At 72.7% G+C, this 57671-nt stretch carries 42 protein-coding genes and 1 pseudogene (1 of these 43 running past the window's edge); 16 read left to right on the forward strand and 27 right to left on the reverse strand.

What is annotated here, in order from left to right:
- The 6 genes from ABZ321_RS51735 to ABZ321_RS51760 form a co-directional block, all read right to left on the reverse strand.
- Positions 1-11142: amino acid adenylation domain-containing protein (locus tag ABZ321_RS51735; protein WP_354903790.1), on the reverse strand; the 11142-nt coding region annotated here is incomplete at its 3' end.
- A 115-nt stretch (positions 11143-11257) separates the two neighbouring features.
- On the reverse strand, positions 11258-11542 hold the full coding sequence (locus ABZ321_RS51740; RefSeq protein ID WP_344514553.1) for an acyl carrier protein: 285 nt from the start codon (positions 11540-11542) through the stop codon (positions 11258-11260).
- A 44-nt stretch (positions 11543-11586) separates the two neighbouring features.
- Positions 11587-13368 carry a fatty acyl-AMP ligase gene (locus ABZ321_RS51745; protein WP_354903791.1) on the reverse strand — a complete coding sequence of 594 codons (1782 nt, stop codon included), beginning with the start codon at positions 13366-13368 and terminating at the stop codon, positions 11587-11589.
- 316 nt (positions 13369-13684) lie between these two features.
- On the reverse strand, positions 13685-14761 hold the full coding sequence (locus tag ABZ321_RS51750) for an ABC transporter permease (RefSeq protein ID WP_344514549.1): 1077 nt from the start codon (positions 14759-14761) through the stop codon (positions 13685-13687).
- On the reverse strand, positions 14758-15663 hold the full coding sequence (locus ABZ321_RS51755) for an ATP-binding cassette domain-containing protein (protein ID WP_344514547.1): 906 nt from the start codon (positions 15661-15663) through the stop codon (positions 14758-14760). Before ABZ321_RS51755 ends, ABZ321_RS51750 begins: the two co-directional genes overlap by 4 nt.
- Complete coding sequence (locus tag ABZ321_RS51760) at positions 15660-16121, reverse strand: GntR family transcriptional regulator (RefSeq protein WP_344514545.1); 462 nt, start codon at positions 16119-16121, stop codon at positions 15660-15662. The genes ABZ321_RS51755 and ABZ321_RS51760 overlap by 4 nt, the downstream gene beginning before the upstream one ends.
- A gap of 294 nt (positions 16122-16415) precedes the next feature.
- Here ABZ321_RS51760 and ABZ321_RS51765 point away from each other — a divergent pair, with 294 nt between their 5' ends.
- Positions 16416-18299, forward strand: a complete 1884-nt coding sequence (locus ABZ321_RS51765) for an ABC transporter ATP-binding protein (RefSeq protein ID WP_344514544.1) — start codon at positions 16416-16418, stop codon at positions 18297-18299.
- 69 nt (positions 18300-18368) lie between these two features.
- Here the strand turns inward: ABZ321_RS51765 and ABZ321_RS51770 are convergent, their stop codons facing one another.
- Complete coding sequence (locus ABZ321_RS51770; protein WP_344514542.1) at positions 18369-19241, reverse strand: alpha/beta fold hydrolase; 873 nt, start codon at positions 19239-19241, stop codon at positions 18369-18371.
- Between the two features lie 99 nt (positions 19242-19340).
- Positions 19341-19595, reverse strand: a complete 255-nt coding sequence (locus ABZ321_RS51775) for an MbtH family protein (RefSeq protein ID WP_344514540.1) — start codon at positions 19593-19595, stop codon at positions 19341-19343.
- A gap of 390 nt (positions 19596-19985) precedes the next feature.
- Here ABZ321_RS51775 and ABZ321_RS51780 point away from each other — a divergent pair, with 390 nt between their 5' ends.
- A complete protein-coding gene (locus tag ABZ321_RS51780; protein WP_344514538.1) occupies positions 19986-21578 on the forward strand; it encodes an MBL fold metallo-hydrolase in 1593 nt (530 codons plus the stop codon).
- 80 nt (positions 21579-21658) lie between these two features.
- On the opposite strand, the gene ABZ321_RS51785 is transcribed toward ABZ321_RS51780, so the two are convergent.
- The 8 genes from ABZ321_RS51785 to ABZ321_RS51820 all read right to left on the reverse strand — a co-directional run bounded on the left by ABZ321_RS51785 (position 21659) and on the right by ABZ321_RS51820 (position 30324).
- A complete protein-coding gene (locus ABZ321_RS51785; protein WP_354903793.1) occupies positions 21659-22609 on the reverse strand; it encodes a ParB/RepB/Spo0J family partition protein in 951 nt (316 codons plus the stop codon).
- A gap of 232 nt (positions 22610-22841) precedes the next feature.
- Positions 22842-23852 carry a 4-hydroxyphenylpyruvate dioxygenase gene (gene hppD / locus ABZ321_RS51790; protein WP_354903795.1) on the reverse strand — a complete coding sequence of 337 codons (1011 nt, stop codon included), beginning with the start codon at positions 23850-23852 and terminating at the stop codon, positions 22842-22844.
- Positions 23853-24096: 244 nt separating this feature from the next.
- Entirely contained in the window at positions 24097-24879 is a 783-nt protein-coding gene (dpgD, locus tag ABZ321_RS51795; RefSeq protein WP_344514533.1) for an enoyl-CoA-hydratase DpgD, read from the reverse strand.
- A 17-nt stretch (positions 24880-24896) separates the two neighbouring features.
- Positions 24897-26183, reverse strand: a complete 1287-nt coding sequence (gene dpgC, locus ABZ321_RS51800; RefSeq protein WP_354903796.1) for a (3,5-dihydroxyphenyl)acetyl-CoA 1,2-dioxygenase DpgC — start codon at positions 26181-26183, stop codon at positions 24897-24899.
- 41 nt (positions 26184-26224) lie between these two features.
- Positions 26225-26917 (reverse strand): enoyl-CoA-hydratase DpgB, encoded by a 693-nt coding sequence (gene dpgB / locus ABZ321_RS51805; protein WP_354903797.1) that lies wholly within the window; start codon positions 26915-26917, stop codon positions 26225-26227.
- A gap of 11 nt (positions 26918-26928) precedes the next feature.
- Complete coding sequence (gene dpgA, locus ABZ321_RS51810) at positions 26929-28038, reverse strand: 3,5-dihydroxyphenylacetyl-CoA synthase DpgA (RefSeq protein WP_344514527.1); 1110 nt, start codon at positions 28036-28038, stop codon at positions 26929-26931.
- A 109-nt stretch (positions 28039-28147) separates the two neighbouring features.
- Positions 28148-29011: an alpha/beta hydrolase gene (locus ABZ321_RS51815; protein WP_354903798.1), complete on the reverse strand. Its 864-nt coding sequence runs from the start codon at positions 29009-29011 to the stop codon at positions 28148-28150.
- Positions 29012-29115: 104 nt separating this feature from the next.
- Positions 29116-30324, reverse strand: a complete 1209-nt coding sequence (locus ABZ321_RS51820; protein WP_354903799.1) for a cytochrome P450 — start codon at positions 30322-30324, stop codon at positions 29116-29118.
- 281 nt (positions 30325-30605) lie between these two features.
- Between ABZ321_RS51820 and ABZ321_RS51825 the strand changes: the two genes are divergently transcribed.
- Genes ABZ321_RS51825 through ABZ321_RS51835 form a run of 3 tightly spaced genes read left to right on the forward strand, consistent with a single transcriptional unit; the run spans position 30606 to position 31680 of the window.
- Complete coding sequence (locus ABZ321_RS51825) at positions 30606-30938, forward strand: hypothetical protein (RefSeq protein WP_354903800.1); 333 nt, start codon at positions 30606-30608, stop codon at positions 30936-30938.
- 37 nt (positions 30939-30975) lie between these two features.
- Positions 30976-31296, forward strand: coding sequence for a hypothetical protein (locus ABZ321_RS51830; protein WP_354903801.1), 321 nt, complete (start codon positions 30976-30978; stop codon positions 31294-31296).
- 48 nt (positions 31297-31344) lie between these two features.
- A complete protein-coding gene (locus ABZ321_RS51835) occupies positions 31345-31680 on the forward strand; it encodes a YnfA family protein (protein ID WP_354903802.1) in 336 nt (111 codons plus the stop codon).
- Between the two features lie 5 nt (positions 31681-31685).
- Here ABZ321_RS51835 and ABZ321_RS51840 read toward each other — a convergent pair whose 3' ends face one another.
- The 4 genes from ABZ321_RS51840 to ABZ321_RS51855 form a co-directional block, all read right to left on the reverse strand.
- Complete coding sequence (locus ABZ321_RS51840; protein ID WP_354903803.1) at positions 31686-32084, reverse strand: ATP-binding protein; 399 nt, start codon at positions 32082-32084, stop codon at positions 31686-31688.
- Positions 32085-32196: 112 nt separating this feature from the next.
- The gene (locus ABZ321_RS51845) at positions 32197-33180 is read right to left on the reverse strand and encodes a PAS domain-containing protein (protein ID WP_354903804.1); all 984 of its coding nucleotides are present in this window, start codon (positions 33178-33180) and stop codon (positions 32197-32199) included.
- A 126-nt stretch (positions 33181-33306) separates the two neighbouring features.
- Positions 33307-33789, reverse strand: coding sequence for a DUF4396 domain-containing protein (locus ABZ321_RS51850; protein ID WP_354903805.1), 483 nt, complete (start codon positions 33787-33789; stop codon positions 33307-33309).
- A 77-nt stretch (positions 33790-33866) separates the two neighbouring features.
- Positions 33867-35273: an MFS transporter gene (locus ABZ321_RS51855; protein WP_354903806.1), complete on the reverse strand. Its 1407-nt coding sequence runs from the start codon at positions 35271-35273 to the stop codon at positions 33867-33869.
- A 118-nt stretch (positions 35274-35391) separates the two neighbouring features.
- Between ABZ321_RS51855 and ABZ321_RS51860 the strand changes: the two genes are divergently transcribed.
- Positions 35392-35982 (forward strand): TetR/AcrR family transcriptional regulator, encoded by a 591-nt coding sequence (locus ABZ321_RS51860; protein WP_354903807.1) that lies wholly within the window; start codon positions 35392-35394, stop codon positions 35980-35982.
- Between the two features lie 29 nt (positions 35983-36011).
- The gene (locus ABZ321_RS51865) at positions 36012-37178 is read left to right on the forward strand and encodes an MFS transporter (protein WP_344514505.1); all 1167 of its coding nucleotides are present in this window, start codon (positions 36012-36014) and stop codon (positions 37176-37178) included.
- Positions 37179-37261: 83 nt separating this feature from the next.
- Here the strand turns inward: ABZ321_RS51865 and ABZ321_RS51870 are convergent, their stop codons facing one another.
- Complete coding sequence (locus ABZ321_RS51870) at positions 37262-38731, reverse strand: S8 family serine peptidase (RefSeq protein WP_354903808.1); 1470 nt, start codon at positions 38729-38731, stop codon at positions 37262-37264.
- Positions 38732-39142: 411 nt separating this feature from the next.
- On the opposite strand from ABZ321_RS51870, the gene ABZ321_RS51875 reads away from it, so the two are divergent.
- Complete coding sequence (locus tag ABZ321_RS51875) at positions 39143-40861, forward strand: DUF4012 domain-containing protein (RefSeq protein ID WP_354903809.1); 1719 nt, start codon at positions 39143-39145, stop codon at positions 40859-40861.
- A 62-nt stretch (positions 40862-40923) separates the two neighbouring features.
- Positions 40924-41451, forward strand: coding sequence for a hypothetical protein (locus ABZ321_RS51880; RefSeq protein WP_344514500.1), 528 nt, complete (start codon positions 40924-40926; stop codon positions 41449-41451).
- Positions 41452-41499: 48 nt separating this feature from the next.
- On the opposite strand, the gene ABZ321_RS51885 is transcribed toward ABZ321_RS51880, so the two are convergent.
- Together ABZ321_RS51885 and ABZ321_RS51890 are read right to left on the reverse strand one after the other, a co-directional pair.
- On the reverse strand, positions 41500-42696 hold the full coding sequence (locus tag ABZ321_RS51885) for a glycosyltransferase (protein ID WP_354903810.1): 1197 nt from the start codon (positions 42694-42696) through the stop codon (positions 41500-41502).
- Positions 42693-44777: an acyltransferase family protein gene (locus tag ABZ321_RS51890; protein WP_354903811.1), complete on the reverse strand. Its 2085-nt coding sequence runs from the start codon at positions 44775-44777 to the stop codon at positions 42693-42695. The genes ABZ321_RS51885 and ABZ321_RS51890 overlap by 4 nt, the downstream gene beginning before the upstream one ends.
- Positions 44778-44831: 54 nt before the next feature.
- On the opposite strand from ABZ321_RS51890, the gene ABZ321_RS51895 reads away from it, so the two are divergent.
- Together ABZ321_RS51895 and ABZ321_RS51900 are read left to right on the forward strand one after the other, a co-directional pair.
- Positions 44832-46121, forward strand: a complete 1290-nt coding sequence (locus ABZ321_RS51895) for an O-antigen ligase family protein (protein WP_354903812.1) — start codon at positions 44832-44834, stop codon at positions 46119-46121.
- Positions 46102-46995: a class I SAM-dependent methyltransferase gene (locus ABZ321_RS51900; protein WP_354903813.1), complete on the forward strand. Its 894-nt coding sequence runs from the start codon at positions 46102-46104 to the stop codon at positions 46993-46995. The genes ABZ321_RS51895 and ABZ321_RS51900 overlap by 20 nt, the downstream gene beginning before the upstream one ends.
- 57 nt (positions 46996-47052) lie before the next feature.
- Here ABZ321_RS51900 and ABZ321_RS51905 read toward each other — a convergent pair.
- The 3 genes and pseudogenes from ABZ321_RS51905 to ABZ321_RS51915 all read right to left on the reverse strand — a co-directional run.
- Positions 47053-48267, reverse strand: a pseudogene (locus tag ABZ321_RS51905) (polysaccharide biosynthesis C-terminal domain-containing protein); the annotation flags it as partial.
- A gap of 37 nt (positions 48268-48304) precedes the next feature.
- A complete protein-coding gene (asnB, locus tag ABZ321_RS51910; protein WP_354903814.1) occupies positions 48305-50206 on the reverse strand; it encodes an asparagine synthase (glutamine-hydrolyzing) in 1902 nt (633 codons plus the stop codon).
- Entirely contained in the window at positions 50206-51402 is a 1197-nt protein-coding gene (locus tag ABZ321_RS51915; protein ID WP_354903815.1) for a glycosyltransferase, read from the reverse strand. The genes asnB and ABZ321_RS51915 overlap by 1 nt, the downstream gene beginning before the upstream one ends.
- Positions 51403-51541: 139 nt before the next feature.
- Here ABZ321_RS51915 and ABZ321_RS51920 point away from each other — a divergent pair, with 139 nt between their 5' ends.
- The 5 genes from ABZ321_RS51920 to ABZ321_RS51940 are packed head-to-tail and all read left to right on the forward strand — an operon-like array spanning position 51542 to position 57621.
- A complete protein-coding gene (locus tag ABZ321_RS51920) occupies positions 51542-52567 on the forward strand; it encodes an NAD-dependent epimerase/dehydratase family protein (protein ID WP_344514487.1) in 1026 nt (341 codons plus the stop codon).
- Positions 52564-53613, forward strand: a complete 1050-nt coding sequence (locus ABZ321_RS51925) for an MraY family glycosyltransferase (protein ID WP_354903816.1) — start codon at positions 52564-52566, stop codon at positions 53611-53613. The genes ABZ321_RS51920 and ABZ321_RS51925 overlap by 4 nt, the downstream gene beginning before the upstream one ends.
- Positions 53610-55061 (forward strand): polysaccharide biosynthesis tyrosine autokinase, encoded by a 1452-nt coding sequence (locus ABZ321_RS51930; RefSeq protein WP_354903817.1) that lies wholly within the window; start codon positions 53610-53612, stop codon positions 55059-55061. Before ABZ321_RS51925 ends, ABZ321_RS51930 begins: the two co-directional genes overlap by 4 nt.
- Positions 55058-55687, forward strand: coding sequence for a low molecular weight phosphatase family protein (locus tag ABZ321_RS51935; RefSeq protein WP_354903819.1), 630 nt, complete (start codon positions 55058-55060; stop codon positions 55685-55687). The genes ABZ321_RS51930 and ABZ321_RS51935 overlap by 4 nt, the downstream gene beginning before the upstream one ends.
- Positions 55684-57621, forward strand: coding sequence for an acyltransferase family protein (locus ABZ321_RS51940; RefSeq protein ID WP_354903820.1), 1938 nt, complete (start codon positions 55684-55686; stop codon positions 57619-57621). Before ABZ321_RS51935 ends, ABZ321_RS51940 begins: the two co-directional genes overlap by 4 nt.
- On the opposite strand, the gene ABZ321_RS51945 is transcribed toward ABZ321_RS51940, so the two are convergent.
- Positions 57618-57671 carry the final stretch of a hypothetical protein gene (locus ABZ321_RS51945; RefSeq protein ID WP_344514478.1) on the reverse strand. Its footprint extends 195 nt past the window's final position, so 54 of the gene's 249 nt are visible here — the last part of the coding sequence; the start codon falls outside the window, past its right edge — the gene reads right to left on this strand; the stop codon is at positions 57618-57620. The two genes, ABZ321_RS51940 and ABZ321_RS51945, sit on opposite strands and share 4 nt — an antisense overlap.

Here is a 57671-nt window from a genome sequence, read left to right on the forward strand (position 1 = left end):
CACCATCAACGACACCCGCTCAACCGGCAACCCCGGATCGATCGGCAGAAACGCACCACCCGCCTTCCACACCGCCAACAACGCCACAACCAGATTCACCCCACGCCGCAGCCGCACACCCACCACCGACTCCGGACACACCCCACGCGCCACCAAAAGCCGCGCAAGACGATTCGCCCGAGCATCAAGCTCCCGATACGACACCGCCACATCACCATGCACCACCGCCGGCGCATCCGGAGTCCGCGCCACCTGCACCGCGAACAACTCCGGCAACGTCACATCCGGAACCTCGACACCCGGCCCGTTCCAGCCGGCCACCACTCGCTCCAGCGAGGTCGCGTCCAGGACGCCGAGCCCCGACAACGGTGCCGGTGCGCCGCTCTCCAGCGCCACGACCAACTCGCCGACGACGGTGTGCAGCATGCCGACCACCGCGGACGAGTCGATCGGTCCGACGGCGTCGACGGTGACGTTGAACCCGACCCCGTCGTCATCGACCGCCACCGTCAGCGGGTAGTTGGTGCTGTCCCGGCCGTACAGGACCCGCACGCCCTCGAGTGGTTCGCGCTCGTCGCCGCCGACGGTGTCGTGCCGGTAGTTGAACAGCGTGGTGAACAGCGGCTGGTCGCCGGGCACGGCGCTGACCCGCTGGGCCAGTGCGAGGGGCGCGTGCTCGTGCTCCAGCAACCGGGCCAGTTGCCCGCGCATCGCGTCGATCGCGGTCAGGACGTCCAGCTCGCCGGTGCGTACCCGGGCGGGGAGTGTGTTGATGAACAGGCCCGGCACCCGGTCCGCGCCGGCGCCCGCGTTCATCCGTCCGAAGAGGACGGTCCCGAACACGACGTCGTCACGCCCGGACACCACGGCGAGGACCCGCGACCATGCCACGTGCATCACCGTGGCCGGGCTGGCCCCCAACCGCCGGGCGGCCCGGCGCAGTCGCGCGGCCAGATCCGGTGCCAGTGGGCGGTGGGCCCGCACCGTGCCCGACCCGTCACCGCGCACGTCGGTCACGCCGAACGCCGCCGTGGGCTCGTCCACACCGGCCAGCAGTTCCCGGAAGAAGTCCTCATGCCGACCGCCCACCGTTTGCGCTCGGGCCTGCGCCACGAAGTCCCGGAACGGCAGCGGCGCCGGCAGATCGCCGATCCGGCCCGCGAGCACGGCCTGGATCTCGGCGACCACCGTCTCCAGCGCGGTGTGGTCCTGCACCAGATGGTGCGTTCGCAGCAACCCGAGCCACCGGCCACCCGGCACCTCGGCGACGTGGAGGCTCTGCAGCGGGGCGCGGCCCAGGTCCATCGCCCAACCTGCCACCGCCGCCAGTTCCGCCACCGCGTCGCCGGTGCCGGCGCGCAGCCTGACTTCGGTCACCGGGAGGGTCACGGAGCGCCACACGACCTGTACCGGTTCCCGCAGTCCTTGCCAGATGGCCGACGTCCTGAACACGTCGTGCCGGTCGACGACCTGTCGCAGTGCGGCGACGAACCCGTCGAGCCGGTCACGGGTGTCGAACTCGAGCGCGATCGACGTGACGTAGGCGTCCTCGCCGCCGCCGGCGAGCAGGTGGTGGAACAGGATGCCTTCCTGCAGGGGCGCGAGGGGGTAGATGTCCGCGACGTTGGCGGCGCCGCCCTCGACCCGGCTGACGACCAGGTCGATCTCGGCCTGGGTGAGCTCCACCAGCGGCAGCATCTGCGGCGTGATCGCTTGTGCGCCGGCCGGGATCAGGTTGGCCGGGACCTCGACCGTGGCCGGTCCGGCCACCTCGGCCAGCCCTGCCGGTGTCGCCGACGATGACAGGAACAGGGCTCGCGCGGACACGGCGACACCGCGTTTCCGCAGCCACTCGACCAGCTGGACGGCGAGGAGGGAGTGCCCGCCGAGGGCGAAGAAGTCGTCGTCGACACCGACCGAATCCACACCCAGCACTTCAGCGAACGCCATGCACAGCAACTCTTCCCGCAGGTTCGCCGGTCCGCGTCCGGCGCCGGCGGCAGACGCGAAGTCCGGCGCCGGCAACGCCCGCCGGTCCACCTTCCCGTTCACCGTCAACGGCAACGCATCGAGTACCACCACCGCCGACGGCACCATGTACTCCGGCAACCGCGCAGCCGCCACCTCCCGCAGCGCCGCGGCCAATCCGTCAGCGGCCGTAGCCGCGACGACATACGCGACGAGACGCCTGTCCCCCGGCTCGTCCTCCCGCGCGATCACCACCGCCTGCGCCACCCGCTCATCCGCGGTCAGCGTCGCCTCCACCTCACCAGGCTCGATCCGGAACCCACGAATCTTCACCTGCTCATCCGCCCGACCCACGAACAGCAACTCACCGCTGGCCGTCCAGCGGACAACGTCGCCGGTCCGGTACAACCGACTGGACGGCTCGAACGGGTCTGCGATGAACCGAGCCGCCGTCAGCCCGGCCCGGCCCACGTAGCCCCGCGCCAGCCCAACCCCGGCGACATACAACTCGCCCGCGACACCGACCGGCACCGGACACAGCCGGTCATCCAGCACGAACACCCGCGTGTTCACCACCGGACGACCGATCGCCACCAGCCCAGCGTCCGAATCGCACCGCCACAACGTGGCATCCACCGTCGTCTCCGTCGGACCGTACGAATTGAACATCCGACGCCCAGACGCCCACCGCGCCATCACCTCCGGCGGGCACGCCTCACCCGCCACCACGACCGACACATCCGGACCGATCGACGCCGGATCCAACAACGCCAACACCGCCGGCGGCAACGTCACCACCGACACCGACTCACGCGCCAGCAACCCCGTCAACGCCGAACCAAACCGCTGCCCAGCCGGGATCACCACCAACGCCGCACCCTGCAACAGGGCCATACACCACTCCCAGCCGAACGTGTCGAAACTCGCCGACGCGAACTGCCCCACCCGATCACCAGCACCCACACCGAGCAGACGCGCATGACCAGCCGCGAAACTCGCAAACCCCGCATGCGACACCAACACACCCTTCGGCCGACCCGTCGACCCCGACGTGTAGATCACATACGCCGGATGCGCCGCCACCAACCCCACCGGCTCCACACCACCCACCGCAGGCAAGCCAGCCTCATCCAGCACCAGCACCGGAACACCCACCGACCGACCCGCCCGCGTCACCACACCCGCCGACGACGCCGCCAACACCACCGCCGGACCGGCATCCGCCAGCATGAACTCGACCCGCTCCACCGGCAGGTCCGGATCGATCGGCAGATACGCACCACCGGCCTTCAACACACCGAGCAGGACGACCATCAACTCGACGCCACGCTCCAAGCACACGCCGACCACACGCTCCGGTCCGACCCCGAGACCACGCAGCATCGCCGCCACCCGGTCCGAACGAGCCGCCAGCTCCCCGTAGGACACCGACACCCCATCGCAGACGACCGCGACAGCGGAGGGATCCCGCGCCACCTGAGCGGCGAACAACGATGGGAGCGTCGCCTCCGCGAGCGGGACCGCCGTGTCGTTCCACTCCACCAGCACCCGGTGACGCTCGTCCGCGTCCAGCACGTCGACACGGGAGATCGGCAGGTCGGGGTCGGCCAGCAGCGAGTCCAGCACGCGCACCCACCGCTCGGCGATCGACGCCACGGTGGCGGGGTCGAACAGATCGAGCGCCCCGGTCAGCACCCCGTGCACGCCCGCCGGCGCGCCGCCGGCGTCGAAGGTCTCCGCCACGATGGTGTTGAGGTCGAACCTCGCCGCGGAGGTTCCGGCGGCCGCCGTGTCCTGCTCGCGAAGCCGAACCCCGGGCAGGTCCAGCTCCGCGTCGCCCGCGTTCTGGACCGTCAGCATCACCTGGAACAACGGGTGGCGAGCCAGCGACCGCGTCGGCGACAGCTCCTCGACCAGGCGCTCGAACGGCACGTCCTGGTTCTCGAACCCGGCCAGGCTCGCCTCGCGCACCCGCGCGAGCAACTGCGCGAACGTCGGGTCACCGGACAGGTCGGTCCGCATGACGAGGGTGTTGACGAAGAAGCCGACCAGGTCGTCGAGGGCCTCGTCACCCCGCCCCGCGACCGGCGTGCCGATGGGGACGTCGGTGCCGGCGCCCAGCTTCGACAGCAGGACACCGAGCGCGGCCTGCAACAGCATGTACGCCGTGACGCCCTCGGCCGCGGCGACCCGGCGCAGCCGCGCGTGCAGCTCGGCACCGATCCGTACCGGGACGGTGTGCCCGCGGTAGCTGGCCACGGCGGGCCGGCGCCGGTCGGTCGGCAGCGCCAGCTCTTCGGGCGCACCGGCGAGGGCCTGCCGCCAGTACCCGACCTGCCGGGCGATGAGGCTGTCCGGGTCGTCCTCGTCGCCGAGCAGGTCCCGTTGCCAGAGGGCGTAGTCGGCGTACTGGACCGGCAACGGCTGCCACTGCGGGGCACGGCCGGCCCGTCGGGCCAGGTAGGCGGTGGACAGGTCGGCAACCAGTGGCGCGGTCGACCAGCCGTCCCCGGCGATGTGGTGCATGACCACGACCAGCACCCGCTCGTCGCCGCCGGTGATCAGTTCCGCCCGGATCGGGATCTCCGCGGCCAGGTCGAAGGTGCGCCCGGCCGCGGCCAGGACCTGGGCGGGAAGCTCCGCCTGGCCGGCCTCGAGCGGCCGCACCCGCCAGTCCAGGTCCTCCATCGAGACGACGTGCTGGAACGGCCGCCCATCGGTGGTCGTCCGGAACACCGTGCGCAGCACCTCGTGCCGGCCGATCACGTCACGCAGCGCGGCCTCGAGCGCCGCCGCGTCCACCGCGTCCGAGAGGTCGAGCACCATCGGAACGTTGTAGAGCGCGCTCGGACCCTCGAGCCGGCCGATGAACCACAGCCGTTGCTGCGCGAACGACAGCGGCAAGCGTTCCGGCCGCGCCCACGGTGCCAGTGCCGGCCGGGCGGTTGCCGCGCCCGACAGCCGCTCCGCCAGCTTCGCCGGGGTCGACGCCTCGAACATCGCCCGCAGCGACAGCTCCGCCCCGAACACCGTCCGGACCCGACTCATCAGCCGGACGGCGAGCAGCGAATGCCCACCCAGCGCGAAGAAGTTGTCGTCGACGCCGACGTGCTCGATGTTCAACACCTCGGCGAACGCCTGGCACAACAGTTCCTCGCGGGCGTTGGCCGGGGCCCGGCCGGCGCCGGCCGTGGACATGAAGTCCGGGACGGGCAACGCCTTGCGGTCCAGCTTGCCGTTCACCGTCAACGGCAACGCGTCGAGGACCACCACCGCCGAAGGCACCATGTACTCCGGCAGCCGCCCACCCGCGAACCGCCGCAACTCCGCGTCGTCGACCGCGCCGACCACGTACGCCACCAGGCGCTTGTCGCCTGCGGTGTCCTCACGGGCGATGACCGCCACCTGGGCCACGTCCGGATGCGCGGCCAGCACGGCCTCGATCTCGCCCGGCTCGACCCGGAACCCGCGGACCTTCACCTGGTCGTCCGCCCGGCCCGCGTACACCAGGTCGCCGCCGGCGGTCCAGCGCACGACGTCACCGGTCCGGTACAGTCGGCCGCCCTCGTCGAACGGGTCGGCCACGAACCGCCCCGCCGTCAGTCCCGCCCGGCCCGCGTACCCGCGCGCCAGCGACGCGCCGGCCACGTACAACTCCCCCGCCACTCCCGGCGGTACCGGCTGCAACCGCGCATCCAGCACGTACGTCCGGGTGTTGGTGATCGGGCCGCCGATCACCGGCTCTTCACCGAGGGCGAGCGGTTTCGACATCGACGCGCAAACGGTCGTCTCCGTCGGGCCGTACGCGTTCACCAACCGCCGGCCCGGCGCCCACCGGTCGACGAGCTCTCCGGCCAGCGCCTCACCCGCCGACACGATCGTCGACACCGACGTCAGCTCGTCCGGTTCGAGGACCGCCAGCACCGCCGGCGGCAACGTCGCATGCGTCACCCGGTGCCGGGCCGCCAGCCCCACCAGACCGGCCCCGGGCAGCAGGTGCTCGGCCGGCGCCACCACCAGGCAGGCACCCGAGCACAGCGCCATCACCAGTTCCCAGGTCGCCGCGTCGAACCCTGCCGACGCGAACTGCAGGACCCGGCTGTCGCCGGCCACCTCGAACCGCTCCGCCTGCACCGCGGCCAGACTGGCCAGGCCCGCGTGCGTGACCACGACACCCTTCGGCGTCCCGGTCGAGCCCGACGTGTAGATCATGTACGCCGCCTGATCCGGCAGCACCCGGGTGCCCGGATCCGTCTCCGGCAGGCCCGGCAGCCCTGGGTCGTCCACCGCCACCATCGGCACGTCCGGCCCGGCCGGCGACCCGTCGGACACGACACACACCGCACCGGCGTCCGCCACCATGAACGCGGCTCGCTCGGCCGGCAGGCCGGGATCGATCGGCAGGTACGCGGCGCCGGCCTTCACCACCGCCAGCAACGCCACCACGAGGTCCACACCGCGGGGCAGGCACACACCCACCACCGCGTCCCGGGTCACACCCCGGTCGATCAGCAGCCGCGCCAGCCGGTTCGCCCGGCCGTCCAGCTCCGCGTACGACACCGACGAACCGTCGGACACGACGGCCGGTGCTCCCGGCGTCCGGTTCACCCAGGTCGCGAACAACTCCGGCAGCGTCGCGTCCGCGATGCCCGCCGCGGTGCCGTTCCACTCGTGCACGACGCGCCGCAGTGTCACCGGATCCAGTACGTCCACGCCGGACAGCGGCGTGTGCACGCCCCGGAGAGCGTCCTCCAACGCCGTCACCAGACCGTCGACGGCCGTACGGAACATCTCCCCGACCGCCCGCGGGTCGATCGGCGCGACCGCGTCCACGACCAGACCGAGGCTCCCACCGTCGTCATCGACCACGACGGCCAGCGGGTAGTTGGTCCGTTCACGGAAGTACACCGGCCGGACCTCGGCCGGGCCGGAGTCGCCGGGCCGGTTGTGCCGGTAGTTGAACATCGACGTGAACAGCGGGACGTCGGCCGGCAAAGCGCTCGCCCGCTGGGCGACGGTCAGCGGCACGTGTTCGTACGCCAGCAGCCCCGCCAGCTGGCCGCGCATCCCGGCGACCGCGGACAGCACGTCGACGTCGCCGGTGGGCATCCGCACCGGCAACATGTTCATCAGCAGACCCGACACGCGGTCGGACTCCGCTCCGGCGTTCATCCGGCCGAACAGCATCGTGCCGAACACCACGTCGTCCCGGCCGGAGACGACGGCCAGGAGTCGCGACCACGCCACGTGCATGATCGTGGCCGGGCTGGTGCCCAGGTGCCGGGCCACGTCGCGCAACCGCGCCACGACGTCGGCGTCCACGTCCAGATTCGCCGAGGCCAGCCCGGTGCCGTCCCGGCGTACGTCGCTGACCCCGAACGCGACGGTCGGCTCGTCCACGCCGGCCAGCAGGTCCGTGAAGTACCGCTCGTGCTCCCCGTTCGCCAGCCGGGCGCGGGTCTGGGCCACGTAGTCGCGGTACGGCAGCGGCTCGGGCAACGTCTCCGCCCGCCCGTCGAGGACGGCGCGGATCTCGTCCAGCAGGATCTCCACCGTCGTGTGGTCATGGACGACGTGGTGCATTCGCAGCAGCCCGAAGACGCGGCCGCCGGTGGTCTCGGCGACGTGCAGATCGAGCAGCGGCGCCCGCCCGAGGTCCATCGCCAGCCCGACCGACGACACCAGTTCGGCGGGGGAAGCGGCCGGCCCGACGTGAGCGACCGGCAGTGTCGCCGAGCGCCACACGACCTGGATGGGCTCGCGGAGACCGTCCCACACCACCGCCGTGCGGAACACGTCGTGCCGGTCGATCACCTGCTGCAGCGCGGCCGCGAACCCGTCCACCTGGGCACGGCCGGGAAACTCGAACACGAGCGGCGTGACGTAGACGTCGTCGCTGCCGTCGGCCAGGAGGTGGTGGAACAGCAGGCCTTCCTGCAGCGGAGCGAGAGGGTAGACGTCCGCGACGTTGCCCGCGCCCCCGGGCACGGCCGACACCACGCGGTGCAGTTCCGCGTCGGTCAGCCGAGCCAGTGGCAGCATCTGCGGGACGATCGTCCGGGCCCCGGCCGGGATCAGGTTCGGCGGGACCTGCACGGTGGCCGGGCCCGCCACCGCCGCGAGTCGCGCCGGCGATGCCGCATCGAACAGCACCTGCGGCGACACGGAGACGCCACGCACCCGCAGCCACTCCGCGAGCCGTACGGCCAGCAGTGAATGCCCGCCGAGCTTGAAGAAGTCGTCGTCGACGCCGACGGCGGCCACGCCGAGGATCTCGGCGAAGCCCTGGCAGAGCAGCTCCTCGCGGGCGTTCGCCGGCCCGCGGCCGGATCCCGCGGTGGACGCGAAGTCCGGCGCCGGGAGCGCCTTTCGGTCCAGCTTGCCGTTCACGGTCAGCGGCAGGGCGTCGAGCACCATCACGGCCGCGGGCACCATGTACTCGGGCAGCCGGGATCCGGCGAACTCCCGCACCTGCGCGCCGTCGGCCGGCCCGACCACGTATGCGACGAGTCGCTTGTCACCGGCGTCTTCGCGGGCGATCACCGCGACCTGGTGCACGCCGGGGTGCGCGGCGATGACCGCCTCGACCTCGCCCGGCTCGATCCGGAAGCCGCGGATCTTGACCTGTTGGTCGGTCCGGCCCAGGTACACCAGGTCCCCGCCGGCGTCCCAGCGCACCACGTCGCCGGTCCGGTACAGCCGGCCGCCAGCGGTGTCGAACGGGTCGGCGACGAATCGTTCCCCGGTCAGCCCGGCCCGGCCCACGTACCCCCGGGCCAGTTGGACCCCGGCCAGATACAACTCACCGGCCACCCCGACCGGCACCGGCGCGAGCCGCTCGTCCAGCACGTACACCCGGGTGTTGGCGACCGGCCGGCCGATCGGCACGACCGCGGACCCGGTGGGACGCACCTCGTGGGCGGTCACGTCGACCGACGCCTCGGTCGGCCCGTACAGGTTGAACAACCCGACGTCGGGCAGGGTCTCGAAGAACCGGTCCCGGACCGTCGCGCTCAGCGCCTCGCCGGAGCACACCACCCGGCGCAACCCGACACACTCCGCGGCCTGCGGTGAGGCGAGGAACGCCTCCAGCATCGACGGCACGAAGTGCACGGTGTCGACCTGGTCGTCCAGGATCAGATCGGCGACGTAGGCGGGGTTGCGGTGCATGCCGGGTTCGGCGATCACCATCACCGCGCCCTGGATCAACGGCCAGAACAGCTCCCACACCGACACGTCGAACCCGAACGGCGTCTTGTGCAACACCCGGTCGCCGGGGCGCAGGCCGAACCGTGCCTGCATCCAGTGCAGCCGGTTCACGATGCCGGCGTGCGACACCACAACGCCCTTCGGCACGCCCGTCGAACCCGACGTGTAGATGACGTAGGCCGCCTGATCCGGCCGCACCCGCACGCGCGGATCCGTTTCCGGCGACCGCTGATCGTCGACCGGCACCACCGGCACACCGACGTCCGGCATCGACGCGGCCGACACGACACACACCGCACCGGCGTCGGCGACCATGAACGCGATCCGCCCGGCCGGCAGGTCCGGGTCGATCGGCAGGTACGCGCCACCGGCCTTGGTCACGGCCAGCAGCGCCACCACCATCGGGACCCCGCGGGGCAGGCTCACACCCACCACCGAATCCGCGCCCACGCCGCGGCTCATCAACGAGCGGGCCAGCCGGTTCGCCCGGCCGTCCAGTTCCGCGTACGAGACGGGCGCACCCTCGAACATCACCGCCGGCGCGTCCGGCGTCCGCGCGACCTGGGCGGCGAACAGCTCCGGCAGCGTCGCGGCGGGAGCCTCGACCGCCGTGTCGTTCCACTCCCGCAGCACCCGGTCGCGCTCGGCGTCGTCGAGCAGCTGGATGTCGCCGAGCGCGCCCTCGGGCGTGGCGTTCGTGAACCAGTCGAGCACCCGCAGGAACTGACGGCCGACGCCCGCGCCGTCGTCCTCGTCGTGGAGGTCCCGGTTGAGCTCCATCGTCGCGATGACGTCGCCGGCGGCCGGCCGTCGGTACAGGTTGACGCGCAGGTCGTCGACGGGGCTGGTGACGATGCTGGTGTACGTCGCCGAACAGGTGCCGAACCGCGCCGGGTGCTCGAGCGGCAGGACGTTGACCACCGTGTCGTACAGGAAGCCGCCGCCGACGAGGCCGAGGTCGGCCATGAGGTCGGTGTACTGGTACCGCTGGTGGGCCAGGCCCTGCCGGGTCGACCGCGACACCTGCGCCACGAGCTCCGCGACGCGCATGTGCGGCGTCACCGTGAGCCGCACCGGCACGATGTTCGCCGTCATGCCGGGAATTCCGAGCTCGCGCCGCCGCGTACGGCCGTTGACCGTGACGCCGAGCACGATGTCCTGCGCGCCCGTGATGCGGTGCCGGTAGGCGGCAGCGGCGGCGATCACCAGCCCCGCGTACGTCGTGCCCAGCCGGCGTGCGGCGGCCCGCTGAGCGGCGGTCTCGTCGGCGGTGATGTCGTGGCGGTGCAGCACGGGCCGGCCGGCCAGGCGCCGCGCCGGGTGGCCGCGCGGCACGCTCGGTTCGGGGGCGCCGGACATGACGCCGAGCCAGTGGTCGCGGTCCCGGGCACGGTCGACGGACTGCCGGTACTCGTCGTCGGACCGCATCAGCACCGTGACGGGGGCCGGCGCCGGGCCGGTGGGCGCGCCGCCAGCCAGGAGCCCCTCGAAGATTTCGGCCAGCCGGCGTGCGAAGGCCGACATGCCGGACCCGTCGACCACGATGTGGTGGGCGCGCTGGTACCAGATGGTGTGCTCGTCACCCAGTCGCAGGATCGCGTGGCCGGTCAGCCAGCTCTCCACCAGTTCGACCGGCCGGTCGGCATCGGACCGCATCCAGTGCCCGGCGGCCGCCCGCGGGTCGGCCTCGGCGCGCAGGTCGACGACCTCGATCGGGTAGTCACCGGCGTCGGCGACGTACTGCCAAGGGGTGCCGTCCACCACGCGGATCCGCAGCCGGTACGCGTCGGCCTCGGCGACGACGAGCCGCAGCGCGCGGAGCAGGAGCTCGACATCCAGGGCGCCCCGCAGCTCCATGAACTCGCCCGCGGTGTAGGCCGGGCCGGCGGGCGCGAACTGCTGCGCGTACCAGATGCCGCGCTGCGCGGACATCAGTTCGTGGAGCTCCTGCGCTGACGAATCCATGGTGGTCAACCCCAAATCCTCGACGCGACAAGCGATGAGTTCGGACGCACCGGTCCGCAGGCAGGGCCGCGCCGCCCCGGCGGCCCGGGCGGCGCGGAAGGCGAAGGCGATGAGGTCATCGCACCGGCGGCCGGCTCGCCACCTCGACGATGTGGTCGGCCAGTTCGGCGAGGTTCCGCACGTCCCAGAAGAGGATGGGCTCGATGACCGCGCCCCACACCTCGTCGATCTCGCCGCAGAGCGCGAAGGCGTACACCGACTCCAGCCCGTACCGGCTCAGGTCGGCCCGCCCGTCGATCAGCTCCACCGGCTCGTTCAGGTAATGCGCGACCCGTGCGATCAGCCAGGCGAGGACGTTGTCCCGCGCGGGTTCGACGGCGATGGTCGCCTGCTCCGTCATTGATCTCCCCCAGGTCTGCGTCGAGTCTTCGGTCGGCTGTGCCGTCACCGCGGATCTGTCCGCAGGAGGCTCCGCACGCCGGGATCGAGCACGCTGTAGAGGGCCGTGACACCACCGGCGAGGAACTGCTGGCGCATCGCCCGGCGCTGGATCTTCCCGCTGGTGGTGCGCCGGACGGTCCCCTTCTTCACCAGCAGGACGTTGCGGACAGGCAGGCCGAGGGACGTGGTGAGGTGGCGCAGGACGTCGTCCGCGACGGCCGGCAGGTCATCCGCCCGCACCCCGGGATTGACCTCCTGGATCAGCACGATCCGCTCGTCGGGCGCGTCGACGCCGAAGGCCGCCCCGACACGTCCGTCGAGGGCCGGGTTCGCCCGACCGGCCTGCCGCTCCAGGTCGTGGGGGTAGAGGTTGCGGCCCCGCACGATCAGCATCTCCTTGAGCCGGCCGGTGATGTACAGCTCCCCGTCGACGACCGCGCCCAGATCGCCGGTCCGCAGCCAGCCTGGCGCGTCGTCGGTTTCGTCGGCCAGGTGGGCCCCGAAGGTCTCGGCGCTGAGCTCCGGCTTGTCCCAGTAGCCCAGGCCGACGCTGGCGCCACGCACCCAGAGCTCGCCGACCTCGCCGTCGGGCAGCACCGCGCGGGTCTGCGGTTCGACGATGCGCATCTGGTGCGACGGCGGAACGCCGACACCGACGATCTCCTTGCCGGTGCCGCTCGTGGTGGGCACGAGCCGCGGCTGGGGCGTCGCCTCCAGAGCCCGGGGATCGGCGACCAGCACCGGCGTCAGCAGGTCCCGGTGGCCGCCGGAGATGTAGCAGGTCGCCTCGGCCATGCCGTACCCGATGGAGTTGCTCTCCGGGCGCAGGCCGATGCGGGCGAACCGTTTGAGGAATGCGGTCATCGTCGGCACGTGGATGGGTTCGGCACCGTTGACGATGCAGCTGACCGTGGACAGGTCGAGGCCGTCGACGTCCTCCTCGCGAATGAGGCGCAGGCAGAGGTCGAACGCGAAGTTGGGCGCGCCGGTCGTCGTCGCGCGGAACCGGTCCAGCATCCGGAACCACTCCACCGGCCGCCGGACGAACACCGTGGGCGGCATGAGCACGGACGGGGCGCCGCACGTCAGCGCGAGACTGAGCTGCATGAAGAGGCTGTAGTCGTGGTGCAGCGGCATCCAGTTGGCGAATACGTCGCCCGCGCCGTAGCCGTGCCCGAGGCGGGTCCCGGCGACGTTGGCCAGGACGTTCCCGTGGTTCAGCATGACGCCCTTGGGCGAACCGGTGGAGCCCGAGCTGTACTGCAGCACCGCGAGCGTGTCGGGCGACACCTCCGGGAACTCCGACGGAGCTCCTGGCGGCGTCCCGTCGGCACCGGCATCGCCGGGCTCCTCGACCGGGACGTGGCCGAGGCCCAGGGACCGGAGCCGCTCGGCCACGTCGGCCGTGCCCGAGGCGGTGGTGAACACCAGGCCGGGCGAACAGTCACCGACGATCACCGCGACCCGTTCCGTGGCCGCGGCGGAGCCGCCGAGCGGCGGTGTCGGCACTGCGACCAGACCCGCGAGCAGGCACGCCACGTAGAGCTCGACGAACTCGGTGCTGGACGGCAGCGCGATGACCACCCGTTCGCCGGGAGCCACCCGGGCCCGCAGCGCCTCGGCGCGCCGGCCTGCGCGCGTGGCGAGTTCAGCGTACGTGAGTGTCGGGTGTTCGGTCTCGCTGGAACCGCGGTAGATCGTGAGAGCCGGACTGTCCGGGTGGGCCGCTGCCTGGTCGAGGAAGGCGGCACCCACGGTCCGGCGACCGAGTTGATCGATGGTCATAGGTTTCCTCCGTCGCAGGCTCTGCTCTGCCGTGCCCTGCGCCTGAGGACCGCACCGTTGTTTCGCGGCCGTGCATCGGAGCCGCCGGTCGGGCGGCTCCGGGCGCATCGGGGGCGTGCCCACTATGGCCCAGGCCCTGACTCTGATCAACGCCGTCCGCACACCCGTTCAACATCGGCGGTCGTCAGTTGAACAGGACCCGCATGGGCCTGCGCGCCAAGGAATTCGTTCAACTGAGCATCGGCCGCAGTTGAACGAATGCGCCGGGGCCCGCCGATCGTGATCGGCGGGCCCCGGCGCGAGGAAGGAGGAGGACTCAGCCGGCGCTGAGCTTGGTCCGCCGGACGATCAGCCAGACCGCGACGACCGCCAGCGCGGCAAGCCCCAGGTAACCGCCCGCGACGATGAGATGGAACAGCGGGAGCCGGCTGCTCGGCTGGTAGGTCACGTAGGTGAGCAGGTGGTTGCGCTCCACGCAGTCGGGGACCATCGTTCCCGACGAGTTGCTGAGCTCGGGGCACATGCGGAGCAGGTCGGCGTAGGTTACTTCGTGCCCGGGCGAGTCGTACAGGTTCGACTTCGTGTCGGGCCCGAACTGGATGAGGCCGCTGACGACGAGGGCGTTGTGATCCGCGCCGGCGGGGCCGGGCTCGCCGCTCTGCAGGTACACGACCAGTGGCTTCATCAGCGTCGGGTAGCGCCACTGAAGGCCCAGCAGGGCTCCGATGAATGCCGCGATGACGCCGAAGACGGCGGGCAGCGTGCGCTTGATGACGGCGCCGAGGGCGACCCCGACCGTGAACCAGCAGACGGCACTGGCGAGCGGGAGCAGTCCGGTGACCATGAAGGTCTGCACCGCGAACAGGCTGCCACCGACGACGGTGACATACGTGTGGGCCATGACGTGTGCGGCGACGGACACCAGCGCGGCCACGACGGCCACAAACGCGCCGAGCAGGGCCAGCTTGGTCCACAGCCAGCGCACCGGCGTGACGTCCTGGCTCCAGGCCAGCAGCAGCGTCCGCTGCTCGTGTTCCCGGGCCAGCAGCGGGACGCCGACGAAGATGCCGACCAGCAGCGGGGTGTACTGCGCGACCAGCGCGAGGAACTCCGCCTGGGTCTTCAGCCCGTAGCCACCGTAGATCTGGGCGTACTCCGGGGTGAACGGCTGGCACTTGGTGTTGTGGCAGGCTTCGTACAGGCTCGCCATGTCGGCGGAGACGTAGACCATCCAGCCCACGACCACGACCGCGAAGACGAGGAGGCTGAGGAGCACCCAGCGGTGCTGGCGCCACGTCAGCCACACCAGGCCACCGGCCCCGCCGGTGCGCGGTGTCGCTTCGCGGTGGTCCGGGGGGCTCGCGGCCGGCTCCGCCTCGGTCAGCGCCCTCATGCCGCTACCTCCATGTCCTCGCGCGCCCGGTTCGACGCCTTGAGGTGGGTGACAATCATGTGGTCCAGAGAAATGGGTTCGGCGGACCATCCGGGTGCGACGACGGCGGGCGCCGGCGTGTCCGGTAGCTGAACGACGAAGGTCGACTGCCGGTCGGTGTGCTTCACCTCGAGGATCCGCCCGGGGACCGGCGGCCGGTCCGCCCGGGGACCGGTGAACCGCATGTGCTGCGCGAGCAGCTGCTCGACGTCACCGACCAGGACGGGACGGCCCGCACCGAGCAGCAGCAGATGATCGCCGACGCCGCTGAGCTCGGTCACGATGTGGGTCGAGAGCATCACCGTCATGTCGCTGCCGGCCGTTTCGGCCAGCAGCTCCCCGGTCACCTCGTAGCGGGCCACCGGATCGAGGTTGGCCAGCGGCTCGTCGAGCAGCAGCACGTCCGGCCGGGCGCCCAGGGCGACCGCCATGGCCACCTGGGCCTTCTGCCCGCCGGAGAGCCGGCCGCAGCGGCGGTCCAACGGCACGGCGAAGCGCTTCAGCCACGACAGCGCCCGCTGCTGGTCCCAGACGCGATTGGTCGACCGCCCGAACCGCAGCATGTCGGCCACGGTGAAGTCCCGGTACAGGGGCTTGTCCTGCGCCAGGATCGCGATCCGGCCGCCGGTCCCGGCCCGCTCGGTCTCCGACACGGCCCGCCCGTTCACCAGCACCGCACCGGACGTGGGGGTCAGCATGCCGCTGATGATGCTCATCAGCGTCGACTTGCCGGCGCCGTTGGCGCCGACCAGCGCGATGATCCGGTTGGCCGGCAGCTGGAAACTGCAGTCCCGCAGCGCCCACATCTTGCCGTAGCGCTTGCTCACCTCGCGCGCTTCAACGGCGATCGACTGGTCGTTCACGCGACGCGTCCCTTCGAACCGAACGCGGCCCGCGTCCCCGGCTCCGCCGGCGGCCGGCCCTGATCGGCCTGCGCTCGCCGCAGGCAGTCCTCGGCGACCACCGAGGCGAACAGCGCCTGGACGTCCTCGTCCTCCAGACCCGCGTCCCGGGCCTGGCCCAGCCACCGGTTGAGGCCGTTGCGCAGGCGGGCCATCACGTGCGGATCGGCGTCACCCAACCGGCCGGTGACGAAGGTGCCCGCCCCCTGCCGCGCCTCGACCAGACCGCCCAGTTCCAGCTCCCGGTAGGCCTTCAGCACCGTGTTCGGGTTGACCGCGCACGCGGCGACCACACTGCGCACCGGCGGCAGCTGGTCGCCGGGCTGCAGCAACCCCATCCGGAGCGCCTCGCGCACCTGCCGGATCAGTTGCGCATACGCGGGGACGCTGTCGGACCGGTCGACATGGAACGTGATCACGTTCGGCCTTCTCCTCCCGTCGGGGATGTCCAATGAACTAGTGTTACTGAACACTAGAACACCTGAACACCGAATCCCAACCGACCCCGCCCGGCGCGCCGTTCAACCACGGCAACTCGCCGGTTGAACACGCGACACCGTTGACCGCCGCGACGGCGGCGCTCATGTTCAACCGCGGGCACGCCACGGTTGAATGGTGCACCGCGCGGCCCGCACAGGGGTCCACCGTCGAGGCAGGGATGGGAATTCATGGCGAAGCGCAGCCGGCCGGCTCGGGGTCTTTCACACATACGGTTGGACGACTCGATCACCCGCCAGCGGATCACCCCGGGAACGGTGCGACGGGTCATCCCGTACGTCTTCAAGCGCCCATGGACGATGGCCGCCCTGCTGACCACCACGGCGGTGGGCGCCACGATCAGCGCGTGCAACCCGCTGCTGCTCAAGGTGCTCATCGACGACGGGATCGGCCGCCAGCAGAAGGGAACATTGATCGCCCTGGCCGCCGTGATGGCCGGCCTGGCCGTCCTCGACGGTTTCGTCAGCTACCTGCAGGCGCGGCTCTCCGGCCAGGTGGGCCACGGGCTGGTCGCCGACCTGCGCGTCAAGATCTTCGACCACGTGCAGCGCCAGCCGGTGGCGTTCTTCACCCGCGCACAGACCGGATCGTTGATCAGCCGGCTCAACGCGGACGCGATCGGGACCCAGGAGGCAGTGACCACCCTGCTGTCACAGTCCCTGTCCATCATTCTCACGCTGGTTCTCGTCATCGCTTCGATGTTCTATCTGTCGTGGCAGCTCGCGATCGTGTCACTGCTGCTCATCCCCATCTTCATGGTGCCCGGCCGGATGATCGGCTTCCGGCTGGAGCGGCTGGCCCGCGAGGGCATGCAGACCGACGCCGACATCTCCTCGCTGATGAACGAGCGGTTCAACGTCGCCGGGGCGATGCTCACCAAGCTGTACGGCCGGCCCGACGAGGAGTCCCGGGCCTTCGCGACCAAGGTGCACCGCATGCGCGACGTGGCCATCCTGGGCACCGTCAACGGGCGGTTGCTCGGCATCATGCTCGGCCTGCTCACCGCCCTGACGAGCGCAGTGGTGTATGGATTCGGCGGCGTCCTCGTCATCGACGGAAACCTGCAGATCGGCACCCTGGTGGCCCTCTTCGCACTCATCACGAAGGTGTACGGCCCGATCGCCGCACTGAGCACGATCCAGGTCAACGTGGTGACCACCCTGGTGAGCTTCGACCGCATCTTCGAGGTCCTCGATCTGGAGCCGCTGATCAGTGAGCGTCCGGACGCGCGCGCCCTGCCCGCCGCCGGACCGGGCGCGACCGCACCTGACGTCGAGTTCGACGGCGTGTCCTTCCGCTACCCGACGGCCGCCGAGGTCTCGCTGGCCTCGCTGGAGTCCGTCAACCTCTCGGCGCCGGAGCGCTCCGACGACCAGACCGTGTTGCACGGCGTGACCTTCCGTGCCCCGGCGGGGAAGATGACGGCGCTGGTCGGCCCGTCCGGCGCCGGCAAGAGCACCATCACGCACCTGGTGCCACGGCTCTACGACCCGGTCGAGGGAGCCGTGCGGATCGGCGGCCACGACCTGCGGGAGCTGACCCTGGGGTCGGTCAACGAAACCGTCGGCGTGGTCGCCCAGGACGCGCATCTCTTCCACGACACCATCAGGGCCAACCTGACGTTCGCCCGGCCGGACGCCACCGAGGAGGACCTGATCGAGGCGTGCCGCGCCGCCCAGATCTGGGAAACCATCGCCGCGCTGCCGAACGGGCTCGACACGGTCGTCGGCGACCGCGGCTACCGCATCTCCGGCGGCGAGAAGCAACGTGTGGCGCTGGCCCGGCTGCTGCTCAAGTCGCCGCCCGTCGTGATCCTGGACGAGGCCACGGCCCACCTGGACTCCGAGTCCGAGGCGGCCATCCAGCGCGCGCTCGAGACCACCCTGGCCGGCCGCACGTCGCTGGTGATCGCCCACCGCCTGTCGACGGTCCGCAACGCCGACCAGATCCTCGTCATCGACGCCGGCCGGGTCCGCGAACGCGGGACCCACGACGAGCTGCTCGCCGCCGGCGGCCTCTACGCCGAGTTGTACCGCAGCCAGTTCGCCACCCAGCAGGTGTACGGCGAAAGCGGCGATCCCGTGGTCGCCACGCGCTGAGGACAGCGGCGGACGACAACGCCCTCCCGCGACGGCGAACGTCACGCGGGAGGGCGTTTGAGCGATGCGTCAGTGCTTGGCGAGAAACTCGATGATCGCGGTGTTGACCTCGTCCGGGCGCTCGATGTTCCCGAGGTGACCGGCCCGGTCGATCTCGACGAGGTCGCAGTCCGGGATCGCGTCGGCGACCTCGGCCCCCAGGTGCGGCGGGCAGATCAGGTCGTCGGCGAAGGCGATCACCCGGCACGGAACCGTGATCCGGCGCAACGCCTCCCGCCGGTCCGAGCCGTCGTCCGCCCAGTCCTGTCCGTTCGGCTCGCCGGAGTTGCCGGACAACTCGAAGACGTCCAGCCACAGCGAGACCGCGGCGTCGTCGTTCAGCGTCTTGGGCGAGAACATCTGCAGGACCGTCGTCGGGGCCGAGTACGCCCCGGGCAGTTGCACGCCGTGTTCCGACAGCGCCTGGTCCGCCCGGATCAGACCCCGACGGACGAGATCCGACCGGGACCTGGTCGCCATCAGCACGGCCGAACGCACCACGTCCGGACGCCGCCGGGCGATCTCCTCGGCGATCATCGCGCCCAGCGACGTGCCGACCACGTGGCACGGCCCGAAGTCGAGAGCCTCGATCAGCCCGATGGTGTCGGCGACCATGTCGGCCATGCTGTACCGGCCCGGCGGCGCGTCGGACGGCGCGATGCCGCGGTTGTCGAACGTGAGGCACCGGTAGCCGGCCCTGGTCAGCGCGGGCGTCTGATGCGCGCCCCACACCCGGCCGCTGGCCCCGGATCCCATGATGAGCAGGACTCGTTCTCCTGCGCCGGTGAGCTCGTACGAGAGCCGAATACCGTTGGCGGTGACGTATCCCATGGTGCGGCCGCAGCCCCCTTCAGACGAGGCAGCGTCGGCCGCGGCGGCGACGCAGGCCCCGGCGATCGTCACGCCGTCCTGGTCAGGCCGGGCCGAGCTGCCAGACATTGCGCCACAAACAGTGCGGGTGTTCAACCGCATACCTCAGCGGTTGAACACCGGCCTTTGCACTCAGCTCGGCTGCGCTTCCAGGCTCGCCTGCTCGCGCTTCTCCTGGTCCATCTTCGCCATCGCCTCGATCAGGCTCTTCGGGCGCATGTCGGTCCAGTTCTTCTCGATGTACTCCAGGCACTCGTCCCGGGCCGCCTCGCCGAACACGGTCGTCCAGCCCTTGGGCACGTTGGCGAAAACCGGCCACAGCGAGTGCTGCCCCTCGTCGTTCACCAGAACGAGGAACCGGCCTTCGGGGTCGTCGAACGGGTTCATCACGCCGCCCTTTCATTCAGAAAGATGGATCGCGTCGGCGCCCGATCGCGGCGGTACCGCCATGCGGCATCCGGACAAGGTCACCGACCCGAGCGCGGGAAGGCTCGGTCCGCTCCGGGAACGCGGCTCACTATGACCCACCGCCAGGGTTCCGATCAATGTCGACGGAAACGGTGCGCACGACACACCGTTCAACCTCGTCAGCGCTTCAGTTGAACGCACATCGACGCGGTTGGCCCGATCGCGGCGCGATGCCATAGTGAGGCCTCGCGATGCCAGGTGCGCGTGGTGGCGGAGACGCGATTCCCTCAGACCTTGGACAGCGGCGAGCTTCCCGCCACCATTCCAACGTGTTCCCGCGGCACTGACCAATCTACGTGGAGGACACTGATGAGTGACGCTGGCGAGCCGCGGTTCCTGCGCTCCAACGCGATTCTGGAGCCGCTGGTCGACCGCTTCTACGCTTGGCTGCACACCGTCGCGCCCGTGCAGGGCGCCATGAACCTCGCCTTCCTGCAGGTGCCGCTGCTCGAGTCGTATCTGGAGAACCCCCAGGTGCACATCGCGGCGGTGAACAACCCAGAGCTGCGCGGCGGCTACTTCGTCGGCATCGACGAGGCCCGCAAGCAGGAGGTCGCCGAGCTGCTCGCGTCGATCAAACGCGACCGCGCCGACATGCTCGCCTTCGCCAAGGCCATCATCGAGGGCGCTGACCTGGTGCGGGAGTCGGCCAACGGCTTCGACCTCACGCCGCTGTACCCGAAGCTGCCCGGCCTGCTCAACGGCATGGTCGAGCTGGCGTACGACGCCGGCAACCAGGCCTCCCTGCACTTCATGGAGCCGGTGGTCTACAAGAGCGCGCTGTTCGACGAGTCACGGCAGTCGGTGCAGCTGTCGCTGGAGGACGGCATCGAACGCCCGTTCATCCTCGCCACGCCGCGCCTGCCCGGACCCAAGGTGCTGGACCTGCAGCTGCCGTTCCGCCACCCCGGCCTGGAGGAGCTGGTGAAGGCGCGCATCCAGCCGACCACCGCGGGCCGGCTGCGGGAGGCGCTGGAGCTCGACGACGCGCAGGCGCTGTGGCTGGACCGGCTGCTGGACACCAAGCCCAGCCTCAGCCCGGACCGGCACATCGAGGCCGGCGGCCGCATCCGCTACTTCGGCCACGCCTGCCTGGTGATGCAGACCTCACAGGCCGCGATCGTCACCGATGCGTTCATCAGCGCCGACAACACCAAGGGCGACCGGTACACGCTGGACGACCTGCCGGACTTCATCGACCTCGTCCTCATCACGCACGGCCACCAGGACCACATCGTGCTGGAGACGCTGCTGCAGCTGCGCGGCCGGCTCGGCGCGGTCGTGGTGCCCCGCTCGTCCAAGGGCAGCATCGTCGACCCGTCGCTCGGCGCATACCTGCGCAGCATGAACCTGCCGGTCATCGAGGTCGACGAGTTCGACGAGATCCCCTTCCCGGGCGGGAAGGTGACCGCCACCCCGTTCCTCGGTGAGCACTCCGACCTCGACATCCGCTCGAAGTCCACCTATTGGGTGGAGCTGGCGGGCAAGAAGATCTTCGTCGGTGCGGACTCCTCCGGCATCGACCCGGTGCTGTACCGTCACATCCGCAACCACCTCGGCAAGGCCGACATGGCCTTCCTGGGCATGGAGTGTGACGGCGCGCCGCTGACGTGGCTGTATCAGGCGATCCTCACCGTCACGGTGTCGAAGAAGATGAGCAAGTCGCGGAAGCTGTCGGGCTCCAACGCCGAGCAGGCCGCATCCATCATGACCGAGCTCGGCTCGGACGAGGCGTACATCTACGCGATGGGCGAGGAGAGCTGGCAGGGCCACGTCATGGCCACCACGTACAACGAGGACACGTACCAGATCAAGCAGATCGAGGAGTTCCTCGGCTGGTGCGCCGACAAGGGCATCACCGCCGAGCACCTGTTCAACAAGCGCGAGTGGCGCTGGTCGTAGGCGACGTGCCCACAGCGGAAGGGCCGGCCCCCACTCACGGGGGCCGGCCCTTCCGGCGTTCGTTGATCGCGTGCGGACGATCAGGCCATGTTGCGGGTGCGCTGCTCCAGATCGTCGGCAACGCGTTGCCACTCGACGGCGCACCGGCGCGCCACATCGCTCAGCACGTAGGCCGCGTGCGGTGGCAGCCCGTCGCTCACCTCCCGCCACTCCTCGGGGACCAGCACCTTGGACAGCACCCACCGCAGCAGCCGGCGGCCCCCGTCGGTGAGCCGCAGCGACGGGTCCGCCTTCAGCCCGTGCATCAGCGCCTCGATGCCGATCACATCAGACGTGGCGACCTGCCCGGTGTCGCGCGCCGGGCCGGGCTGCCGGCGGTCCCGGCCCGGCTGCACGGGGCTCTCGCCGCGCTCCAGCCGTTGCCGGACGTCGCGCGCCGTCGCCACCGACAGCCCGGCGTTGCGCGCTATCAGCCGCAGCGACGCGTCCGGGTGCTCGGCGATGAACTCGGCCGCCCGCAGCCGCCCCACGGCGCTGTCCACCGGACGCACGCGTCCGTCACGACCGGTCCGTGCGTGTTGTTCCTCGAGTTCGTCGAGCTCTTCCGTCAGGCGGCGGCGGACGTTCGCGACTGAGCGGGCACTCAGCCCGGCTGCCGCCGCGATCGCACGGTCCGACCAGCCGGGATAGGTCACCATGATCCGCTCGGCGGCGGTCGTGCGGTCCAGCAGTGACAGCGGCCGGCCGTGGGTGATGTTGGCCTTCACCCCGAGGACGAACGCCTCCTGCTCCGGGCCGTCGAAGAACTGCACCTCGATCGACTCGTCGTTGCGCAGCTGCGCGGCCCGCAGCCGGTGCATGCCGTCGATCACCCGCATCGTCGGGCGGTGCACCAGAATCGGCGGAAGTCTGGACTCGACGCCCGCCAGCATCTGGATGTGCTCGAAGTCCTCGCCACCCAGCCGGGGCGAGTCCGCCGCGCGCAACGACGCGATCGGCACGAACTGCGTCGGCGACGCTCCACCGACCAACAGGTCGAGGTGTTTTCCACCGACCGGTTCGGGCCCCCGTGACGCCGATCGTTCTGGTCTGGTCTTTGCAATGTTCGAATGTTCCAAGCGGGCTCCCCCGTCGCAAGCCACCCCGGACTGGCCATGCCATTCGCAGCCTAACCATCGGCCGGTGGGCCCCGCCGAGTTCCATCGAGATACTTATATGGCATTGTCCCGGGGGAATCAGCGTGTTATGTGGGTCGGTGCCCGGTCAGGGGACGGCGGGGCGGTCGCGCTCGACGGCCTCGTAGAGGGCGCGGATGTTGGCGGACCCGAACCCGCGGGCCCCGTGCCGCTGGATGAACTCGTAGAACAGCGTGTTCCGCGGGTGCGGTGAGGTGGTGAACAGCTGCAGCAGGTAGCCCCACTCGTCGCGGTCGGCGAGCACATTGGTGGCCCGCAGCCGGCCGATCTCCTCGGGGATGTCGGGGAACCGCGCGGCGAGCGCGTCGTAGTACGGCGCCGGTGTCTGCAGGAAGACCACCCCGCGCGCGGCGGCCTCGGTCACCGCGGCAACGATGTCGTCGACCAGCAGCGCCAGGTGCTGCACGCCTGGGCCGTCGTTACGGCGCAGGAACGCGTCGAGCTGGCCCGTGCCGGTCGTCGATCCGGGCGCCACCAGCGTGAACGTGACCTCGCCGGACGCACTGCGCACCACCACCGAGTCCATCGAACTGTCGCCGACGTCGACGAACTCCGAGGAGTACCGCTGGAGCCCGAACGCGGCGTAGAACTCCACGTGCCGCTCCAGCGAACCGCCCTCCACACAGATCGCGACGTGGTCGAGCAGCCGGATCCGAGCCGCGGGGCGCTGCCGGTCTGCCACCGGCACCCACTCGCGGCCGGGCGGGAGCCCGCCGGCGCGGGACTCCGGCACGAGCGTGTGCCGGACGGCCCCGAAACCGGAGACGACCGGAGCCTCGCCCGTGGCACCGAGGTCGGCCGCGCCCGCCGCGAGAGCCGCGGCACGGGTGCCGGTCACGTCGGAACAGGCGAGCGCGATGTCGGCGATGCCGTCGCCGTGCGCCTCCAGGAAGTCCTCGGTGCCGTCCCCGGACGTCACGACCAGCCGCAGGGTGCCCTGCTGCAGCAGGACGGCCCGCGACGTCCGGCCGGCCGCCTCCGCGACCCGGGACAGCCCCAGTTCCGTGGTGAGGTGCTCGACCGTCCTTTCGTGATCGCCGGCGTACAGCTCGATGAAGGGAATGCTCCGTGCCACCATCCGGCCTCCTGCGAGCGCAGTTCAGGATTTCTTCCGGGCCGTGTCGTGCGCGCCGATCCGCTCATAACACGCCGGCTCGGCGCTCACGCCGGCCTTCGACCCGTGTCGATCGCAGCGTATGCCCTGTCCGGCCACGGTCCGGCGTACGGCCGCGGACGCCCGGCCACGCGTTCCCAAAGCAGGGCCGGGCTGCTAGGGGCCGTGGCCTCGTTCAACTGAACATCAGCACGGTTGAACACCCGTGTCAGCGTCCACGCCAGTGTGGTTCGCGCTTTTCGGTGTACGCACGCGGCCCCTCGACGGCGTCCTCGCTGTGCATCCGCCGCCGCTCCCAGGCGAACGGGGCCGCGAACGCGTCGTGCAGTGGCATGTCGAGGGACCGCATCACGGCCTCCTTGAGCGCGCGGACGGCCAGCGGCGCCGCCCGCACCAGATCCGCGGTCCACTCCCCCACGCACGCGTCGAGCCGGTCGGCCGGCACGACGTCGTTCACCAGCCCGAGGCGCAGCGCGTCGCCGGCGGTCATCCGGCGGCCGGTCAGCAGGTACCCCATCGCGGTCTTCAACGGCAGTTGCCGGGCGAGGCGAAACGCGCCCCCGGCGCCGGGGACGAGCCCCAGCCGGACCTCCGGCAGGGCGAAGACCGACCGGTCGCTGGCCACGATGATGTCGCACGCGAGGGCGAGCTCGAACCCGCCGCCCAGCGCGTAACCGTCGACCCTCGCGATCACGGGTTTGGTCAGGTCGAACCGCTCGGTGAGCCGGGGCCAGCCGGGCTGCCCGCGGCTGCCGAACGTCGTCGGCGCCGCGCCGGCCGCGTTCAGCCGCGCGCGTTCGCGAAGGTCCTGGCCGACTGAGAAGGCCCGCTCGCCGGCGCCGGTGAGCACCGCGACCCGCAGCTCGTCGTCCGCCTCGAAGTCGTCCCAGACCGTCGCGAGCTCCTCGTGGGTGCGCAGGTCCAGGGCATTGAGCACGGCCGGGCGGTCGATGGTGACATGGGCGACGCCGTGCTCCTTCCGGTACCGCACGCGCCGTTCGTCACCGCTCACGCGACCGCCGTCGCCCGCCGGGTCGAGAACCGGCGGACCTTCTCCAGCACGTCGTCGTCGTACATCCGCAGCGCCTGCGCCAGCGCGAACTCGGCCATGTACCGGCGGAACGCGTCGATCGGCTCCTCCGCCGCGATCAGCATGTGCCGGTTCGCCACGACCGTCGGGCCGCGATACGACTCGAGGCCGCGCTCGATCGCGTCGTCCATCTCGGGCGCGTCCACCACCTCGTCGACGAGGTACCGCGCGTCCGGCTCGGTGGCCCGCACCGTGCGTCCGCCGAGGACGAGCGAGCGCGAGAACCGGGACCTTGCGACCCGGCCGAGCCGGAGGTTCGCGGCACCGGGAACGATGCCCTCCTGCGCCGCGGGCAGGCTGAAGAACGCGTCGGAGGCGGCGATGACGTGGTCGAAGACCAGCAGCAGCTGGACCCCGCCGCCGATGGCGAACCCGTCCACCGCCGCGACCCAGGGCTTCTCCAAGGTCCGGGAGTGCCAGCGGGCCGGGTCCTCTACCAGGACGCCCCGCAGCAGCTTGTGGATGTAGCCCAGTTCGCGTCGCAGCAGAAAGTCCACCAGCGAGATGTCGCCGGCGTGCAGGGCCTTGAGGTTGATGCCGGCGCTGAAGATCCGCCGCCCCGCGTACTTGGGATGGCTCATCACCCCGCCGCGGACCAGGCCGACCTCGGTGGCCGGATCGAGCAGCACCAGGTCGACCGCGGTCTCCATGTCGTCGACCTGCCGCCCGTCCTCGGCGTTGAGGCAGTCGTCGCGGCACATCGTCACGTGCGCCGCGGCCCCGCGCCGTTCGACACGGACCGAGCCGAGGTCGACCGTTCCGGTCCGCGCGAACTCCGGCCCCGCCTCCAGTGCCCGGGCCGTGGGGCGCAGCATCGCGTCGAGCAGGTGCGGCCCGCTGGCGCGCGAGCCGAGCACCCGGTTGAAGAAGATGCCCTGGTCGATCTCGTGACCCTCTTTGGCGGCCTGGGACCGGCCCCGCTCGGCCGCCAGTTCCGCCGCGGTCGGCACGAGGCCCGGAAACCGGATCGCGGCGGACCCGGCGAGCTCGGCCAGCCGCAGGTGCCGGGTCCGGCCGTCGGTCAGTTCGGCATAGACGGCGTCGACGTGTGCGTCCAGGAACGCGCACCGCAGGGCCCTGATCTCGTTCTTCACCGCCGCCGCTGATTCCTCCGGCGAACGCCGTCCGGCCTCCGGCAGCGCCGCGAGCGTGGCCGCGGCCCGTGCCGCGGCCGCCGCCAGTGCCGCGCGGGCATCGGCGAACACCCCTCGCACCGCTTGCGGGCCGGATCCGATCACCGCGGCAGTCACGCCGCGACCCCGTCGGCCCCGGCCGCCACCTGCCGCAGCGTGCGGTCGCAGGCCGCCAGATGCGCGCCGAGGGCCTCCTCGAAGCTGGTGGTGGCCGCGTCGAACATCAGCTGCCGCCGGATGGCGAGCTCGGGCCCGGCTACGGTCGCCGTCCGCGCGGCCACGATCTCCAGCGCCCCAGCGACGTCGTCGGTGACCTCGTCGACCAGTTGCAGCGCCAGCGCGTCCGGCGCACCGATCGGTTCACCGAACAGCAGCGCCCGGCGTACCGCGGCGGTCTGCGATCCCTGATGGGCCAGGCGGTACAGCGCCATGCCGGGCCACGTCGCACCGGCGCCGACGGGCACCACCAGTCGCGCGTCGGGCGTGGCGATGCGGTAGTCGGTCGCCAGCAGCGCGTCCAGGGCCGGCCCGCCGACATCGCCGTCGGCGATCCCGATCAGGGGGACCGGCAGCCGCTCCAGTCGCCGCAGCGCCCGCTCCCACCGGCTCACCAGGCCGACCGTGAGCTCCTCGAGCCGCGCCCGGGCAGGAGCGCCGGAGGCGTGCACGACGAGTTGCCACACCGCCTGGCCGGGCTCGGCCCGGTCACACGCCTCGCCGACCCTCGCCACCAGCTCGACGGAGATGGGCTGCGCGCCGTCGACGGCCAGCGTCTCGGTGCCGGCCGTGGATGCATTCCGGTTCATGGTCTCCCCCGTCACCACTGGACCAGCGCTGTCTCGATCGTGGAACCGGGGCCCATCGTCATCATGACCCCGTAGTCACCCGGCTCCGCGACCCGTTCGCGCAGCAGGCGCTCGTACGAGAAGAGGAACGAGCAGCTGGACAGGTTGCCGTAGTCGGCCAGCACGCCGGTGGTGTGGCGCACGTCGTGGCGGGTGAGCCCGAGGTTCACCCGCACCGCGTCGATGACCTTTTTGCCGCCGGAGTGCACCAGCCAGTGCCGGATCGCGCTGCGCGGCAGGCCGGCGCCGGCGAGCAGCCGGTCCACGACCCGTTCGGCGTGCGCGCCCACCACGTACGGGATGTCGGGGTCCAGGTAGAAGCTGAACCTGTTCTGGTCGCCGTCCCAGTCGTACCGCATCGCGCCGATGGCGTCGGTGATGATGTGACTGGCGAACGACAACACCCGCGGGCCCGGGGCGGCGTCGCCGTCACCAGCCACGAGTGCCACGGCCGCGGCCCCGTCGCCGAACAGGCTGTTGACGACTGCGGTGCGCATCGTGGCGTCGAACGCGTACGCGGCCGAGCATGCCTCCGCACACACCATCACGGCGAGCCGGCCCGGATTGCTGCGGGCCCACGCCACCGTGCCGTTGAGGGCATTGAGCCCGGCGTTGCAGCCCATCCCGACGACGTCCACCCGGTGGCAGCCCGGGTCGATCCCGGCCTCGCGGATGATCAGCGCACTGAGCCCCGGGGTGAGGAACCCGGTCGTGGTGACGCAGCAGAGATAGTCGACGTCCGCCAGCGTCGCCCCGGCACTGTCCAAAGAGGACCGCAAGGCCCGCAGTCCCATGTCGACGGCGAGCCGGGTGTGCTTGGCCAGCAGCTCCCCCTGCAGCTCGGGCACGCGGTTGCCGTGCGCGTCCGGCGGCGGGAGCGTCAGGTGTCGGCGGGTGATGGCGCTGTTAAGGAAGACGGAGCGGATCTTCGGATCGGTGATCGCGAGAAGATCCAAGAGCTCCTGCTGGGTGTACGAGTCGGGGGTCACGGCCGTGCCGACGCCGGCAATGCGGGCGGGTCCCGGGCCGGCGGCCAGGAGGTTCAGCTCCTCGGGCCGGGCGTCTTCCAGGCTGATGGTCATCGGTAGGTCCAGCCCCACATGCGACGCTTGGGGCGTGGTTTGACGGCCGTCCGGATCATCGTGATCGGTCCTCCGTGAGGTCGATGGACAGGGATGGTGCCGGGTCCTCTCAGAACTTGCCGAGAAACTCGATGACGGCGGTGTTGACCTCGTCGGGACGTTCCAGGTTCCCGAGGTGACCGGCGCCGTCGATCTCCACGAGGTCACAGTCCGGGATGGTCTCGGCCACCTCCGCTGCCAGGTGCGGCGGGCAGATCAGATCGTCGGAGAAGGCGATCATCCGGCACGGCACGGGCACCCGCCGCAACCTCTCCCGCCGGTCCGACCCGACATCCACCCAGTCCTGCCCGCCGGCCGTGGCGTCGCCGGACAGCTCGAACACGTCGAGCCACAACGACACGGTCGCGTCGTCGTTCAGCGTCCGCGGCGAGAACATCTGCAGCACCGACGTCGGGGCCGAATACGCCGTCGGCAGCCGGACGCCGCTCTCGGACAGGACCTGGTCGGCCCGGTGCAACGCCCGCCGGACCAGATCCGACCGGGACCGCGTCGCCATCAGCACCGCCGACCGCACCAGCTCGGGCCGGTCGATCGCGATCTCCTCCGCGATGACCGCGCCGAGCGACGTCGCCACCACGTGACACGGCCCGATGCCCAGGGCCTCGATCAGGCCGATCGTGTCGGCCACCATGTCGTCCAGGCTGTAACGGCCCGGCGGCGCGTCCGACGGCGCGACGCCGCGGTTGTCGAAGATGATCGTCTCGTACCCGGCCTTGTTCAACGCCGGCGTCTGGTGCGCCGTCCACACCCGCCCGCTCGCCCCGGAACCCATGATGAGCAGGACGGGATCGCCGGCACCGCTGCGCTCGTACGCGAGCTTGATGCCGTTGGCCGTTATGAAGCGCATTGTACGGCTGCCGCCTCTCCACGTGACGAACCCGGCCGCGCCCTCGACATCACCATCGGCGGTCACCACGCGGCTCCGTGCCATCATCGCGAGGGCGGGCGAATCGATCAACGTTCACCGCTGCCGTTCAACTGCCCAGATCGACAGTTGAACGCCGGCCGCGCCGTCCTCTAGCGGCGCGGCACCAGCCTCACCGGCAGGCTCTTGGGGCCGTTCACCACGATCGAGTCCAGCGGCACCGGTTCACCGGCGGCCTCCACGTCCAGCTTCCGTTCGATGATTTCCTGGTACAGGAAGCGAATCTCGACACGGGCCAGCACGCTGCCGACACAGAAATGCTCGCCGAAACCGAGGGCCAGGTGCCGGTTGGGCTGCCGCCGCACGTCGAACCGGTCGGGGTCGTCGAACACGTCCTCGTCGCGGTTCGCCGACGGCAGCCAAAGGGTGACCAGATCACCGGCGGCGATCTGCCGCCCGCGGATCTCGACCGGCCGCGTGGCCGTCCGCATGATGTGCGTCGGCGTCGACGTCCACCGCAGCACCTCGTCGACCGCGGTGGGCAGCAGGCCCGGATCGTCCACCAGAAGCCGCCACTGCTGCGGATGCTCCATGAAGGCGAGCATCCCCCCGGACGCCGCGATGCGCGTGTTCTCCGCGCCGCCGACGAACAGGTTGTCGCAGTTGAGCAGGATCTCCTCCTCGCTGAGCCGCTCACCGTCGATCCGCCCGGCCACCAGCACGCTCACCAGGTCGTCGCCCGGGTTCGCCGCCTTCTCGGCCGCAAGGTTCTGGAAATGGCCCATGATGTCCATGTGCGCGAAGCGGCGGGTCATCGCGTCACCGGCTCCGAACGCCTCGCGGCTCAGCCTGAACAGCTTCTCCCAGTCCGCCTGCGGCACACCCATCATGCTGCAGATCATGTACAGCGGGATCCTCGCGGCGATGTCCTCCACGAAGTCGCACTGCTCCCGCTCGACAGCGAGGTCGATGACGCTGCCCGCCACCTCACGCATCTTCGCCTCGATGGCCCGCACCGAGCGGACCGTGAACCACTCGTCGACCAGCCCTCGCAGCTGCCGGTGCCGTGGCGGGTCGGTGAGCGCCAACGTCCGGCCGCCACCCGGATCCGCTCCGTGCCCCGAAGGCCGCAGCAGAATCCCCCGCGCCGAACTGAACGTCTCGGCGTCACGGAAGACCGCCTTCACGTCGTCATACTTCGTCAGGGCCCAGAACGCCGGATAGTCCGTGGCCTCGTGCAGATGGACGGGGTCATTCTCCCGGAGCCACCGCCACTGCACGAACGGGTCACCGTCACAGTAGAGTCCGGGATCGACGAGGTTGATACGCGGGACGGGAAGATTCGAGACATCGACCGACACCGCCGCACCGTGCCACCCCACGTCACGAACCGTCAACTGTGGACCGTGGCCCCGCCGCACGCGAACCCATCGATGACCTACCGGCTGGATTCGTAACAGCCACCTTCTGACGCCCCTCCGACGGGTCCCGCCAGGTGAAGCTGACGAATACCTGGTAGCGCTGGTCCACGACGCACCGCTACCGATCCGCCCGGTGAGGCGGCCCGGCGCCGATTCCAGGGTTGCATCCGGTACCCAGGTACAGGCTTACCGTCGAGGGACACCAGCCTGAGGAGCCTGTCATGTCGTTCGACGCCCCTGACGCCTGCACCCTGCCGACCGCGGAACGGCCGCTGCGGCTCGCCGAGTTCGACGCGCTGTTCGGCAGCGCCGTCCGGTCGGTCGAGACCGTGAGCCCGACCCATGCCCGGATGCGGCTGGCCGGGCCGGCCGGCCTCGAGGCGACGGTCCGCGACCTCGCCGCGCGGGAGACCGCGTGCTGCTCGTTCTTCACCTTCACCGTGACGCCCGGCCCCGCCGACGGCGCGCTCGTCCTCGACATCGAGGTCCCCGCCGCGTACACCGACGTCCTCGCCTCTCTGGCCGGCCGGGCGACGGCCGTGGCGCCCCGGTGACCGACCCGCTCTCCCTGCCTACTGACGGAGCTGCCACATGAGCCTGCCACTGCGACCGGTGCACACCCACCACGACCCGAAACCGGCGGCGGCGGACAACGCGCCGCCGATGCGGAGCAAGGTCAGTGGCGTCCTCGCCGCTGCCGCCTGCGCCGCCTGCTGCGCCCTGCCGCTGCTCATCGCCGCCGGGGTGCTCACCACCGCCGGCGCCGCGGTCGTCGAGCAGACCCTCCTCGCGGTCGCCGCAGGACTCGCCGCCGTCGCGCTCGGCATGTGGTGGCTGCACCGCCGCCGCAGCGCCCGGCGGGCCGCCGCCGCGGGCGCCGCCTGCGGCTGCGGCGGCGGATGCGGCTGCTGACCCGCACCACAAGGGCGTCCTTCCGCGACGATGTGCTGCGATACACGCATGACGATCATCCGGTCCATCCTGCTGTTCCTGCTCGCCGCGCTGGCCGAGATCGGCGGTGCGTGGCTGATCTGGCAGGGCGTCCGGGAGCACAAGGGGCTGCTGTGGATCGGCGCCGGGATCGCCGCCCTCGGCGCCTACGGCTTCGTCGCCACCCTCCAGCCCGACGCGAACTTCGGCCGGATCCTCGCCGCGTACGGCGGTGTCTTCGTCGCCGGCTCGCTCGGCTGGGCGATGGTCGTCGACGGGTTCCGGCCCGACCGCTACGACATCGTCGGCGCCGCTGTCTGCCTGCTCGGCGTGGCGGTCATCATGTACGCGCCGCGGCACGGCTGAGCAGGTCAGGCCGGCGGGTGTGGCGGCAGCCGCACCCACACCCGCTTGCCGCCCTCGTGGTCCTCGACGCCCCACCGCTCGGCGAGGGCGGCGATGATCGCGATGCCCCGGCCGCTGTCGCGGTCGATCGTGTCGGCGTCGGCCGGCATGCGCGGCACGACCGCGGACCCGTCCGCGACGGAGACGGTCACGTGCCACTCGTCCGCCTGCAGCGCCAGCACGACCCGGCCGCCGCCGTACCGCACCGCGTTGGTGACCAGCTCGGTGACCGCCAGCATCGCCCGGTCGACCCAGTCGTCGTCGGTGAGACCCCAGCCGGCGAACGTCGACACCACCGCCCGCCGTGCGATGGCGGGTGCCCCGTCGCTGATCGGGAGGTCGAAGTGCGCGGTAAGGATGCTCACCGCGGCGGGCCTGCGCTCGCAGTTGCCGTCACGGCCCGTGCAGTACCCCACCCGTTCACGTGACGAAACTTGCCGGACGGCAAAGGCTGTCGGGTGCGGCCGCCACCGGGCGTCAGAGGCCGTTCGGCGGCTGGTCGAGCGGGAGGCGGACGGTGGCGGTGACGCCGCCGCCCGGGGTCGGCCGCAGCGTGATGGTGCCGTGGTGGCGGTGCACGATCAGCCTGCTGGCGGGCAGGCCGAGGCCGGTGCCGGGGATGCCGAGGTCGCGCACCCGGCTGCTGCGGTGGAAGCGTTCGAAGACCTGCTCCAGCTCGTCGGCGGCGAACAGGCCGCCGGCGCGGATGTCCTCGACCCAGACCGGCTGCTGCTCGGTCCAGGCGACGCCGGCCAGCCCGGCGCCGGTCGGCAGGTGCGCCGGGATCGGCAGGCCGGGGCCGTCGCGGGTCCAGGCGGCGGCGGGGCGCATCACGTCGGTGAGCGGGTCGAACAGCCACAGCTCGGCGTACGGCCAGCCCAGCGTCTCGCCGACGGCGGCGAGGACCGCCCGCCCGGCGGCCTCCAGGTCGGCCGCGGCGGGCAGGGTCCGGGCGACGGCCAGCTCGCACCGGCGGAACCGTTCGGCGCGGCGCTGGTCGGTGACGTCGTGCACGGCGGCGACCGCGCCGAGCCGCCGACCGTCGCGGTCGGTGATCGGGGTGGCGTTCACGGTGTACCGGCGCGGCCGGCCCCGCCGGTCGGGGATGATCTGGTCGTCGCTGCGCACGGTCTGCCCGCACAGCGCCCGCACCAGCGGCATCTCGTCGGCGGCGAACAGGCGGCCGTCGGGGTGCGTCACGTGGAACAGGTCGGCCCACTGCTCCGGCGGGCTGTCCTCGTAGCCCTCACTACCGGTCAGGAAGTCCCGCAGCGCCCGGTTGAGCAGCACGAGCCGACCCTGCTCGTCGCAGGCGGCGACGCCGGTGTCGAGGCACTCCAGCAGCGCGTGCAGGAACGCCCGCTGCCGCTGCGCGTCGCTGCGGGCGGCGACGCCAGCGCCACGGGCAGGCCGGTCGCGGCGGCCGTGAGCTCGACGACGTGGTCGATGATCGGCTGCCATCCCGCCGAGTCGTCACGGGCCCGGCGGACGGCCGCGAGCCGGGCCACCGACCCCAGCCGGCCGCCGATCTCTGCCACGGTGCCAGGATTTCACACGACCATACCGTATAGGTCCGAAATGCGCGGTTCAGTGACCATGGTGGTACTGGTGGACGACCGCGTGGCCCTTGCCGCGGGAGATCATCCACCGGTTCAGGGGCGTGGTAAGCACGAACGCCACGGCCAGCGAGAACGCCAGCGAGGCCCAGAACAGCCACGCGGTCAGCCCGGCGTCCATCGCGCCCGGCACGGTCACCATGACCGCGTTGTCGAGCACCTCCATGACGGCGATGGACACGGTGTCGGCGGCGAGCGCCACCTTCAGCGCCGTCCGCACGCCGACACCCGCGCGCAGGACGCCGCGCATGGTCAGCGCGTAGCCGAACACGAAGGCGAGCGCGACGGACAGCCCGACGGTGGCGGCGTTGTGCAGCCCGAACGCGGTGCCCAGCACCATGCCGAGGACCTCGCCGATCGCGCAGCCGGTCAGGCAGTGCAGGGTCGCCTGCGCCGCCGCCGCCCACGTCGTCGTCGCCGCGGTGCTGACCGGGTGGTGATGCGTGTGATCCATGTCGACCTCCCTTTTCCGGTGCCGACTATACCCCCCTGGGGTATCTACGCAACGGTGGCCCGCGACACGTACCGGCGTCAGTGCACGAAGACCGGGCCTTCCGTGACGGCTGGGCGGCCACCGGGCAGCGCGGCCGCGAGCACGACGGCACTGACCGCCGCCACCATGGCGGCCGCGGTGTAGGCGGCGGTGAAGCCGTCCAGCGGGCCGCCCGGCGCCGCCGCCAGGTCACCGGCGGCGATGGCGGAGACGAGCGCGACGCCCAGCGCGGCACCGAGCTCGTGACCGGTGTTGAGCAGGCCGGAGGCGCCGCCGGCGGCCGCGTGGTCGACGCTGGTCATCACCGAGGTGGACGCGGTGACGAACCCGGCGCCGAGGCCGGCCGCCGCCAGTACGAAACCCGGAAGCACCGCACTGAAGGGCTGGGCGTGCGGCTCGACCCGGGCCAGCAGCCCGAACCCGGCGGCGGCCACGGCGAACGCGACCAGCATCACCGGCCGGGCACCGAAGCGCTGCAGCCCCCGGCCGGTCAGGTGCGCGGAGACGATCGTGGCGAGGGTGACCGGCAGGAACAGCACCCCGGTGCGCAGCGCGGAGTAGCCGAAGCGGTGCTGCAGCAGCATCGACGTGAGGAAGAACCCGCCGATGAGCAGGCTGGAAGCGGCCAGCATGACGGCGTTGCCGGCGATGACCGGCCGGCGGCGCAGCAGCCCGGTGGGCAGCAGCGGCGACCGGGTGCCCCGCTGGACCGCGGCGGTCGCCAGGCCGAGCACCGCGGCGCCGGCGAACGACAGCCAGGTCGAGGTCGCCGTCCAGCCCGCCGTGCCGGCCCGCACGAGGCCGTAGATCACCAGGGCGGCGGTGCCGGTGAGCAGCAGCGCGCCGGGGACGTCCACCCGCCCGGGCTGCCGCGGCGACGGTGGCACCATGAGCCGGACCGCCAGGCCGACCGCGATGCCGATCGGCACGTTGACGAAGAACACCCAGCTCCAGCCGGGGCCCGACACGAGCAGCCCGCCGATGAGCACGCCGGCCGCGGCGCCGCCGCCCCCGACGGCACCCCAGACGGCGAGCGCCTGGTGCCGGCGCCGGCCGTGGAACAGGGTGCTGACGATCGACAGCGCCGCCGGCGACAGCATCGCCGCGCCGACGCCCTGCGCGGCCCGCGCGCCAAGGATGACGGCCGCGTCGCCGGCGAGCCCGGCGGCGAGCGACGAGGCGGTGAACACGGCCAGCCCGGCCAGGAAGACGGCGCGCCGGCCGAGCAGGTCGCCGAGCCGGCCACCCAGGACGAGCAGCCCGCCGAAGCACAGGGTGTACGCGGTGACGACCCACGTGGCCGCGCCGGCGTCGAGCCGCAGGTCGTCGGACATCTTCGGCAGCGCGACGTTCACCACGGTCACGTCGAGGATGACCATGAACTGCGCCAGGCACAGCAGCGCGAGCGTGCCCCAGCTGCCGGATCTCTCGTGGTGGTGCTCCATCCTCGGCCTCCCATAAGTCGTACAGCGATGTACGGCTTACTGTAGGGCGCGCGCTGCTAAAGTCGAACACCTGTGTTCGACTTCACTTCGCTGCACCTCACGAAGGCGGGACCATCCGATGCCACCGACGACACCGCGCCGGGCCGACGCGCGCCGCAACATCAGCGCCATCCTCGACGCCGCGCAGGCCTGCCTCGCCGCCGATCCGGCCGCGAGCATGCAGGACGTCGCCCGCGCCGCCGGCGTCGGCAGGGTCACCCTGTACGCCCACTTCGGCTCCCGCGCCGAGCTGCTGGACGCCGTCTTCACCCAGGTGATCGCCGACGCCGAGCGCGCCCTCGCCGAGGTCGACCTCGACGGCGACGAGCGCCAGGCCCTCGCCCGGCTGATCGCGTCGTCGTGGCGGATCGTCGAGCGGTCCCGGCTGCTGCTGCACGCCGCCCAGCTGGAGCTGCCCGCCGACCAGATCCGCGAACACCACCGCCGCCCGCTCGACCGGGTCGAGAAGCTCATCGAGCGCGGCCGGCAGGCCGGCACGTTCCGGACCGATCTGCCCGTGACCTGGATGACCGCCGTGGTCTACAACGTCATCCACGGCGCGGCGGACGAGGTCACCGCCGGCCGTCTCACGCTCGAGCAGGCACCGGACGTCATCACCACGACCCTGCTGTCGGCCTTCACCCCACCCGCCCCGACCGGGAGATACTGACGGCACCTTCCCGCTTCCCGGAGGCCTTGGTGACCCGCCGACCGATGTGGCCGTTGTACGCGGCCGGCTTCACCACCGCCTTCGGGGCGCACGGCATCGCCGCCAACCTGGGCGGGTTCGCGGAGGGTGCGGTCACGTCGCTGCTGGTGCTCGGCGGCCTGCTCGCCCTGTACGACGGCGCCGAGGTGCTGCTCAAACCGGTGTTCGGCAACCTCGCGGACCGGGTCGGCGCGCGGCCGGTGCTGCTCGGCGGGCTCGTCGCCTTCGCCGTCGCGTCCGCCCTCTACGCCGTCGCCGACAGCCCCGGCTGGCTGTGGGCCGCGCGCCTCGGCCAGGGCGCCGCCGCGTCCGCGTTCTCCCCCGCCGCGTCGGCGCTCGTCGCCCGGCTCAACCCGGCGGCCAGGCACGGCCGGGCGTTCGGCTCGTACGGCTTCCACAAGTCCATCGGCTACACCCTCGGCCCGCTGCTCGGCGGCGTGCTGGTCTGGGCCGGCGGGCTGCGGCTGCTGTTCGTCGTCCTGGCGGTCCTCGGCGCGGCCGTGGCGGCTTGGGCGGCGCTCGCCGTGCCCGCCGTCGCTCCCCTGCCGAAGCAGCGGCAGACCGTGGTGGACCTCGCGCGCCGGCTGGCCGACCGCGCGTTCCTCGCCCCGACCGGCGCGCTCGCCGCGGCGACCGCCGCCCTGTCCGTCGGCGTCGGGTTCCTGCCCGTCAACGGCCGGACCGCCGGCCTCGGCACGGTCGCCACCGGCGCCGCCGTGTCGCTGCTCGCCCTCTGCGCGGCGGTCGTCCAGCCATGGGCGGGCCGGGCCCTGGACGGGCGGCGCCTCACGACCCGCACGGGCCTGACCGCCGGCCTGGCCGTCACCGCCGCGGGCCTGGCCTGCGCGGCGCTGCCGGGCCTCGCCGGGCTGCTCACCGCCGCCGCCCTGATCGGCGCCGGCACCGGACTGATCACCCCGCTGGGGTTCGCAGCGCTCGCCACCGGCACGCCACCGGAACGCCTCGGCCAGACGATGGGCACCGCGGAGCTCGGCCGCGAGCTCGGCGACGCCGGCGGCCCGCTCCTCGTCGCGGCGATCGCCACCCTCGCCACGCTCGCGTACGGCTTCGCCGCCCTGGCCCTGCTCCTCGCCGCCGCCGCGGCCGCGGCCTTCCTCGCGCGCCCGAAGCCCGCCTCGGCGCCGCCGACGCAATAGCGGAAACGGCGATGCGCGCCGCTGGATGCGGAAACGGCGATGCGCCGGGCCCTTGAAGGACCCGGCGCATCGTCCGGTGGTGCTTACGACCAGGAGCTACTGGCCCACTCGTCACTGGACCAGTAGTGGCCCGACCAGTAGTGACCGGACCAGTAGTGACCGGACCAGTAGTGGCCCTCCCAGTCGGGGTCGGCCCACGACGCGGCGCCGTTCCAGGGCTTGCCCGACCAGGTCGCGGCCGCCCACGTCTTGGACGCCCAGGAGGTGCCGGTCCAGTTGTCGCCGGCGATGCGGTACCCCATCCAGGTGCCGCCCGACCAGCTCGTCTGGTTGGCGCTGCGCGGCGCCCACGTGGCGGGGGCGAACGGGCCCCAGACGGCGTTGTCGCCGCTGAGCGCCACGTTGTCACGGACGAGGCGGCTGGTGCCGCGGGCGTCGTCGAGCTTGCCGGTGCCGGTGGAGCGGTTCCAGCCGGTCGCATACAGGTTCTGCGACGCGATCGCCGCGTTCAGGTTGAGGGCCTTGATGTTGCGGGTCATCGCCAGGCCCGAGACGAAGCTGGCGGAGGTCGTCAGCACGGTCTTGACCTGGTCCGCGGTGAGCGTCGGGCGGGCCTGCAGCAGCAGCGCCACCGCCGCCGACGTGACGGCCGCCGCCTGCGAGCTGCCGCTGCCGCGCAGCAGCGTCGAGCCGACCTTCGCCGACGGATACGTCAGGTCGATGTTGGAGCCCGGGTTGGCGAGCGAGATGATCGACTCGCCGGGGGCGACGAAGTCGACGCTGCGGTTGTTGCCGCCGATCGTGGTGAACGAGGCGAAGTCGTCGTCGGAGACGTTGGTGGTGCCCTTGATGGAGCTGGCGGCGACCGCGAGGACCGCCGGGTCGCTGGCCGGGTCGCTGACCACGAGGTCGTTGTTGCCGTCGTTACCGGCAGCCGCGACGACGACGATGCCCTTCAGCCAGGCCTGCTCGACGGCGTACTGGACCGGGTCGCTCCACGAGTTCGGCGTGCCGCCGGTGCCGTAGGACAGGTTGATGACCCGGATCGGGTTGGCGGGGTCGTCGTTGCGGTGTGCCACCACCCAGTCGATCGCCGCGATCATCTGCGACACGTCGACCGCGCCGTTGGCGGTGCCGACCTTGATCGACGTCAGCTTCGCCTTGGGCGCCAGGCCGACGGTGCGGGTGGTCGGGTCGTTGCCGACGATGATGCCGGCCATGTGGGTGCCGTGCCCGTACGTGTCGAGGTAGCGCAGATCGGGGTCCTGCGACTCGAACGACAGGTCCGGCCCGTTCACGATCTGTGAGGCCGGCAGGCCGGCGACGGGGGCGACACCGGTGTCGATGAGCGCGACGCCGACACCGGCGCCGGTCAGTCCGGCCGCCGCGCCCGTCGAGGCGTTGATGGCGGCGCGTACGGTGGCGAGCGTCGTGCCGGCCGAGCCGGTGCTGCTGCCGAGCCAGGCGCTGGACGCCCAACCGGCGTCACCGACCTGGGTGTGCGCGGGTGCCGCGGCCGCACCGAGGCCGGCAGCAGTCGCGGCTGCGGCCACGGCGGCCGCCACAATCCGGCGTCCTGCCGCCGCCCGACGCCGCATGGCTGATCTGGGCATGGGATCTCCGTTCCCGCCGCTGACGTGTCGCGGCGCGAGATCCACAATGACCCGGCGCGGCCGGAAAATCACTGGCCGTGAGCCGTCTCGGGCCGCCCGGACACGGGTTCCGCCCAACCACCCGACGCGATGTCAGGTGGCGACCGTCGCGCCGCACCCGCATCGCAACCGGCCCGGCACCCGAGCGGCTCCCGTGCCTGGCTCCGCACGCGATCGGGGCCGCGCACCGCATATCCGGCACCGCGGCCCCGGCCGGCACCTAGGCTGTCCACCGTGGGGGATGAATCAGCCGTAAACCGCCTAAAACGCCGACGGCCGTTCCGGCTGCGCGCCGCTGTGGGTGCGGGCTGCGTGCTCCTCGTGCTGCTGGCCACGGCGGGTTGGGCCGCCTCCCGCACGGTCGACCTGCGCGGCGATCTGCAGGCCGTCGCCGACCTGACCCGCCGACTGCAGCAGCAGGCCATGTCCGGCGACCGCGAGGGTGCGGCCGCGACGCTCGCGGCGGTGCAACGCCGGACCGGGGCGGCGGCCGCCGCGGCGAACGACCCGGCGGTGCGCCTCGCGAGCCTGCTGCCGGGCAGGGGGCGCGACATCCGGGCCGCCCGCGTGCTCGCCACGGCCGCCGACGATCTCGCCCGGGACGTGCTCCCACCGCTGCTCGACGCGGCGCGGCGGCTCGCCCCGCCGGCGCAGCCGGCCGACTCGGGCGTGGACCTGCGGCAGATCCGCGCGCTGGAGCAGCCGGTGACGACGGCGCTCGCGGCGCTGGACCCGATCCGCAAGCGCCTCGCCACGATCCCCGTGCGGGCGCTCGACCCGGCGGCGGGCGCGGCGGTGACCGACCTGCGCCGCAAGCTCGATCGGGGCGGCGACGCGCTGCGCGCCGCGCAGCAGGCCGTCCAGCTCCTGCCGGCGATGCTCGGCGGTGGCGGCGAGCGGCGGTACCTCGTGCTGTTCCAGAACCTCGCGGAGGTCAGGGCCACCGGCGGGATGCCCGGCGCGTGGGCCGTCGTGGCGGCCCACGACGGCCACCTGACCTTGACCGCCCAGGGGACCGCGTCCGTCGGGCTGCGCGCATTCGACGCGCCGGTGCTGCCCGTCGATCCGCAGGTGCGGTCGCTGTACGGCGCCGGCGTCGCCAGCCATCCGGCGAACATCACCATGGTGCCGAACTTCCCCACCGCCGCGGCCGTGGCACGGGAGATGTACCGCCGCCGCTCCGGCGAGACCGTCGACGGTGTCGTCGCCACCGATCCGGTCGCGCTGTCCTACCTGCTCGCCGCAACCGGACCGGTGGCGGTCGCCGGCGGGCCGGCCCTGGCGACGGACAACGCCGTGCGGGTGCTGCTGGCCGAGACCTACGCGCGGTACCCGACGCAGGCACAGCAGGACGCCTACTTCGCCGACGCGGCCCGGGCGACGTTCCAGGCGCTGACCGGCCGGGCGCTCAACCGCGGCGCGCTGCTCACGCAGCTGAGCCGCATCGTCGCCGAGCGGCGCCTGCTCGTGTGGAGCGCGTCGCCGGACGAGCAGCGCGGCCTCACCGGCACCCCGCTGGAGGGCGCGCTGCCCGACCGGGACGCCGCCGCGGCGCCGCTGGTGGGGGTGTTCCTCAACGACGGCGGTGGCTCCAAGCTCGACTACTACCTCGTGCCGTCGCTCGAACTGGTGTCGGCGGGCTGCTCGAGCGACGGGCTGCGGGAGCTGACGCTGCGGGTGACGCTGCGATCGGCGGCGCCCGCCTCGGGCCTGCCCGCCGGCGTGTTGACGTTCGCCGAGGTCACCGACCCGTACACGGCGCGGACGTTCGTCTCCGTGTACGCGCCGGTGGACTGGGGTGTCGAGCGCGGCACCCTCGACGGCGCCCCGGTGCGGCTGGCCAGCGGGTCCGACGGCGGCCGGATGGTCGTGGTCACGTCCGTCGACCTGCCACCGGGCGCCAGCCGCGTGCTCGAGGTGCGGCTGGTCGCGCAGCAGGTCCAGCCCGGGGCCTGGAAGCCGCAGGCGCGCACGACGCCGACCGTCAGGCCCTGGACCGTCGAGTCACGTTCGGCTGAATCCTGCGGCTGAGGCCGCTACGTTGAGAACATGACTCACAAATGGGACTTTCTACGACAAGGAGGGTTGATGTCATGAAACGGCTGTATACGCTGCTGTGCGGCCTGCTGCTGGCCGGCGTTGCGATGACCTTCGCTCCTCCCGCGCATGCCCAGGTGGAGTACCCGCCGGCCCCGCCGACGGGTGGCGTCTCCGACAGCACGGTGCGGCGCGACGGCACGGTGACCTTCTCCGGCAAGAGCACGCCGTTCGACACGGTGACCGTCACCGTGAAGTACGCCAACGGGCGCTCCGAGATGGCGGGCACCGTGAACGCCGACGCCGAGGGCAACTGGTCCCTGGCGATGTCGCTGAGCTACCCCGGTGTCGCCACGCTGAGCGCGGCGACCAGCAACGGCGTGGTCACGCAGCAGGTCGTGGTCCTCGCCAGGAGTGTCAACCAGTCGAACTCTTCGTCCAGCGACTCACAACTGGCCACGACCGGCGTCGCCAACGGCCAGCTGCCGACGATCACGCTCATCGGCGCGGGCACGGTCATGCTCGGCGCGCTCCTCGTCGTCGCAGGCGTGCGGTGGCGCCGGCGGACCGGCACCGCGGACTGAGCACGGTCGCCACAGGTAGGGCCGCGACGGCACCCTGACGTCGCGGCCCTACCGTTGCGGGACGCCCCCGAGCGCCGACCGCGGCCACCAGCCCCGCTCGACGGCGAGCGCGGTGTAGAGCCGGTCCGTGTCGGCGACCAGCCGGTCCGGGCCGAACCGCGCCGCCGCCAGCTCCCTGGCGCTCCTGCCCATCCGCTCCCGGGTCGCCGGGTCGCCCAGCAGCCGGACGACCGCCTCGGCGAGCTCGGCGGCGTCGGGTCGGCACAGCACGCCGGTGACACCGTCGCGGACCACGTCGCCGACCGCGCCGACCCGGGTCGCGACGGCCGCGACCCCCGCGATCGCCGCCTCGATGAGGCAGACCGGGGTGCCTTCGTTGTCCGACGTGAGCACGACGAGATCGGCGGCGGCGTAGACGGTCGCCACGTCGGCGCGCCAGCCGATGAACCGCACCGCCTCGCCGAGGTCGGCGGCTGCGGCGCGGGTGTCGGCGAGCCGGTCCCCGTCCCCGCACACGACCAGCGTCGCGGTGGGGTCGGCGGCGTGCACCCGGCGGGCCACGTCGATGAGCCGTTCGGGTCCCTTGATCGCGGTGACCCGCCCGACGTAGGCGATCACCGCGCCGTCGGCGGGCAGGCCGAGCGCGCGCCGGGCCTCGCCGCGCGCCGGGATCGGGCCGAGGGCCGTGCCCGGCATGATGACGCGGTACGCCGCGGCCCGGCCCACCCCGGCGCGCAGCAGGTCGTCGCGGACCTGGCCGCCCACCGCGACCAGCCGGTGGGTGTGCCGCGCGAGCACCTGCTCGACGCCGGTCACCAGCCGCGTCTTCGCCGGCGTGAAGTAGCCGTGCAGCAGGTGCCCGTGGAAAGTGTGCACCCGCACCGGGACGCCGGTCAGCAGCGCCGCGATGCGCCCGAGGGTCCCGGCCTTCGCGGTGTGGGTGTGCACGATGTGCGGCCGGAAGCGGCGCATCTCGGCGGTGAGGTCCAGCAGCGCCCGGTAGTCGCCGCCGGTGCGCAGCCGCCGGCCCAGCGTCGGCACGTGGTGCACCGCCAGGTCCAGCCCGTGCAGCAGGTGGTAGTCGGCCTCGCCCGGCTCGACGTGCCCGGTGTACAGCCGGTGCTCGAACCGCGCCGGGTCGAGTCCCTGCAACAGGGTGGACACCTGCATCGCCGGGCCGCCGACGTTCAGGCGGGTCAGCACCCGCATGACCCGCAGCCGCCGTACCTCGGGATCACGGTTCATGGCGAGCTCCGGGTGCGGGTGAGCGCGTCGCGCAACGGCTGCTGGTAGAGCATGGCTCCGGACACGCTGAGGTGCGCGCCGTCGCGGTAGACGAGGGCACCGTCGACGAACGCGCTGCAGCCGCCGCCCGCGGTGCACAGCCGCTCGCCCAGGTCGAGGTACTGCGCGCCGGCGCTCGCCGCCACGGCGCGTTCGGCGGCGACGATGTCGTCGCGCAACCGGCGCACCTCGTCCGGCCGCAGGTGACCGCAGTCCGGGGACGGCGTGGACAACAGCCGCGGCCGCAGGCAACCGGGGAGGTCCCGATGCTGCGGGACGGCGCCGATGACGATGACCGGGCTGTGCGGCGCGATCGTCGCGACCGTCCGCGCCAGGTCGGTGCTCCACGCGGCGAGCTCCCGCTGCCGGGCGGACCCGTGGGCGTCGCCGGGCGCGTCGGGCAGCAGCAGCGGGGCGGCGCTGCCGTTGAGGTAGCCGTAGCTGGCGTTGGAGACGATGACCGCGCTGTAGGGCGGATCGTGCTCGGCGATGGCGCGGAGGCTGCCTTCGGCGAACCGCCGGCACGGCTCGCTGAGGTACCGGACCTGACTGAGCAGCGGGCACCCGCCCATGGTGGCGATCTGGACGTCCAGCCCGGCGGCCCGCCCGGCCGCGATCGCCGGCTCGGCGAGGTGCCCGGCGTTCGAGTCGCCGATGAGCAGCGCCGTGCCCCGGGAGCCGGGGGTGGGCCACGTGCACGGCCGCCGGGCCGGGTCGCCGAGCGGCAGCTGCTGCGCACAGCCGGCGGTCAGGTCGATGTGTGCCGGCGCCGTGATCGCGCGGACGGCGGCGATGTCCGGCCGGAACCAGCCGTGTCGCGTGGCGACGGCGACGCCGAGGCCGGCGGCGGCGGGCAGCAGCAGGCACACCACCGCGAGGCGCACGGTGGCGGCCGCGGTCAGCGGCGATTTCCGGCGGCGGTCCGGGCGGTGGATCGGCAGCTCGACGAGCCGGTAGGCCAGCACGGCGGGCACCAGCGAGGCGAGCGCGGCGAGCGGCCGGACGCCGGGCAGGTCCGGCAGGCAGGTGCCGGCGATGACGATGACCGGCCAGTGCCAGAGGTACCAGCTGTAGGACAGGTCCCCCAGTGCGACGGCGGGACGCGCGGACAGCCAGGCGGTCGGCGCCGCCGGGCCCGAGGCGCTGCCCGCAACGAGCAGGCACAGCGCCGCCGCGACCGGCACCGCGGCGAGCAGCCCCGGAAACGGGTCATCGGCGTCGATGCCGAAGGCGGCGGCCGCCAGCAGCACCGTTCCGGTCCAGGCGAGCAGTGTCCGGACCGCGCGCCGCGGTGCGCGGCCGCCGGCGGTCGCGACGGCGACGGCGGCGCCCGCGAGGAACTCCCAGGCCCGGGTAACGGGCGCGTAGAACGCGAGCCGGCGCACGACCTCCGGGTCGGTCAGCGCCGGCACCCCCACGGCGCGCGGCACCCAGCCGTAGGTCAGGCACACCGCAAGGCCGAGCGAGGCGACGCCGGCCAGGGCCAGGGCGGTGATCAGCACGGCCGTCGCCGGTCGCTGCGGACGCCGGCGGCGGGCGATCAGCCACACCGCCCCGAGCGCGGCCGGGAACAGCAGGTAGAACTGCTCCTCGATGGACAGCGTCCACAGGTGCAGCAACGGGTTGGACTCGGCGTGCGGCTGGAAGTAGCTGCCGGCGAAGCGGAAGAAGTAGCCGTTGGCGCACAGCAGCGACGCGGCCGCCGAGGCGTAGCCGACCGCCGACATGCTGCCGTCGAGCGGGCTGAAGAGCAGCGTCGTCGCCGCGATGGTGGCCGCCGACACCACCGCCAGGGCGGGGAGCAGCCGCCGGGCCCGCCTGGCGTAGAAGGTGCGCAGCCGGATCCGTCCGGTCGCGGCGAGCTCGCGCAGCAGCATGGCGCAGATGACGTGGCCCGACACGACGAAGAACACGTCGACGCCGACGAAGCCGCCGGGGACGGGCAGTCCGCAGTGGTAGAGCACGACGAGCGTGACCGCCACGGCGCGCAGCCCCTGGATATCGCGACGGTGGTGCCGTGTCTCCTCACCGCCCGCTGCCATCACAGAATCCGATATTAGGAGCTAATCGCCCAAATCACCCGTAAAATCGTGAATGTGACTTCGGGCGGCCTTCGCGTTTCCACCTGGTCGGCGGGATGGGTCGTCGAAGGCGTGGCGGCGGGCGCCCTCGTTGCCTACATCGCGCTACGGCAGCCGCTGCTGGCCCTGGGCCTGGGCCTGGCGCTCGCCGTCGCCGTCGCCGCGATGCGGCCCGGCATGATCGTGCCGTCGCTCGTGCCGCTGAGCACGGCCACCACCGCCTATCCGCTCGCCCACATCGGCGTGTACGTGGGCGCCGCGATCCTGATCGTCACCGTCGTGCGCCGCGCGTTCGCCGCCCGGGACGCCCGCGTGCGGCTCGGCTGGCCGCCGGTGTGCCTCACGCTGCTCGCCGCCGCGCTGGTGGTCAGCGCCCGCGGAGACGGGCCGCCGGGCCGCGACAGCGACCTGTCCGGCCTGCTCATCGGGCTAATGCTGGCGGCCGTCATCGGTTTCCTGCCGCCGCGTCCGCTCACCGTCGCGCGGGTCGTGACCGTCACCGGCGCGGTCGCCGCCGTGCTCGCGACGGTCGACGGCGTCTACGTGAGCGGCCGGATGTCCGGCGCCGGGCTGCTCGCCAACTACTTCGGGGCGCTGCTGGCCATCTGCGTCGCGACCGGTGTGGGCCTGGCCCGCGCCGAGCGCCGCGTCGCGTGGCTGATCCCGGTCGCCTGCTGCCTGGCCGCGATCGTGCAGACGCACTCCCGTGGAGCGGTCGTGGCGACCGCCGTCGGGATCGTCGTGGCCTTCCTCGCCGGCCGGCCGGCGCGCTGGCAGATCGCCGGCGCCGCCCTCGCCGGCGTCGCCGGTCTCGCGACGGTGCGGGTGGCCAACCCGCTGGCGGACGCGGTCGTCGGCAGCCGCAGCGCCACGCAGCTGACCATCAACAGCGAGGTCCGGCTCCAGGCGGCCCGCCTCGCCGTCGACATCGCGCAGGACCACCCGCTGCTCGGCATCGGGTATGCGACGTTCCCGCGGATCGCCGCCGCCGATCCACGGCTCGGCATCTACATGAACACCCACAACGACTTCCTGCGGCTGGCGGCCGAGTCCGGGGCGGCCGCCCTGGTGCTGTTCCTCGCCGTGCTCGCCGCCGCGCTGTGCTGGCGGGCCGGCGCGGGCTTCCTGCCGCTGCGGGCCGCCGTCGCGGCCGGCGCGGCGAACCTGTTCTTCGCCAACACCCTGTCCAACCTGACCGCCAGCGGCCTGTTCTGGGTGTGCCTGGGCGTCCTGCTGGCCGGTCGCGGCAGCGACCGGCGCGCCGACATTGAGGAGACCACCACCGATGCTCGACTCCACCACTGAGGTCCGTGCCGGCGACCGGTTCGCGTTCGGCGCGAACTGGATGTCCTTCGTCGAGGTCGTCGACGACGTCCGCATCGACACGGCGACCGCCTCGCTGACCACGGCGCTCGGCCTGACCGGTCCGCCCGAAGGCAAGCGCCTGGACGGCAGGACGTTCCTCGACGCGGGCTGCGGCAGCGGCCTGTTCTCGCTCGCCGCCACCCGCCTCGGCGCCCGGGTGCACGCCTTCGACTTCGACCCGGCGTCGGTGGCGGCCGCCACCGAGCTGCGCCGGCGGTTCGCCCCGCACAGCGACTGGCGGATCGAGACGGGCTCCGTCCTGGACCCGGACTACCTCGCCGGTCTCGGCCAGTTCGACGTCGTCTACTCGTGGGGCGTGCTGCACCACACCGGCCGGCTCTGGACGGCCCTCGCCGGGGTCACGGACCTCGTCGCTCCCGGCGGCCGGCTCTACATCTCCGTCTACAACGACCAGGGCTTCGCGAGCCGGGCGTGGCGGCGGGTCAAACGCCGGTACAACCGCTCAGGGCCGGCGCTGCGCGCGGCACTCGTCGGTCTCAGCGCCGTCTACCTCGCCCGGCACCGTCCACTGCAGACGCTGATCAGGGCCGTCAGGCTCGGCACCGGGCACCGCCGTCCCGCGCCCGCGCGGCCGGCTCCCCGCACCCGCGGCATGTCCCGCCGGCACGACCTCGTCGACTGGGTCGGCGGCTACCCGTTCGAGGTGGCCAAGCCGGAGGAGGTCTTCCGGTTCCTCACCGGCCGCGGCTTCGAGCTTCGGCATCTCACCACGTGCGGCGGTGGCCTGGGCTGCAACGAGTACGTCTTCGAGCGGGTCGGCACTGGCCGCCGCGTCGCTGCGCCGGCGCAGTGACGCGGCGGCCGCACGGGCGGCCGCCAGCGCGCTGACGGGATCGGGCAGCAGCCGGGCGGCGGGGGTCCCGCTCGCCCGGCAGAACCACACCAGGTGGACCACCGCGAGGCACCCGTAGCTGATCGACGCGGCCAGCCCGCAGCCGGCGATCCCCCACCGCGGCACCAGCACCAGGATGAGCCCGACGTTGACCGCCAGCGCCGCCACCGACGTCGCGGACATGACGACGGGCCGCTCCAGCCGGATCAGGTACGCGCCGAGCTGCCGGGTCACGCCGAGCGCGAGCAGTCCGGGGGCCAGGGCGTACACGGCGGGCAGGGCCGGTCGGAACGCAGCGCCGTAGCCGAGCGGCACCAGCAGCGGCGCCGCCAGGGCCAGCCCGCCCGCGGCGGCCAGCGCCAGCGCGACCGAGACGCGGGTGGCCCGTACGGTCGCCGCAGCCGCCGAGCGCAGATCGGCGACGGCCTGGCCGGCCAGGCAGGCCCGGGCCAGCGCGTCGGTCGGGATGCGGGTCAGCTCGGCCAGCGTCACCGCCACGGTGTAGAGACCGACCGCCCGCGCGGACGTCATCGCCGCGAGCGCCAGGACGTCGAGCCGGTAGGTCAGGTACAGCGCGGTCGATCCGGCGTGGTAGCGGACGCCGAGCCCCAGTGCCCGCCGGGCCAGGGCGCCGTCGAACAGCGGCAGCCGGGGGCGCACCGCCCGCAGCTGCAGCAGCAGCGGCACCGCCGAGGAGACCGCCCAGATCCCGACGACCCAGCCGACGCTGATCCAGCCGGTGAGCGCCACGCCCACCAGCGCGGCGCACTGCAGGACGCCGGAGGTGAGCAGCGCCCGGTCGACCACCCGCACCTGACCGGTGAGCATCAGCACGGTGTTGAGATGCAGCACCGTCATCATCGCCGGCACCGCCAGCAGCCCGCAGGCCAGCACCGCCGGCGCCGCGGTGGCCGCCGCGCCGAACACGCCGGCGGCGGCCAGGCCAGCGGCGCCGAGCGCGGCGGCGGTGCCGAGCACCGGTGCGAGCACCACGCTGCCGGCCGTGACGGCGGCCTCCCGGGCCGGCCACAGCCCGACGTACGCCTGCTCCAGGGACAGGTGACCGACCGCCATCGTCGCGGTCGCGACGGCGACGACGATCGCGTAGGCGCCGCGCCCCTCCGGCTGCAGGGCCCGCGCGACGACGACGCCGGCGGTCCCGCCGAGCACCACCAGCAGCAGCCGAACCCCCACGCTGCGGGTCAGCTGCGGCAGGCCCTGGCCCGGTCGCATCGCGCGGGGCGACGGCCCTGATGCGGTCACGGTGCGGTCACGGCAACGTCTGGAGACGCGCCATGCCGCCGGCGTCGACGAACTGGCGGTGCCACAGCTCGAACTGCAGCAGCGACCACAGCCGCCGGCTCTCGTCGGCCCCGCCGTCGTGGCGCCGCAGCATCGCCTGCACCGCGTCCTGCCGGAACAGGCCGCGCGACCGGGCGGTGGCGTCGGTCAGCACCGACCAGGTCAGCTCGCGCAGGTCGCCGCGCAGCCACGCGGCCAGCGGCACCCCGAAGCCCATCTTGGGCCGGTCGATGACCTCGGCCGGCAGCCAGTCCGCCATCGCCCGCCGGAACAGGTACTTGGTGGTGCCGGGCCGGACCTTCAACCGGGTCGGCAGCGCGGCGGCCCACTCCAGCAGGTGCTGGTCCAGCAGCGGCGAGCGGGCCTCGACGGAGTTCGCCATCGTGGTGACGTCGACCTTCGCCAGCAGGTCGCCGGGCAGGTAGGTGTTGACGTCGGCGTCGATGACCCGGCCGACGGCGTCGGGCGCCGCCGAGCGGCGGAAGGCGTCCTCGAGCAGCGCGACGCTGTCCACCCCGCGCAGCCGCTCCCGCAGGTCGTCGGTGTACAGGGTCCGCAGCTGGTCTTCGGAGAAGATCGACATCATGCCCGCGTAGCGGCCGATCGGTGGGCGGGACAGCAGGTGCAGCGTCCTGCCCACCCGCCGCAGCGTGCTGCGCGGCGCCGCCCGGTCCCCGAACGCGCCGAGCCCGTCGAAGAGCCGCCGCGGCCGCAGCGCGGGCAGCCGCGCGAGCGACCGCATCAGCAGGTACCGGTGGTACCCGCCGAAGCACTCGTCGCCACCGTCGCCGTTGAGCACCACCGTGACGTGGGCCCGGGCCAGCCGGGCCACGAAGAAACTCGGGATCGCCGACGGGTCGGCGAACGGCTCGTCGAAGTGCCACGCCAGGTCCGCCAGCAGCTGCGGCAGCGGACCGAGGTCGGCCGGCCGCACGACCATCTCGTGGTGGTCGGTGCCGTACCGGTCGGCGACCTGGCGCGCATACCGGCGCTCGTCGAAGCGGTCGTCGTCGAACCCGATGCTGAAGGTCCGGACCGGTCGCGCCGACAGGCGGGCCATCGCCGCGACGACGGCGGAGGAGTCCAGGCCGCCGGACAGGAACGCGCCCACGGGCCGCTCGCCGACCAGGCGGGTGGCGACCGCGTCCAGCAGCAGGTCCCGCAGCCGCTCGGCGGCGGCCGGCTCGTCGGGCACCGGCGTCTCGGTGCAGTCCAGCCGCCAGTACGGGCGCACGCTCACCCGGCCCGCCTGCCACGTCAGCAGGTGCCCGGGCGGCAGCTTGTGCACCTGCTCGAAGATGCTCCACGGCGCGGGGACGTACTGGTAGGTCAGGTAGTGGTGCAGGGCGACCACGTCCAGGCGCGGGGTGAACGCCCGGTCCTGCAGCAGCGCCTTCGCCTCCGACGCGAACGCGACGCCGCCGCCGGTGTCGCGCCAGTACATCGGCTTCTTGCCGACGCGGTCGCGGCCGAGCAGCAGCCGCCCCCGGCCAGCGTCCCAGATCGCGAACGCGAACATGCCGCGCAGCCGGTGCACCAGGTCGTCGCCGAACTCCTCGTACAGGTGGACCAGGCACTCGGTGTCGCCGGCGCTGGTGAACGCGTGGCCGCGGCGGATCAGGTCGGCGCGCAGCTCGGCGAAGTTGTACAGCTCCCCGTTGCAGACCGCGACCACCGACCGGTCCTCGCTGTACACCGGCTGCCGACCCCCGGCGACGTCGACGATCGCGAGCCGGCGCATGCCGAGCGCCGCCGCCGGACCGTCGTGAACGCCCTCGTCGTCGGGTCCGCGATGGGCGAGCACGTCGCACATGCGCCGCACGAGCACGGCGTCCGCGCCGGCGCCGGCCACACCCGCGATCCCGCACATCAGCGGCGGACCTGCGCCGCGGCGAGCATCCCCCGGTACAGGTCGACGTGCTGGTCGACCATCGTGTCGCCGTGCAGGTGGATCCGGCTCCACTGGCGGGCCGCGCGGCCCATCGCCTGGGCCCGGCCCGGATCGGCGAGCACGCCGGCGATGGCGTCGGCGAGCCCGGCCGGGTCCCGCGGCGGCACGAGCAGCCCGCGCCCGTTGGCCAGCAGCTCCGGCGAACCGCCGACCGCGGTGGCGATGACGGGCCGGCCGGCGGCCATCGCCTCCATCACCGCGTTGCTCATGCCCTCGGTGAGCGACGGCAGCACGACGGCGTCGGCGCGGGCGAGCAGCCGGTCGACGTCCGTGCGCGGGCCGAGCATGCGCAGGTCGACCCCGAGCCGGGTCGCCTGGCGGATCAGGGCCCGGCGCTGCTCGCCACCGCCGGCGAACACGAACGTGCACGGCGTGCCGCGGTCGCTGAGCAGCCGGCCCGCCTCGAGCAGGTGGTCGTGGCCCTTGTACCGCTTGAAGTTGGCCACGCACAGCACGACCGGGCGCTTGCTGCGGATGTGCGCCGGGCGGGCGTCCGCGAAGGCCTCGTCCGGGAGCCCGTTGTAGATGACCTTGATCTTGGTCGTGGTGACCTTCTCGGTACGGCGGACGCAGGCGGCCACGGCGTAGGCGTTGGCGACCAGCAGGTGCGTCATCCGGGTGGCGATCCGCTCGGTGAGCAGCGCCATTCGCCGGCCCTGCTTGAAGTCGTCCAGGCTGCGGCGCCCTGCGATCACGACCGGCACGCGCGCGATGCGGGCCGCGGGCGCCGCCATGACGTAGCTGTGGAACAGGAACGCGTGCACGAGCTCGGGGCGGGTCTCGCGCAGGAAGCGGGTGAGCCGGACGAACGTGGCGAGCAGGCAGGACACCGCCCGCCAGCCCGGCCGGGGGGTCCAGCCGAGATAGACGGTCCGCACGCCCGCCTCGCGCAGCGCCGCCGAGCGTGGCCCCTCGCCCGTCAGGACCACGACCGTGACGTCGCTCCCCCGCCGCTGGAGCCCGTCGGCGAGCATGACGACCTGCTTCTCGGTGCCGCCCAGGCCCAGCTGCCCGATCACGATGCAGACCCGCAGTCCCGCACCCGCCGGCGTGGACGCCTGTGCGGGAACGGCGGTGAGCGTCGCCGCGCCCCCTGCCGACGATTCATCTTCCACGCCACCACCATATGACCTCAATATGGCTATAAAACGATTTTTCGTGTTCTGCAAACCGCTTTGCCGGAATTCGATAGATTCGTGCGGCAAGAGCCGCATCCGCTGCACACCATCCCACCGCCATTGGAGGCCACCGATCGTGCCTGGGACGACGCCGCAGCCGCAGACCTACCTCGTCACCGGCGGCGCCGGTTTCATCGGTTCGCACCTCGTCGAGGCACTGCTGCGCCGCGGCGACCGGGTCGTCGTCCTGGACAACTTCTCCAGCGGCCGCCGCGCCAACCTGGCCGGCGTCGAAGGCCACCCGGGGCTGCGCGTCGTGCAGGGTTCCGTCCTCGACGAGCTCGTCGTCGAGGACCTCGTGCGCCAGTGCGACGTCGTCGTGCACCTCGCCGCCGCGGTCGGCGTCCGGCTGATCGTCGAGCAGCCCCTGGCCTCGCTGACCACGAACCTCCGCGGCTGCGAGAACGTCGTCGAGGCCGCCTGGCGCCACCGCCGCGCCGTCCTGCTGACCAGTTCCTCGGAGATCTACGGCAAGAACAGCACCGGGCCGCTGCCCGAGGACGCCGACCGCATCCTCGGCTCGCCGTCGGTCGTCCGCTGGGCGTACAGCACCGCCAAGGCCGTCGACGAGATCCTGCTCAACGCCTACCACCGCGAGCGTGGCCTGCCCACGATCATCGCCCGGCTGTTCAACACCGTCGGGCCGCGGCAGAGCGCCGCCTACGGCATGGTCATCCCGCGCCTCGCCAGGCAGGCGGTCGCCGGCCACCCCCTCACCGTCTACGGCACCGGCGAGCAGACCCGCTGCTTCGTCCACGTCGCGGACGTCGTCGACGCGCTGCTGCGGCTGCTGGCCACGCCGGCCGCGATCGGGCAGACCGTCAACATCGGCTCCTCCGACGAGATCAGCATCCGCCGGCTCGCCGACCTCGTCGTCGCCGCCGCGGGCAGCCCGTCACCGATCGAGCTGATCCCGTACCACGAGGCCTACGGCTCGGGGTTCGAGGACATGCACCGCCGGGTGCCCGACACCCGGCGGCTGCGGGAGCTGACCGGCTGGGCCCCGCGCCGCACGCTGCACGACGTGCTGACCGCGGCGATCGCCGAGGCACGGGCCGAGGCCGCCGCACCGGTCCCGCAAGGGCAGCTGGTCGCGTCGTGAACCCGCCCTGGCTGGCCGCACCGGTCCTCGCGGGGCTCGTCGCGGTCCCGCTGGCCGCCGTCCTCACCGCGGTGTGCCGGCGCACGGCTGTGCGCACCGGCATCGTCGACCGCCCCGGCGGCCACAAGGCCCACGCCGCGCCGACGCCCTACCTCGGCGGCCTCGCCGTCGCCGCGGCGACCCTCGCGCCGGCGCTGCTCCTGGTCGCGCGCGGGCCCGCGCCCGCCGCGGCCCTGCTGCTGGCCGTCGCGGCCGCCGCCGTCGGCACCCTGGGCCTCATCGACGACCTGGCACCGCTGAGCGTCAACACCCGCCTGGTCGTCGAGGCCGGCGCGGCCGGTCTCGTCGCACTCGCCGGGCACACCGTGCCGGTCACCGGACAGCACTGGCTCGACGTCGCGCTCACCGTGGCGTGGATCGTGCTGCTGACCAACTCCTTCAACCTGCTGGACAACATGGACGGCGCCGCCGCCGCGACCGCCGCCGTCACCGCCGTGCTGCTCGGCGTCGCCGCCACCGGCTCCGGCCGCGAGGCGCTGTGGTGGTGCCTCGGCGGCGCCTGCGTCGGCTTCCTGTGGCACAACCGGCCACCGGCCCGCATCTTCCTCGGCGACGCCGGTTCGCTGTTCGTCGGCTTCCTCATCGCGACCGGCACCGTCGTCGCCGCACCCGACCGCTCCCCCGGCACGCTGGCGGTGCCGCTGCTGCTCGCCCTCATCGCCGTCGTCGACACCGCGCTGGTCGTGGTCGCGCGCCGCCGCGCCGGCCGGTCCTGGCGGCAGGGCGGCGCCGACCACACCTCCCACCGGCTGCGGCTGCTCGGCCTGTCGGCGGCGCAGGTCGCCGCGGCGCTCGCCGCCGGCGCGGCCCTCTGCGGCGGCCTCGCCCTGCTGGTGCGCGCCGGTCAGCTGCCGGCCACCGCCGGGCTCGGCATCGCCGCCCTCACCGGCACCACCGCCGTGTGCCTGCTGCTGCGCGTACCCACACCGACCGCACCGGCGGCCCAGCGCGCGCTGACCGCCCGCACACCGTCCCGCACACGATGAAACCCGAAAGAGGCCCGGCCTTGGAGCTCCGCTCGATCCTGCCGCTGCTGCGCGAGCGCTGGAAGTCCGTGGTCGCCACCGTCCTGGCCGCGATCGCCGTCGGCATGGTGCTCACCGCCCGCCAGACGCCCTGGTACGAGGCCAGAACCACGCTGTTCGTGTCCGCGTGGGCCGACGGCGGCGACGCGGCGAAGGCGTACCAGGCCGACCTGCTGTCCCAGCAGAAGGTGAAGTCGTACTCGGTGATCGTGCGCGACAAGCGGGTCATGCGCAGCGTCATCGACAAGCTCGACCTGACCGTCACGCCGGACGCCCTCGCCGCGCGGGTCAGCACCGACACGCTCGAGGACACCGTGCTGCTGACCATCCGCGTCACCGACACCTCACCGCAGCAGGCGCAGCGCATCACCGACGCCGTCGCCGACGAGTTCATCCGGCTCGTCCCGACCCTCGAGGCCACCCCCGACGGCAGCCCGTCACCCGTGCACGTCAGCGTGGTCAGCCCCGCGGACCTGCCCGGCGTGCCGGTCTCACCGCGGCCGCTGCACAACCTGGCGCTGGCGACGCTCGCCGGGCTGCTGGCCGGCGCGGCCCTCGCCACCGTCCGGCACGCCATGGACACCTCGATCAAGACCACCGAGCAGGCGGAGGAGATCACCGGCACGTCGCTGCTCGGCGTGATCCCGCGCAACCCGGACCAGACCGGCATCGCCGCCGTCACCGAGGAGGACTCCAGCGGCCGCCAGGTCGAGGCGTACCGCCAGGTGCAGACCAGCATGCAGTTCATGGACGCCGACCGGCGCACCAAGGTCGTCGTGGTGACCAGCTCCGTGCCCGCCGAGGGCAAGTCCGTCACGTCGTGCAACCTGGCCCTGTCGATCGCCGAGTCCGGGCGCTCCGTCCTGCTCATCGACGCGGACCTCCGCCGCCCGCAGGCCGCCGGCTACCTCGGCGTGCCGTCGGGCGCCGGCCTCACCAGCGTCCTGATCGGCCAGGCGGAGCTCGACGACGTCATCCAGCCGTGGGGCGACACGTCCCTCTCCGTGCTGGCCAGCGGTCCGGTCCCGCCCAACCCGAGCAAGCTCATCGGCTCCAACCACATGCGGCGGCTGCTGGACGAGCTGCGCTCCCGGTACGACATGGTCATCATCGACACCCCGCCGGTCCTGCCCGTCGCCGACGCGATCGTCCTGTCCGCCCTCAGCGACGGCGCGATCTTCGTCGTCCGCCACGGCCACACCCGCCGGGACCAGGTCTGCAAGGCGACCGCGGCACTACGCCGTGCCGAGGTCGACGTGCTCGGCTTCATCCTGAACATGACGCCGCGGCGCACCGAGGACGCCTACAACTACTACGACGCCTACTCCGCCGGGCACGCCGCCACCTCCGTCGGCACGCTCGCCGGACGCCTCACCGGCCTGCGCGAGAAGATCGCCATCCGGCTGTGAACACCAGCATCACCGCCACCGCCCGCCAGTTCCGCATCCTGTACGTCTGCGTCGGCAACCTCTGCCGCTCGGTCCTCGCAGAGCACCTGACGCAGCGCGCCATCACCGAGTGGCCGCCGGCGCTGTCCCACCGCTTCCACGTCCACAGTGCCGGCACCCGCGGACGTGACCGCCAGCCGATGCACCCGTACACCGCGCAGGTCCTCACGGCCCGGGGCGCCTCGCCCGCGGCGTTCACGACCAGCCGGCTGACCGCCGTCGCGATCCGCGGGGCGGACCTCGTGCTCACCGCCACCGTCCGCGAACGCGACGACGTCCTCGCGCTGCACCCCGCGGCCGTCCGCCGCACGTTCACCATCAACGAGTTCGCCCGCCTCGCCCCGCCGGACGGCGGCGGTGCGCACGAGGCCGACCCGGACCTGCCCGAAGACCCGGTCGCGTTGGCACGGCAGCGGGTCGCCGCCGCGGTGCGCCGCCGCGGGCGCACCCGGTGCGCGACCGGGTCCAGCGTGGCGCCCGACGACATCCCCGACCCGGACCGGACCCTGGACGCCTTCGACGACTGCGCGACCGCGATCGACCGCGCGGTACAGGTGATCCTGCACGCGCTGAGCGGACCGCGGTGACGGACCGGCGGCCCGCCCTCGACGGCCTCCGCGCCGTCGCGGTCGCCGCCGTCGTCGCCTACCACCTCGACCCGCGCCTGCTGCCGGGCGGGTTCCTCGGCGTGGACCTGTTCTTCGTCCTTTCCGGCTATCTCATCACCGGCCTGCTCCTGCGCGAGGCCCGCAACGGTCCCGTCGACGTCATCGCGTTCTGGATCCGGCGCGGCCGCCGCCTGCTGCCGGCGCTGTTGCTGATGGTCGCCGCGGTCGCCGTCGCCGTCCGCCACTGGGAACCAGCCGGGCTGTGGGCCGACCGCAGGGGTGACCTCATCGCCGCCCTCTGCCACTACGCCAACTGGCAGGACATCACCGCGCCGCTGTCGTACTTCACGCAGACCGCCGCGCCGTCACCGCTGCGGCACATGTGGTCGCTGGCGGTCGAGGAGCAGTGGTACCTGCTGTGGCCGCTGGTGCTGCTGCCGGTCCACCGGCGCCGCCCCCGGCCCGCCACGGCCGCCACCCTGCTGGCCGTACTGGCCGCCGCCAGCGCACTGATCATGGCCGTCACCTACGACCCCGGCAACCCGATCCGCGCCTACGCGGGCACCGACGCCCGGGCCCAGGAGCTCCTCATCGGCGCGGCCCTGGCGCTCGTCGCGCGACGCGCCACCGGCACGCGGCTGGTCACGCCGTTCGCGCTCGCCGCCTGCGCCGGGCTGATGCTGCTCGTCCACGACGCGGCACCGTTCTACTACCGCGGCGGCGCGGCGCTGGCATCGGTCGTCTTCGCCGCCCTCATCTGGGGTGTCGAGAGCGCCCCCGACACGCCCGTCGCCCGCCTGCTCGCCACCGCGCCGCTGCGCGGCACCGGCCGCGTCTCGTACGGCATCTACCTGTGGCACGTGCCGGTCATCGCCTTCACGCCGCACGCGCTGCCCTGGCACCTGTCCGGTGCCGGGACCGCCGCCGTCGCCGTGGCCGTCACCCTGCTGCTCGCGACCGGCTCATACCTGCTGGTCGAGCGCCCGGTCCTGCGCGGGCGGCCCCGAGCCGCCTGCCGGACCGGGACGAGGTTCGTCACCGCGGCCGTGGCGGCCCTCGCCGCCTGCGCGACGCTCGCGGTGACCGCCACCACCTACGCGACCGGCTACCAGGCCCAGCAGGTCGACGCCGCGCGGACCGCCAGCGAGCACGCGGTCGCCGCCGGCTCCGCGACCGGGGCGATCTGCCCCGACACGACGTCGATCTGCGTCCGGACCCGGCCCGAAGGGACCGGCCGTACCGTCGCCGTCGTCGGCGACTCGATCGCCCGGTCGCTCGACCCCGGCATCGCCGACCTCGCCGCCCGCAACGGTTGGGGTTACGTGCTCGCCGCCCACAACGGCTGCGGGCTCACCGGCCTGCTCAACACCGACGGCGCCCAGCCGAAACCGTTCATGCGGCAGTGCGCGGCGCAGACGCCGGCCCGCATCCGGCGGCTCCTCGACGAGCACCGTCCCGATCTGGTCATCGCGTATTCGCGGTGGGAGCTCATCACGCATCTCACCCCGTCCGGCGAGCGGGTCGAGCCCCTGTCGAGCCGCTGGAAGGCCGACGTCCACGAGCACCTGCGGGCGTTCGCGCAGACCGTGACGCGCGCGGGGGCGAAGCTGGTGCTGGTCGCCGTCCTGCCGCTCGTCCCGGCGGGCCCGGACTGCCTGCGCGACCCGGCCCCGCCGGCGTGCAGCGCGACGCCGGACCCGCTGACCGAGGCCACGAACCGGATCTACGCCGCCGTCCGGGACGAGGTGCCGGGCGTGACCCTGGCGACGCTGCAGGAGTCGGTGTGCCCGGGCGGCACCTGCCGTCCCATCGTCGACGGCGTCCTGCTGCGCGTCGACGGCCTGCACTTCTCCGCCGACGGCGCCCGCTGGTTCGTCGCCCGGATGGCTCCGTTGCTGGCGCCCGGCGGTTAGGCGACCTTCGGGCGGGCGGCGCGGAACACCTCGATGGCGACCTTCTTGCT

The sequence above is a fragment of the Dactylosporangium sp. NPDC006015 genome, from assembly GCF_040614215.1.
In the GTDB taxonomy this organism is placed as follows: domain Bacteria; phylum Actinomycetota; class Actinomycetes; order Mycobacteriales; family Micromonosporaceae; genus Dactylosporangium; species Dactylosporangium maewongense.

Bases quoted from the DNA above. Each gene is read 5' to 3' on its own strand.
- ABZ321_RS51750 (WP_344514549.1), bottom strand. From the start codon at position 14,761: ATGAGGGCGCTGACCGAGGCGGAGCCGGCCGCGAGCCCCCCGGACCAC.
- ABZ321_RS51745 (WP_354903791.1), bottom strand. From the start codon at position 13,368: ATGACCATCGATCAACTCGGTCGCCGGACCGTGGGTGCCGCCTTCCTC.
- ABZ321_RS51885 (WP_354903810.1), bottom strand. From the start codon at position 42,696: ATGAACCGTGATCCCGAGGTACGGCGGCTGCGGGTCATGCGGGTGCTG.
- ABZ321_RS51860 (WP_354903807.1), top strand. From the start codon at position 35,392: ATGCCACCGACGACACCGCGCCGGGCCGACGCGCGCCGCAACATCAGC.
- dpgB (WP_354903797.1), bottom strand. From the start codon at position 26,917: ATGAACCGGAATGCATCCACGGCCGGCACCGAGACGCTGGCCGTCGAC.
- ABZ321_RS51740 (WP_344514553.1), bottom strand. From the start codon at position 11,542: ATGACGGAGCAGGCGACCATCGCCGTCGAACCCGCGCGGGACAACGTC.
- ABZ321_RS51825 (WP_354903800.1), top strand. From the start codon at position 30,606: ATGTCGTTCGACGCCCCTGACGCCTGCACCCTGCCGACCGCGGAACGG.
- ABZ321_RS51830 (WP_354903801.1), top strand. From the start codon at position 30,976: ATGAGCCTGCCACTGCGACCGGTGCACACCCACCACGACCCGAAACCG.
- ABZ321_RS51900 (WP_354903813.1), top strand. From the start codon at position 46,102: ATGCTCGACTCCACCACTGAGGTCCGTGCCGGCGACCGGTTCGCGTTC.
- ABZ321_RS51850 (WP_354903805.1), bottom strand. From the start codon at position 33,789: ATGGATCACACGCATCACCACCCGGTCAGCACCGCGGCGACGACGACG.
- asnB (WP_354903814.1), bottom strand. From the start codon at position 50,206: ATGTGCGGGATCGCGGGTGTGGCCGGCGCCGGCGCGGACGCCGTGCTC.
- ABZ321_RS51890 (WP_354903811.1), bottom strand. From the start codon at position 44,777: ATGGCAGCGGGCGGTGAGGAGACACGGCACCACCGTCGCGATATCCAG.
- ABZ321_RS51930 (WP_354903817.1), top strand. From the start codon at position 53,610: ATGAAACCCGAAAGAGGCCCGGCCTTGGAGCTCCGCTCGATCCTGCCG.
- ABZ321_RS51880 (WP_344514500.1), top strand. From the start codon at position 40,924: ATGAAACGGCTGTATACGCTGCTGTGCGGCCTGCTGCTGGCCGGCGTT.
- ABZ321_RS51855 (WP_354903806.1), bottom strand. From the start codon at position 35,273: ATGGAGCACCACCACGAGAGATCCGGCAGCTGGGGCACGCTCGCGCTG.
- hppD (WP_354903795.1), bottom strand. From the start codon at position 23,852: ATGGTGGCACGGAGCATTCCCTTCATCGAGCTGTACGCCGGCGATCAC.
- ABZ321_RS51845 (WP_354903804.1), bottom strand. From the start codon at position 33,180: ATGGCAGCCGATCATCGACCACGTCGTCGAGCTCACGGCCGCCGCGAC.
- dpgA (WP_344514527.1), bottom strand. From the start codon at position 28,038: ATGACCATCAGCCTGGAAGACGCCCGGCCCGAGGAGCTGAACCTCCTG.
- ABZ321_RS51775 (WP_344514540.1), bottom strand. From the start codon at position 19,595: ATGAACCCGTTCGACGACCCCGAAGGCCGGTTCCTCGTTCTGGTGAAC.
- ABZ321_RS51835 (WP_354903802.1), top strand. From the start codon at position 31,345: ATGACGATCATCCGGTCCATCCTGCTGTTCCTGCTCGCCGCGCTGGCC.
- ABZ321_RS51780 (WP_344514538.1), top strand. From the start codon at position 19,986: ATGAGTGACGCTGGCGAGCCGCGGTTCCTGCGCTCCAACGCGATTCTG.